The 57,671-nt window shown below is 69.0% G+C and carries 41 protein-coding genes and 3 pseudogenes (2 of these 44 running past the window's edge); 25 read left to right on the forward strand and 19 right to left on the reverse strand.

Going from position 1 to position 57,671, the window contains the following annotated elements; all coding sequences use genetic code 11:
• Both ACFY5B_RS07240 and ACFY5B_RS07245 read left to right on the forward strand, forming a co-directional pair.
• On the forward strand, positions 1–434 hold the 3' portion of the coding sequence (locus ACFY5B_RS07240) for a hypothetical protein (RefSeq protein ID WP_389965740.1). The gene continues 574 nt to the left of window position 1, outside the view; 434 of the gene's 1,008 nt are visible here — the last part of the coding sequence; the start codon falls outside the window, past its left edge; it ends in the stop codon at positions 432–434.
• A gap of 29 nt (positions 435–463) precedes the next feature.
• Positions 464–925 (forward strand): hypothetical protein, encoded by a 462-nt coding sequence (locus ACFY5B_RS07245; RefSeq protein WP_389965742.1) that lies wholly within the window; start codon positions 464–466, stop codon positions 923–925.
• A gap of 168 nt (positions 926–1,093) precedes the next feature.
• Here ACFY5B_RS07245 and ACFY5B_RS07250 read toward each other — a convergent pair whose 3' ends face one another.
• Positions 1,094–1,435 (reverse strand): hypothetical protein, encoded by a 342-nt coding sequence (locus tag ACFY5B_RS07250; RefSeq protein WP_389965745.1) that lies wholly within the window; start codon positions 1,433–1,435, stop codon positions 1,094–1,096.
• A gap of 575 nt (positions 1,436–2,010) precedes the next feature.
• Here ACFY5B_RS07250 and ACFY5B_RS07255 point away from each other — a divergent pair.
• Complete coding sequence (locus ACFY5B_RS07255) at positions 2,011–5,439, forward strand: RHS repeat-associated core domain-containing protein (RefSeq protein ID WP_389965748.1); 3,429 nt, start codon at positions 2,011–2,013, stop codon at positions 5,437–5,439.
• A 456-nt stretch (positions 5,440–5,895) separates the two neighbouring features.
• Positions 5,896–6,555 carry an MSMEG_1061 family FMN-dependent PPOX-type flavoprotein gene (locus ACFY5B_RS07260; RefSeq protein WP_389965751.1) on the forward strand — a complete coding sequence of 220 codons (660 nt, stop codon included), beginning with the start codon at positions 5,896–5,898 and terminating at the stop codon, positions 6,553–6,555.
• 110 nt (positions 6,556–6,665) lie between these two features.
• Here the strand turns inward: ACFY5B_RS07260 and ACFY5B_RS07265 are convergent, their stop codons facing one another.
• The 3 genes from ACFY5B_RS07265 to ACFY5B_RS07275 all read right to left on the reverse strand — a co-directional run bounded on the left by ACFY5B_RS07265 (position 6,666) and on the right by ACFY5B_RS07275 (position 9,211).
• Positions 6,666–7,808: an amidinotransferase gene (locus ACFY5B_RS07265; protein ID WP_389965753.1), complete on the reverse strand. Its 1,143-nt coding sequence runs from the start codon at positions 7,806–7,808 to the stop codon at positions 6,666–6,668.
• Between the two features lie 16 nt (positions 7,809–7,824).
• On the reverse strand, positions 7,825–8,040 hold the full coding sequence (locus ACFY5B_RS07270) for a hypothetical protein (RefSeq protein ID WP_389965756.1): 216 nt from the start codon (positions 8,038–8,040) through the stop codon (positions 7,825–7,827).
• Between the two features lie 103 nt (positions 8,041–8,143).
• Complete coding sequence (locus ACFY5B_RS07275; RefSeq protein ID WP_389965758.1) at positions 8,144–9,211, reverse strand: TerC family protein; 1,068 nt, start codon at positions 9,209–9,211, stop codon at positions 8,144–8,146.
• 285 nt (positions 9,212–9,496) lie between these two features.
• On the opposite strand from ACFY5B_RS07275, the pseudogene ACFY5B_RS07280 reads away from it, so the two are divergent.
• The 4 genes and pseudogenes from ACFY5B_RS07280 to ACFY5B_RS07295 all read left to right on the forward strand — a co-directional run.
• Positions 9,497–9,673 (forward strand): annotated as a pseudogene (locus tag ACFY5B_RS07280) (MFS transporter); the annotation flags it as partial.
• Positions 9,674–9,794: 121 nt separating this feature from the next.
• Positions 9,795–10,379, forward strand: a complete 585-nt coding sequence (locus ACFY5B_RS07285; protein WP_389965760.1) for a YrhB domain-containing protein — start codon at positions 9,795–9,797, stop codon at positions 10,377–10,379.
• Between the two features lie 192 nt (positions 10,380–10,571).
• Positions 10,572–10,820: pseudogene (locus ACFY5B_RS07290) on the forward strand (DUF6000 family protein); the annotation flags it as partial.
• Between the two features lie 257 nt (positions 10,821–11,077).
• On the forward strand, positions 11,078–11,818 hold the full coding sequence (locus ACFY5B_RS07295) for a hypothetical protein (protein ID WP_389965763.1): 741 nt from the start codon (positions 11,078–11,080) through the stop codon (positions 11,816–11,818).
• Between the two features lie 201 nt (positions 11,819–12,019).
• Here ACFY5B_RS07295 and ACFY5B_RS07300 read toward each other — a convergent pair whose 3' ends face one another.
• The 4 genes from ACFY5B_RS07300 to ACFY5B_RS07315 form a co-directional block, all read right to left on the reverse strand.
• Positions 12,020–12,652: a DUF2461 family protein gene (locus ACFY5B_RS07300; RefSeq protein WP_389965766.1), complete on the reverse strand. Its 633-nt coding sequence runs from the start codon at positions 12,650–12,652 to the stop codon at positions 12,020–12,022.
• Between the two features lie 207 nt (positions 12,653–12,859).
• The gene (locus ACFY5B_RS07305) at positions 12,860–13,591 is read right to left on the reverse strand and encodes a hypothetical protein (RefSeq protein ID WP_389965769.1); all 732 of its coding nucleotides are present in this window, start codon (positions 13,589–13,591) and stop codon (positions 12,860–12,862) included.
• Between the two features lie 700 nt (positions 13,592–14,291).
• Entirely contained in the window at positions 14,292–15,821 is a 1,530-nt protein-coding gene (locus ACFY5B_RS07310; protein WP_389965772.1) for a helix-turn-helix domain-containing protein, read from the reverse strand.
• Between the two features lie 83 nt (positions 15,822–15,904).
• Positions 15,905–16,105 (reverse strand): DUF4236 domain-containing protein, encoded by a 201-nt coding sequence (locus ACFY5B_RS07315; RefSeq protein WP_283970468.1) that lies wholly within the window; start codon positions 16,103–16,105, stop codon positions 15,905–15,907.
• Between the two features lie 322 nt (positions 16,106–16,427).
• On the opposite strand from ACFY5B_RS07315, the gene acnA reads away from it, so the two are divergent.
• Entirely contained in the window at positions 16,428–19,145 is a 2,718-nt protein-coding gene (acnA, locus tag ACFY5B_RS07320; protein WP_389965775.1) for an aconitate hydratase AcnA, read from the forward strand.
• A gap of 106 nt (positions 19,146–19,251) precedes the next feature.
• On the opposite strand, the gene ACFY5B_RS07325 is transcribed toward acnA, so the two are convergent.
• The 7 genes from ACFY5B_RS07325 to ACFY5B_RS07355 form a co-directional block, all read right to left on the reverse strand.
• Positions 19,252–20,607, reverse strand: a complete 1,356-nt coding sequence (locus ACFY5B_RS07325; protein ID WP_389965777.1) for an ABC transporter substrate-binding protein — start codon at positions 20,605–20,607, stop codon at positions 19,252–19,254.
• Between the two features lie 86 nt (positions 20,608–20,693).
• Entirely contained in the window at positions 20,694–21,998 is a 1,305-nt protein-coding gene (locus ACFY5B_RS07330) for a sugar ABC transporter permease (protein WP_389965779.1), read from the reverse strand.
• Positions 21,989–22,768, reverse strand: coding sequence for an ATP-binding cassette domain-containing protein (locus tag ACFY5B_RS07335; protein WP_389965782.1), 780 nt, complete (start codon positions 22,766–22,768; stop codon positions 21,989–21,991). The genes ACFY5B_RS07330 and ACFY5B_RS07335 overlap by 10 nt, the downstream gene beginning before the upstream one ends.
• Positions 22,769–22,782: 14 nt before the next feature.
• Positions 22,783–23,856 (reverse strand): substrate-binding domain-containing protein, encoded by a 1,074-nt coding sequence (locus ACFY5B_RS07340; RefSeq protein ID WP_389965785.1) that lies wholly within the window; start codon positions 23,854–23,856, stop codon positions 22,783–22,785.
• Positions 23,856–26,693, reverse strand: coding sequence for a SpoIIE family protein phosphatase (locus ACFY5B_RS07345; RefSeq protein ID WP_389965788.1), 2,838 nt, complete (start codon positions 26,691–26,693; stop codon positions 23,856–23,858). The genes ACFY5B_RS07340 and ACFY5B_RS07345 overlap by 1 nt, the downstream gene beginning before the upstream one ends.
• 244 nt (positions 26,694–26,937) lie before the next feature.
• Positions 26,938–28,626 carry a murein biosynthesis integral membrane protein MurJ gene (gene murJ / locus ACFY5B_RS07350; RefSeq protein WP_389965791.1) on the reverse strand — a complete coding sequence of 563 codons (1,689 nt, stop codon included), beginning with the start codon at positions 28,624–28,626 and terminating at the stop codon, positions 26,938–26,940.
• Between the two features lie 126 nt (positions 28,627–28,752).
• Complete coding sequence (locus ACFY5B_RS07355; RefSeq protein WP_389965793.1) at positions 28,753–29,847, reverse strand: lytic polysaccharide monooxygenase; 1,095 nt, start codon at positions 29,845–29,847, stop codon at positions 28,753–28,755.
• A gap of 348 nt (positions 29,848–30,195) precedes the next feature.
• Between ACFY5B_RS07355 and ACFY5B_RS07360 the strand changes: the two genes are divergently transcribed.
• Positions 30,196–30,606, forward strand: a complete 411-nt coding sequence (locus ACFY5B_RS07360; RefSeq protein WP_389965796.1) for an MmpS family transport accessory protein — start codon at positions 30,196–30,198, stop codon at positions 30,604–30,606.
• Between the two features lie 234 nt (positions 30,607–30,840).
• Here ACFY5B_RS07360 and ACFY5B_RS07365 read toward each other — a convergent pair.
• Positions 30,841–31,291, reverse strand: a pseudogene (locus ACFY5B_RS07365) (acetylxylan esterase); the annotation flags it as partial.
• A 293-nt stretch (positions 31,292–31,584) separates the two neighbouring features.
• Between ACFY5B_RS07365 and ACFY5B_RS07370 the strand changes: the two are divergent.
• The 5 genes from ACFY5B_RS07370 (at position 31,585) to ACFY5B_RS07390 (ending at position 37,935) form a co-directional block, all read left to right on the forward strand.
• Positions 31,585–32,577: an ABC transporter permease gene (locus ACFY5B_RS07370; RefSeq protein ID WP_389965799.1), complete on the forward strand. Its 993-nt coding sequence runs from the start codon at positions 31,585–31,587 to the stop codon at positions 32,575–32,577.
• Complete coding sequence (locus tag ACFY5B_RS07375; RefSeq protein WP_389965802.1) at positions 32,571–33,443, forward strand: carbohydrate ABC transporter permease; 873 nt, start codon at positions 32,571–32,573, stop codon at positions 33,441–33,443. Before ACFY5B_RS07370 ends, ACFY5B_RS07375 begins: the two co-directional genes overlap by 7 nt.
• Before the next feature lie 46 nt (positions 33,444–33,489).
• The gene (locus tag ACFY5B_RS07380) at positions 33,490–35,145 is read left to right on the forward strand and encodes an extracellular solute-binding protein (protein WP_389965804.1); all 1,656 of its coding nucleotides are present in this window, start codon (positions 33,490–33,492) and stop codon (positions 35,143–35,145) included.
• A 115-nt stretch (positions 35,146–35,260) separates the two neighbouring features.
• Positions 35,261–35,944, forward strand: a complete 684-nt coding sequence (locus ACFY5B_RS07385) for a hypothetical protein (RefSeq protein WP_389965807.1) — start codon at positions 35,261–35,263, stop codon at positions 35,942–35,944.
• Positions 35,941–37,935, forward strand: a complete 1,995-nt coding sequence (locus ACFY5B_RS07390) for a beta-galactosidase (RefSeq protein ID WP_389965810.1) — start codon at positions 35,941–35,943, stop codon at positions 37,933–37,935. The genes ACFY5B_RS07385 and ACFY5B_RS07390 overlap by 4 nt, the downstream gene beginning before the upstream one ends.
• On the opposite strand, the gene ACFY5B_RS07395 is transcribed toward ACFY5B_RS07390, so the two are convergent.
• Together ACFY5B_RS07395 and ACFY5B_RS07400 are read right to left on the reverse strand one after the other, a co-directional pair.
• Positions 37,929–39,911, reverse strand: a complete 1,983-nt coding sequence (locus tag ACFY5B_RS07395; RefSeq protein ID WP_389965813.1) for an alpha-glucuronidase — start codon at positions 39,909–39,911, stop codon at positions 37,929–37,931. The genes ACFY5B_RS07390 and ACFY5B_RS07395 overlap by 7 nt on opposite strands.
• A 20-nt stretch (positions 39,912–39,931) precedes the next feature.
• Positions 39,932–43,729, reverse strand: a complete 3,798-nt coding sequence (locus ACFY5B_RS07400; protein ID WP_389965816.1) for a GH92 family glycosyl hydrolase — start codon at positions 43,727–43,729, stop codon at positions 39,932–39,934.
• Between the two features lie 368 nt (positions 43,730–44,097).
• Here ACFY5B_RS07400 and ngcE point away from each other — a divergent pair, with 368 nt between their 5' ends.
• From ngcE to ACFY5B_RS07445, 9 genes are all read left to right on the forward strand, one after another.
• Positions 44,098–45,552: an N-acetylglucosamine/diacetylchitobiose ABC transporter substrate-binding protein gene (gene ngcE, locus ACFY5B_RS07405; RefSeq protein ID WP_389965819.1), complete on the forward strand. Its 1,455-nt coding sequence runs from the start codon at positions 44,098–44,100 to the stop codon at positions 45,550–45,552.
• 44 nt (positions 45,553–45,596) lie between these two features.
• On the forward strand, positions 45,597–46,523 hold the full coding sequence (locus ACFY5B_RS07410) for a carbohydrate ABC transporter permease (RefSeq protein ID WP_389965822.1): 927 nt from the start codon (positions 45,597–45,599) through the stop codon (positions 46,521–46,523).
• 3 nt (positions 46,524–46,526) lie between these two features.
• Positions 46,527–47,450 carry a carbohydrate ABC transporter permease gene (locus ACFY5B_RS07415; protein ID WP_389965825.1) on the forward strand — a complete coding sequence of 308 codons (924 nt, stop codon included), beginning with the start codon at positions 46,527–46,529 and terminating at the stop codon, positions 47,448–47,450.
• A 491-nt stretch (positions 47,451–47,941) separates the two neighbouring features.
• Positions 47,942–49,153, forward strand: a complete 1,212-nt coding sequence (locus tag ACFY5B_RS07420; RefSeq protein ID WP_389965828.1) for an ROK family protein — start codon at positions 47,942–47,944, stop codon at positions 49,151–49,153.
• A gap of 133 nt (positions 49,154–49,286) precedes the next feature.
• A complete protein-coding gene (locus ACFY5B_RS07425; protein WP_389966456.1) occupies positions 49,287–50,387 on the forward strand; it encodes a sugar ABC transporter substrate-binding protein in 1,101 nt (366 codons plus the stop codon).
• Between the two features lie 189 nt (positions 50,388–50,576).
• On the forward strand, positions 50,577–51,368 hold the full coding sequence (locus ACFY5B_RS07430; RefSeq protein ID WP_031109031.1) for an ATP-binding cassette domain-containing protein: 792 nt from the start codon (positions 50,577–50,579) through the stop codon (positions 51,366–51,368).
• Positions 51,365–52,657, forward strand: a complete 1,293-nt coding sequence (locus ACFY5B_RS07435; protein ID WP_389965832.1) for a sugar ABC transporter permease — start codon at positions 51,365–51,367, stop codon at positions 52,655–52,657. The genes ACFY5B_RS07430 and ACFY5B_RS07435 overlap by 4 nt, the downstream gene beginning before the upstream one ends.
• A 181-nt stretch (positions 52,658–52,838) precedes the next feature.
• Positions 52,839–54,761: a 1-deoxy-D-xylulose-5-phosphate synthase gene (gene dxs / locus ACFY5B_RS07440; protein ID WP_389965835.1), complete on the forward strand. Its 1,923-nt coding sequence runs from the start codon at positions 52,839–52,841 to the stop codon at positions 54,759–54,761.
• A gap of 173 nt (positions 54,762–54,934) precedes the next feature.
• Positions 54,935–56,449: an amino acid permease gene (locus ACFY5B_RS07445; RefSeq protein ID WP_389965838.1), complete on the forward strand. Its 1,515-nt coding sequence runs from the start codon at positions 54,935–54,937 to the stop codon at positions 56,447–56,449.
• Between the two features lie 38 nt (positions 56,450–56,487).
• On the opposite strand, the gene ACFY5B_RS07450 is transcribed toward ACFY5B_RS07445, so the two are convergent.
• A complete protein-coding gene (locus ACFY5B_RS07450) occupies positions 56,488–56,859 on the reverse strand; it encodes an NTP pyrophosphohydrolase (RefSeq protein WP_389965841.1) in 372 nt (123 codons plus the stop codon).
• Positions 56,860–56,925: 66 nt separating this feature from the next.
• On the opposite strand from ACFY5B_RS07450, the gene ACFY5B_RS07455 reads away from it, so the two are divergent.
• On the forward strand, positions 56,926–57,671 hold the 5' portion of the coding sequence (locus ACFY5B_RS07455; RefSeq protein ID WP_389965843.1) for a hypothetical protein. The gene runs 274 nt beyond the window's last position; only the first 746 of its 1,020 coding nucleotides appear in the window; the start codon lies at positions 56,926–56,928; the stop codon falls past the right edge of the window.

Here is a 57,671-nt window from a genome sequence, read left to right on the forward strand (position 1 = left end):
AGCTGAAGACGGGCGGCTGCGTCGGCTGGTCCAAGGAGCAGCTCGGTGTGAAGCAGGACGACCCGACCTTCGTGGCGCAGCTCGCCGGGGACAGCCTGGTGCAGTCGATGAAGGACGACAAGGTCGTCAAGGCCACCGCTGCGTGGTCGTCCTGCATGGACGGCAAGGGGCACGCGGGACTTGCCGATCCGTACAAGGCCATGGACCAGGGCGTCACCAACGACGGGAAGCCGACGCAGAAGTCCATCGCGCTGGCGGTCGACGACATCGACTGCAAGAAGCAGACGGACCTGGTGAAGATCTGGTTCGGTGTGGAGTCGGCGATCCAGGACAAGCAGATCGCCGACCACAAGAGCCGGCTGACCGGCATTCAGGAGCAGCACGGCAAGGAAGTCACCGCCGCGCGCGAGCAGATGGCTGATTCCGCCCAGTGAGGCCAGGCACAGGAGTGCCCGGCCGGTGGATGATCCGGGCACTGTGCCTGACCGCGGCGTGCGTGCTGGCCGCCGGGTGTACGGACGGCGCCGCTGACAAGGCCCCCGCTTCGCGGCGGCCGGTTTCTCCGAGCGCGGCGCAGGGCAGTCCGCAGGCACGTCCCTCGCCTGTGCCATCGGTGCATTCCGAAGGCCGTACGCGTGTCCTGGTGTACGGAGACCTGGTCGTTCGTGCCACGCCGGAGAGCAGCGGTGTGCGTACCGAGGTCGAGGTCGCCAACACCAACAAGCGGGATACGACGTATTCGGTCCAAATCAGCATCGCCGACGGTGAGGGCTGGACCGCGTTCAGCCGGTTCTGGCTGCAGGACGTCCCGCCGGGCAGAACCGGACGGGATGATGCGCTGATCGGCTCGAAGGACATGGGCCCGGTTCCGCAGGTACCGAAGATCTACGTCGATGAGTTCACTCCCCTCGTCGATCGGAAGTAGGAAGGGGAGGTACGCCCGGGCGGGTTCCCCGGTCGAGCGTCTCGCGTGGGCGAGTCGGCCGCTGACCGCTGACCGTCCGACGCGGCGTGCGGCGCCCTGGTTCGGTGCGCGGCGCCGTCATCCCGACTCTCGAAACACGGGGCGGTCGGCGGTGGCCGACGGTCACGGTCACCCGCACGGTGCTTGCGGAGCCGACCGGGGCAACCTGAGGATTCCGTCCACTGTCCGTCCCGTCCGTGCATGCCTGCCGAGCACAGCCAGCCGCTCCAGGAGAGCGTGCCCTTCACACAGCATGGCTTCGTGCCCCTCGTAGGACTCCAGGTTGACCACTGCGGCTGCCACGTGGCGGATCTCGCAGACCAGCATGGGCACACCACCGGCGCCGGACGCGAGCGCGGCGCCGGCTCGAGAGTAGAGCAACGGCAGCAACTCGGCTCCGCTGGCGTTGCGGATCGTCTGTGGGTCGGCGCTGCTTCCCGCTTCCAGACACTCCCTGGCATGTTCGATCACTCGGGTCAGGGTCTGGAAGTCGGCGCGGGTGAGTTCGAACGCCAGAGGATCCTTCTCCGGCTGCGGTGCGGGTGCAGGACGTCTTCGTTTCCGCCCCCAAGGCATGACTGGCCCCCATCCGATAAGCCAAGGCGACCGGTCGTTCCACAGGGACAGACGAGAGCCGTGGTAACGGGTGTGGTCTGGAGCAACCAAGCTCAGCCTAGCGAGACTTGTGAGGATTTTCTTGCCGTATGGAAACTTTCTGACCGGTGCTGATCGAGGGTGACGGGTTCCCGTGACGGCGAACCGGCACCCTGGGGCATTTCAAGAGCCCTGGCAGACTGCCCGGCGAGCAACCCTTCGGACGATCCCAGAAGCCTCTACTGCCTTGCCGTAGGGCCAGATTGTCCCGCAATGCGGGGTCTTGTCGTGCGTGCGGCAGGTCAAACAGCCGGAAGAGGTGCGGCTGATTCCGTGCCGCATGTGAAGACAGTTTGCGGGCAGGGCGCGTCAGCTTGTGTGCCTCTTGTGACAGGTTGTGTGGCCTCGGTGACCGTAGGGGTCTCCGGGTCTGACTTGCTGTGGGGGAATGCATGCATCCACGTGCCTCGGGCACGCCTGTCCGGCGTGCCCGCAGATCATTGCGCTACGGACTTATAGCCGCACTGGCGACGCTGTCGCTGGTCGTTCCGGCAGCACCGGCGTCAGCCGCGCCCTCGCCGGCGGATCCGGGGCCCACGTCGGTGTGGGGCAAGAAGACCGACTTCACGATGCCGCCGGTGAAGGTCGGCACGACTCAGCCCGTGCCCGGTGAGGCGGAGGCCGAACCGACGAAGGAGCAGGCCGCGTGGCGGGCGGAGCAGAAGGGGCGTGCACGCACCGGTGAGATACCCAGGCCCCCGGAAACCGCGTCCGCGTCGGTGGCAGGCGACGCCGCAGCTGCGGTATACGTCCCGGAGGATCAGGGCGCGGTGCCCTGGCACAAGATCTCGGACTTCCGGATCACCGACTCCCTGGTGGCGAGGATCAATCTCTCCACCGGCAACCTGATGCTCGCCGCCACCGACTTCGAGATCGCCGGCGTGGGCAAGAAGCTGCGTCTGGCGCGGACGTACAACTCGTTCGACGCGCCGTGGGGCAAGGTGTCCCAGCGGTGGTGGCAGGAGTACGAGCGCTACCTGCATCTCTTCACCAGTGAGGTCGTTCTCTACGACGCCACCGGCGCCACCGTCCGCTTCACCGAGAACACCGACGGCACCTACACCACGCCCAAGGGCTACTCGAAGGACCTGAAGAAGAACGCCGATGGCACCTACACGCTGACCGACCGGAAGTCCGGCTCGAAGGACACCTACGACGAGCACGGCACACTGACCAAGGTCACGGACAAGAACAAGGGCACCACCACCGTCGAACAGCACGACGAGGGAACCGAGCACAAGGGCTTCAAACTGACCGAGACCCGATCCGGGCGCTGGATCGACCTGGTCAAGACCGACGCGAGTCAATGGCAGGCCAAGGACCACACCGGCCGCACCGCCGTCTTCGACCTCAACGCCGCCGGCGACTTGGCCAAGACCACCGACACCGAGGGCAAGCCGACCCTCTTCGGCTACGACTCCTCCCGCCGCCTGACGAAGATCACGACACCCGAGGGACGGGTCACGGTCTTCACCTACGACGACCGGAACCGCGTGCGGTCCATGCTGCGGGCCACCGACTTCGACGGCTCTGGCCACACAGGGCCCACGTACGCCTACGCCTACTCGAGCACCGACCCGTCGGCAGCCGGGACGACGACGGTCACCGACCCCGAGCAGCATGCCACGCAGCACGAGCACAACGTGGACGGCGGGGTCACCAAGGTCACCGACGCACTCGGGCACACCCGCAAGAGCGCCTTCGACGCCAACCACAACATCGACACCGCCGAGGACGCCATGGGCGTCGGGGGCGCGGCCGGGAACGTCATCGACTACGGCTGGGACTCCCGCAACAACCCCACCTCCGCGGAACTGCCTACCGGCGCCACCGCATCACTGACCGGGTATCAGACCATCTCCGGCGCGGACCTGCCCGGCACGGCTACCAGTGCCGACGGCGAGAAGGCCGATTACACCTACGACACGGCCGGCAACACCAAGACCGTCGCGGTGACGGGCACCGGCGGAGGCAAGCGGACCTTCGACTACAACCCCGCCACACCGACCTGCAACGGCTTCGAAGGCCAGATCTGCAAGGTCACGACCACCATGTCGGCGACCAAGTCGGTCTCGACATCGTTCCTCTACGACGCCAAGGGCAACCTGTCCAAGGTCACCCCGCCCGCCCCGCTCGGCGCCACCGTCTACACCTATGACGCGCTGGGACGGCCGAAGACGGTCACCGACGGACGCGGCATCGAAACGGTCTACCAGTACGACAACCGGGACCGCGTCGTCCTCGTCTCTTCCACCAACGCCATGGTGCGCTACCACTACGACGGCGACGGCAACCTCAGACAGCGCGACGACGCCACCGGCGTGACCAAGTACCAGTTCGACCCGCTGTCCCGGGAGGCGATCCGAACCCTGCAGAACGGCTCGCAGACCAAGCTCACCTACACCCCGGCGGGCAACGTCGACACCTACGAGGACCCGGCCGGCGTCACCGACTTCACCTGGAATGAGGTCAACAAGCTCGCCGAGCTGAAGGACCCGACCGGCAAGACCACCACGTTCAAGTACAACGCCAACGACTTCCGGACCAGGACAACTTATCCAGGCGGCACGGTCCAGGAGGTCACCCCGGACGAGTCCGGCCGACCGGAGAAGATCAAGGCGACCTCGCCCAAGGGCACCCTGGTCGACCTCGCCTACTCCTACTCCAACGCCGGTAAGGACGGCACCAAGATCCGCACCCGCACCGACGCGGTCGCCGGGCTGAAGACCACCTACACCTACGACAGCGCCGGCCGCTTCTACTACGCCAAGGAGGAGAAGGGCACCACGCTGAACTCCTCCTGGCAGTACTGCTACGACCAGGCCGGCAACCTCACCAGCCAGGGTGTCGACCCCGGCTGCCCCCGCGGCACCACCTACACCATCAACGACGCCCAGCAGATCGCCGCCAAGAACGGCTCCACCGCCAACTGGTCCTACGACAAGATCGGCAACGAGACCGCCGGCGCCTCCACGCCCGAGGGCACCCGCACCGGCGAGACCTGGTCCGACTACAGCCAGCTGACGTCGATCACCGTCGGAGGCAAGACCTACACGGGCCAGTACGGCTCCACCGATCAGAGTGAGCGCATCAAGCTCGGCGACACCTTCTTCCACAACGGCCCGCTCGGCCTGTCGGCCAAGACCACGGCCGGGGTGGACATGGGATTCAACCGGGAACCCGGGGGCACCTTGAACTCCATGACGACCGGGGGTAAGTCGTACTACTACCTCACCGACGCGCTCGGCTCCGTCGTCGCGCTCGCGGACGAGACCGGCACCAAGGTGAACACCTACGCCTACAGCCCCCGAGGCGTCGAGCGTGGCACCACCACCGAGAAGGTCTCCCAGCCCTACCGGTTCGCCGGCGGCTTCCAGGACCCGACCGGGCTGTACCACTTCTCCGCCCGCTACTACGACCCCAACATCGGCCGCTTCACCAGCGTCGACCCCTCCGGCCAGGAGAAGAACCCCTACCTCTACGCCGAGGGCGACCCCGTCAACCGCATCGACCCCTCGGGACTGGCATCGTTCGGCTTCAACCTCGAAGGCTGCTACTACCTGTGCCTGGGCGGTGGCATCACTGTCAATGACGATGGGTCAGTTCATCCGAGCCTCAGCCTCGGAGCAGGTACCCCTGGTGTGAGCGGCGGTGTCGAAGCCAGCGGGAGCGACGCCAACAGCGGCGCCACGGGAGAGGTCGAGTGTTCGGCCGGGTACTACCGGGCCTCGGCAAGCACGCAGGGCGACACTGCCGCTGGCGCCTCTACCGAGTACTCCAGCAACCCCAAGTGCTCCGCAAAGGCCAAGTACACGTGGTGACGCTGGACGAGCTTCTGACAAACGAAAGGATCAAACGACTGTGCACCAGACCCTGATAGCAGCTCCCGGAGGCGGCCCGGACCTTCCTGTCTGGGGTCAAGTCCTCTTCGTGCTGGTCGCCGTAGTCATCGGAGTGTTCGTCGTCAAGGGCCTGCTTCGGCACCGGCGGAAGTGAGGGACGAAGCGGCGTCATGACGCAGGCGGGTCCCCCGGCATCGATGCCGGGGGACCCACCGGCGATTCTTCGGGCAGCTCATCGGAGTGTGACCGTCAGGCAGTGGAGATCCGCAGGACCGCCTATGAGTCCCCGGCCCCAACGGGCCGACCCGCAAGGATCTCCGGGCGTGCCGGCCCGCCGGTTCGGCTGGGGGGATCAGCCGGCGCGACCGTCTCCATGGCCCCGTACTCACCGACCAAGATCAGTCGCGGGTCGGCCTGCCCTTTAGGGTCGGTGGCATGACGACATCCCTTCCCGGCAGTGCCTTCGACTCGCTCCGCCTCGACGCCGTGCCCGATCAGGACGCGTTGCGTCGGGTCTACGAACTGCCGAAGGACACGGCCATACGCAAGCAGATGACCGAACTCACCGAGCAGACCCGGCGGTTGATCGGCTGCTCATCGCTGGTCCTGGTCGCCAGCGCGGACGCCGAGGGTAACTGTGACGTTTCCCCGCGCGGCGGCCCCGCCGGGTTCGTTGCCGTCCTGGACGCGCGGACGGTGGCGATACCGGACGCGACCGGCAACAAGCGTCTGGACACCCTGCAGAACGTCATCGCCACCGGACGGGCCGGGCTGCTGTTCGTCATCCCGGGGCGCACCACGACGCTCAGGGTGAACGGCCGGGCCTGCGTCTCCACCCGCCCGGAGCTGCTGTCGCAGCTGACCGCCGTGGGCAAGCCGCCGGCCAGTGCGCTGGTGCTGGGGATCGAGGAGGTCTACCCGCACTGCCCCAAGTCGCTCCTGCGCAGCGGGGCGTGGAAGCCGGAGCAGTGGCTGCCGGCGGACGCCCAGCCGACCTCGGCCGAGGTGACGCTGGCCCAGCTGCGAATGCCGGAGCTGACGATCGCCGACATCGAGCAGGCGGAGGCGGATTCGCTGAAGTACCGGTACGAGTGACGGGCCGACCTGCGCTTACTGAAGCACCAGCCCGTCGAATCACCGGGCCGGCACGCCCCAGGCTGTGATCGCCCCGCAGTCGAAGCGGCTTCGACAGTTACTCACCCCGGTCAGTTGAAGTACGACTCGAGCGTGCCGCGCCGGCGGGTGTCGAGCGTCGCGCAGTGGAATGAGCCGCCGAACGGCGCGTAGTGGAGGAGGTCGCACGGGATCGGCTCGAACCCCCACCGTTCGAGCGCACGCAGCATGCTCGTGTGGTGGCGCTCGGCGACCACGTGTTTGTCGTCGAGCATGAGTACGTTCATGCTGAGCCACCTGCCGCACATCGATGTGATGCCGAGAAGACGGTCTTGGATCGGGTCGGGCTCGGGAGCGACCAGGACGTCCCACGAACTGAGGACTGCGGGAAGGCGGTCGATGTCGATGTATTCGGGGTTGACGAGGGCCTTGCCGGGCGCGAGGGGGACGAACGTCGTGTCGATGTGCATGGGAGTGCGGCAGCGGCTCTCGATCTCGTGGATGCGATATTCGGCGCCGAGGTGACGGCGCAGCCACTCGATCCCCAGACGGTTGGTGACGTTGCTGCGGGTGACGAACAGATCCCGTCCCGCGCGAACGAAGTCCGCGGCGTCGAAGACGGGCTCGAACTCGGTGAGGATGTAGCGCATGGGTTCGCCAGGCCCTGGGGTACGGAAACCCGTCCGGAACAGTTCGTCGGTGAGCTGCGGCTTGGGTGCCGCCGTCCAGCGTGCGCCGCGCCGGAAGTAGTCCTTCAGTATCGGCCGGTAGGAATGGGTCTCGAAGTACCGGCACGGCCAGGCCATCGGTGTCTCGATGATCTCGTCGCCGATCACGAGCATGCTGTCGCGCGGGCAGGTGTTGCAGAAGCCGCGTGAGGTCCAGTCGGGGGTGCCGAAGCGGCGCCGGTGGTCGACCGTGTCCGGGCGCCGAACTGTGACGCCGGATTGCCTCAGGAGGACGATGAACTCCTCGAGCTCATGCTGGGCCTGCTCGATCAGCGCACGTGGATATCTGCAGCCGGCGACGAGGCCCTGCACCCGGGCCGCCCACGGGGGCATGTTGCAGGCCACCACCGGATGCCTGGAGGGGATCGTCGCACCCTCCAGGCGCCCGACGATGACCTCCTCCAGCGGGTCCCACTCATTGTGCGAGCTGACAGGCGAAGCGAGACGCTCCGCGGCATCGTCGGCGACCTCCGCCCGGTGCCACCCGGGCGCGTGTCCTCCCGCCACGGTCCGTCGCTCTCGATCAGGTTCGCCGAGCGCTGACGCGCACGGCGCGGACCGGTGCCTGCTCGGGGACGTACTGCCGGCATCGAGGGTTGTGGCAGGGGCCGGGGGCCCAGATCGGCACGTACATGCCCATCGTCTTGTGCCGTTCAACCACGGTGTCGACCGGCTGCTTGCATGAGCGGCAGACGTGGCTGGACGGCTTGGTCTCCTGCGGTTTCCGCTCCGTGTTCATGGAACGATTTTACGACCACTTTGCGCGTTTTTGGGAGGCTTTTGAATCGACTATTCGCGGTTCGGTCCGGGCCCCTGGCGCGGGCTGGAGTGGCTCCGGCCGGTCACTTGGCGTCAGGCGGTTCGACGGTGTTCTGCCGATCGGAGGACTCCGGACCTGCCGTGCCCGGGCTGTCATCGGCCGGGGCCGGGCCGGTGGAGCGGACGCCGTCCGGGGTGATGCGGTCACCGTCGGGGGTGGTCGGGGGCCGTAGCACACTGAGCGCGACGGAGATGGTCAGCACGGTGACGATGACGGCGAGGCTCACGGGTGAAGGGATCTCGGGTACGGCGGAGCTGATCGTTTTGTGGGATGCCTGGAGGATGAGCTTGACGGCGATGAAGGAGAGGATGAGAGCCAGGCCCGTGCTGAGGTAGTGGAAGCGGTCGAGCAGACCGGCGAGCATGAAGTACAGGGCGCGCAGCCCCAGGATGGCGAAGGCGTTGCTGGTGTAGACGATGAAGGCGTCGCTGCTGACGGCGAGGACGGCGGGCACGCTGTCGACGGCGAAGACGAGGTCGGCGGCCTCGATCGCGGCGACGACGGCCAGCAGCGGGGTGGCGACGCGTTTGCCGGCTTCCTTGACGAAGAAGTGGGTGCCCGCGTAGTCGTCCCGCACCGGAATGACCTTGCGGAGCAGCTTGACGGCGATGCTCTTGCCGGGATCGAAGCTGTCGTCCTCCTCTTTCAGGATTTTGTAGGTGCTGTAAAAGAGGATGGCGGCGAAGACGAACAGGATGGCGGTGAAGCGGCTGACCACGGCGACGCCGGCGGCGAGGAAGAGGCCCCGGAAGACCAGGGCGCCCAGGACGCCGAGGAAGAGCACGCGGTGCTGGTAGGCGCGGGGCACCTTGAAGTAGCCGAAAATCAGCGCGAAGACGAAGAGGTTGTCGACCGACAAGCTCTTCTCCAGCAGCCAAGCGGTGGTGTATTCCACCCCTGCGCTGGTGCCGACCACGAGAAAGACAACAGCGCCGAAGACGACGGCGAGACCCACCCAGACCCCGCTCCAGGCGGCAGCTTCCCGAAAGCCGATGACATGTGCCTGCCGGTGGGCGAGCAGATCCACCGCCAGCGACACCAGCACGGTCACGGCGAACACCGCCCACAGCCACAACGGCACGTCATGCACAGGCCCGGCCCCCTACACGCGATCGACCGGCACTCTCCTTCTTCGAGTCTGGGGCATGCGAGCAGGCGATGCCTCCCCGACTCTGGAGCGCCGGCCGCGACGGCGCCTGAGCGCGGAACGCCCCCCTTGGATGTGTCCTTCCCGCGTTCGCCGGCCGCTCGTCCGCACTGGCCGTCAAGGGGGGTATACCGATCCCCGCTGCGCAGGTGCTGTCCGAGCATCACGGCGACGGTTAGACCGCAAGGCGTGGTCTGGTTGCAGTGCGCGCCGTGTGCTCAATGCACGTGGCGCCCCACCCGATCCCTTCCCGCGCTCGGCTGGCTCGCGACCGGGGCCGACCCTGTCCAATCCGGCCATCGGATTGCTCCGGGCGACCGGTCCGCGGCCGGTCCGGTGATCGTCGTCCAGCACTTCGGGCAGTCCACCCTGGCCGTCGACCTGGTCTGGTCCGCCGCTGCGGCGCCCCTGACGTTCCATGGCTGTCGTATTCCAGGCCGAGGCGGTCCGCCAGCCCCCTCGTAGGTGACCCTGGGCCGTGTGCTTTCGCTGGTCGAGAATGAGGTCCGTGCGGGAAGCTGCATGCGTGATCGAACGAGAGGCCGCCGTTCGGGCTGTCGAGGACCAACTGGAGCGCGACTATCAGCAGTTCCGGGCCGCGGGTGTGGACGCGATGCGGATGGCTGTGGTCGATGTCGAGGAGCACGAGCTGGTGTGGATCGTCTTCTGGACCTCCGAGGAGTTCGTACGCACCCGGAACCCGGAGTTCATGCTGGGCGGTAACGGGCCGTACCTGGTCGACCGCGTCGACGGCGGACTGCACGCGATAGGCGTCGTCTCGGCGGTGACCGGGGAGTGGGAGGCCGACTATCGGGCCCGGGTACGTGGGCTGCCGGTGCGCACCGCGGTAGACGATCTACACGATGCGCTGTGCGAAGTCGCCGCCGCGCGCGGACGGATGCATGCTGTGCGGACACTGCGCCAAAGGCTGCCTGTGCTCTCGCCCGCGGAGGCCATCGAGTACGTGAGCGCGTTGCTGGAGGGTGATGCACCCGCCCGCCTCGTGGCCGTCGCCGTCGCAGAGCTCGTGGAGCCTCTCAACCCGGTACTCGGGGTGAAGACCGTTCTGAGCGGGGCGGCGATCCGGGCCGGTCAGAGCCCCGAGGGGTGACTGGAAAGCCAGTCGGCATGCCGATCGCGCGTCAATGCAGCTCATCGACGCCGGAGCGACGGCCGTCAGCGCAAGGCGGCAGCGTTGCGGGCCTGCAGGCCGCCCAGGTGCCGCGCCACTCTCCCTGGCCCGGCGGCGCAACCTCAAAAAGAGGGTGGCCTCGTTGCACACCCGACAGGCAGGATCGGCCCCATGCGCGTGACCGACCTCTGCGCCCTGGCGCGCTTGCGCCATGCCCACGAGCATCCCGAACTGCCGGCTCTGGTTCGCCGCTATGTCACGCCCGAGGGGCGCTACATGAAGCTCAGCGGCAGCTTGCCCCTTGAGGGCGGGTGGCGCGAGCGGAGAACTGCGGCGTGGCTCGTGGCTGTCTCCCGCCGGACCGAGTTCCGTGAACGCCTCGGGGAAACAGCGGCTCCAGGGTGCATTCCACATGCAGGACACCACGGACCCCGCCTCCTGCCTGAGCTTGATTCGCCGGCTATGCGCCTTCGTCGAAGAGTGGGTCGAAGCGAGTTGATGGCAACACTCTGAGCGTGCGCAAGGCACGTGTCCGTGACTACAGGCGCAGAGCACCTGTTCCGTTCCCGTCGTATTCCTGCGGGCGGCGGCTGAGCCACGCTGTAGACGGTGAGTGGCCCGGTGCGTTCGGGACCGCGTGGCTGGCATTCCCATCATCATCACACCCGGAGTCGACCATGACTGCTCAGAAGGCCCTCACCTACGACGCGTTCGTTGAACTCGCGACCGCTGACCCGGCTGTCGTCGGCCTCGTCCTGAAGGGTTCTCGGGCCCACCAGGGCATGACCACCGAGCACTCCGACCATGACCTGTACGTCGTTCTCGACGATGGCAGGAAGACGGACCTCTCCCGGTTCGCTGGTCACCGCACCACGGAGCTCGACCTCGTGATCGTCTCCCTGGACGAGTTCCGCGGCACCGCTGGAATGCCAGACTTCGATCGCTACGCACTCGCGCGGGGCGTGGTTGTACTCGACCGGCTCGACGGCGGTATCGCCCGGATCCTCGCTGACAAGGCACGGCTCGGCGCCGATGAAGCCTTCCAAGAGGCGGACAAATGGCTCGATGCCTACTCCAACTCCCTCTACCGCTCGGTCAAGAACGCGCGAGACGGTCATGCGCTTGCATCCAGGCTCGATGCCGCCGACAGCATCCGATTCCTGTTCGAGTTGCTTTTCGCTTTCGACCGTCGGCCCCGCCCGTTCAACAAGTATCTGGAATGGGAGCTCGCCCGGTTTCCATTGCCCGGCTGGGACACCGCCGAGCTGCTCGACGCTGCGGACAGCATCTCGGCGACAGGTGATGTGTCGACCCAGCGGCGCCTCTTCGCCAAGGTCGAGGCGGTGGCCCGGCGATCCGGGCACAGCGCGGTGCTGGACGCATGGGGTGAGGACTTGCACCTGATGCGACCGCAGTAGGGGACGCGGTCGCCGACCTCCCGGCGGGGACCGGTTGTTGAGCGTCGTCTTCGTTCCGTGACTGGCCGCTGGGCCTGGTGGGAGTGGCGCCAGGCCCATCATGGGGGTGTGCTCGGAGAAGGCCATGCCGTTGCGCGTGAGCGGTCCGACGGGGGATCTACCGAGACCCTCCCGGCGGCCCTGGAGCTCGATCTCGTGATGTCAGGCGGCGTGCTTCACGTGGCGGACCAGCCACATCAGCAGGGCGTCCAGGTCGGCGGCGGCTGAGAGGACCCGGGCGACCGCCTCGGGCGTGTGCAGCCACTCCTCGCAGCCGAGGGCCTGTGCGGCGATGAGCGAACGGTGGCGCAGCAGGTACTGGCGGGGGTGGTCCGCCGGATAGCCGCGCGGGGGCCGTTTCATCACGTCCCCGGAGATGTCGTAGCCCTGCTTCCGCACGTCCTCGACGATGGCGGACAGTTCGCGGCCGCTCCTCTCGGAGGCCACGGCTTTGCGGAACATGTCCACCTGACCTGGGTCGGGGTACCACCAGGCGCCCTGGATCCGCAGGCCGTCCAGGGAGAGCCGGAGACCGATCTCGATCTTGCGGCCGAGCCGGATCACCGCGCACTGGTGCTGCCACCACCAGGAGTCGGTGCGGTAGTGCCAGACGGAGAAGTCCTCGTACCGGGGGTCGGTGTCCGCTACCTCGTTGAGCAGGGCGATCATCGGCTGCCGGATCAGGCGTTCGCGGTCCGTGCGGTAGCGCTCGCGGGTCGCGTGGGTCGGTTCGCCCTGGAGCTGCCACAACACGTCCATGGCCTGCTCCGGCCAGCCGGTGAACTGTCCGCGCATGCGCGGAGGATAGCTCACGCACGACATGCGCGCGGGGAGAGTGAGAGGGCAGGAGGCGTAGCCGACACGTGGTGGGAGGTGTTGGGGTTCGCCCTGCAGCTGTACTCGGTGCACGGACATGACGGCGAGAGGGACCGCTGACATGCCCCGGACTGCTTGGTGTGCAGTGCGATGGCTCGGCTGGCGGCGGGGCGGCGTATGAGCTCGCTAATACCTGGTCAGGGCACGGTCGAAGAGTGAGTACTCAACCCGGGCCATTTTCGACCTGTCGTAGGAACTGAACGGCTTCCCTTTGTTGTCGATCACTGTACTTCCTTTGCGTCCCTTTGAAACCCAGTGAAGTTCAGCCGTCCATGTCGCGTATGAGTCAGTGGTGGCGATCAGATGCAGAACCTCCGGTTCTGAAGAGTTCACCTTGTATGGGAACGGCGTTCCATCCTTGTCGGGTTTCATTTCGCCGGTATGTGGATCTTCTTTGGAAAGGGTGGGACGTGGATGTTTCGCGTCCAGGTCCACAACGTAGATTCGTGGTGGTGCCCCTGCGCCGCACCCCGAGTTGATGTCCACCAACGTGCCAGGGATCTCCTTCCTGTGCTCCTCTACAGCAATGTCTAGCCCTGTGAGGAGGATGGAGTTGTTGTCCCTGCCTTGCACGGTGACGTCCACCCAATATCCGGTGAGCGGCTCAGCCCCATAGTCGGTGAGTGCCTTCTCGAGGACGTCATGCTGATATTTCTCCTCCTCGAGGCTCACGTCACCCTGAGTCTTCTTGTGTCCGTGCAGTAGTTTGTTCATTTTTCTTTCAAAAGGCTTTGGATCCTTCCGGAAGAGCCAGGTGTGGCAGATGGTGGGGTCGCTGCTCCAGAAACCGCCTTGGGCTCCTGCCGTAGAGGTCACGGTGGGGCCGATGGGTTGCTCTTCGCTGAAGAGGGTGGTCACCAAACTGATACCTCCCTGTTGCAGCCATCCCCCGACGACTCCGACCGTGATGGCGGATATAGCGGTGATGAAACCTGTGCGGCGATACCACTTGGGTCGGGCGTCGCCGGAACCGCGCGGCTCTGGATCGTTGCTCTCCGCCGAATTTTGCTGCTGCGTCAACTGAACGTCGCCCTTGTTGAGGGAAAGTTCTGCAAGGAAGCCAGCTTAACGCGGCCAAGCAAAGGGCCATGCCGAGGTGATCGAGAATTATCGCTAGTGATCGTACTGCTTCACCTCGCCGCGATTTTTGGGTACTCGATTCGTGGTCATCAGGGTGCGATCGCGCTGATATTTATCGCGGAGTCGATTTGCGGGTGTCAGGGGAAGCCACGATGCGGAAGGCTCTCCGCACGGGGGCGTGTGCGCCGGGCTCGACCCACGTCCAGGTGCCGCGCCGGATGACAGTGCGGGTGGGCCTCGCGGTAGGCGGGAGTTCCGCCTGGCCGGCTACACAGATCAACGCATTGCCCGCCGCCCGTGCCGCGGACGTACCGTACGCCCGCCGGCACCAGCGCAAGGCAGGGCCGAGGCTTGGCCGCTTGAGCGTGTGCCGGCCGTACGAAACGCTCTCGCCGATCGCCATCGGATCCTCGGCGAGAGCGGCGCAGCCTCGGGGCTCCGGCAGGGAGAAGCGTTTGGGCTGAGTGCAGACCTTTGTTCAGATGTCCCGGAACGTCTCGATCTGTGCCCCGATCGAGTTCAGTCGCTCCGCCAGGTCCTCGTAACCCCGGTTGATGACGTACACGTTGCGCAGCACCGACGTGCCCTCCGCCGCCATCATCGCCAGCAGGACGACCACCGCGGGGCGCAGGGCCGGCGGGCACATCATCTCGGCGGCGCGCCAGCGGGTCGGGCCCTCGACCAGGACGCGGTGGGGGTCCAGGAGCTGGAGCCTGCCGCCGAGGCGGTTCAGGTCGGTCAGGTAGATCGCGCGGTTGTCGTAGACCCAGTCGTGGATGAGGGTCTGGCCCTGGGCGACCGCCGCGATGGCCGCGAAGAACGGGACGTTGTCGATGTTCAGGCCGGGGAACGGCATGGGGTGGATCTTGTCGATCGGCGCCTCCAGCTTGGAGGGCCGTACGGTCAGGTCCACCAGGCGGGTGCGGCCGTTGTCGGCGAAGTACTCGGGCGTGCGGTCGTGGTCGAGGCCCATCTCCTCCAGCACGGCCAGCTCGATCTCCAGGAACTCGATCGGCACCCGGCGCACCGTCAGCTCCGACTCGGTGACGACGGCCGCGGCGACCAGGCTCATCGCCTCGACCGGGTCCTCGGAGGGGGAGTAGTCCACGTCGACGTCGATGGTGGGCACGCCGTGCACGGTGAGGGTGGTGGTGCCGATGCCGTCGACCTTGACGCCGAGGGCCTCCAGGAAGAAGCAGAGGTCCTGGACCATGTAGTTGGACGAGGCGTTGCGGATGACGGTGATGCCGTCGTGCCGGGCGGCCGCGAGCAGGGCGTTCTCGGTGACCGTGTCGCCGCGTTCGGTCAGGACGATCGGACGGTCGGGGCTGACCGCGCGGTCCACCCGGGCGTGGTACTGGCCCTCGGTGGCGGCGATGTCCAGGCCGAAGCGGCGTAGCGCGATCATGTGCGGTTCGACCGTGCGTGTGCCGAGGTCGCAGCCGCCGGCGTAGGGCAGTTTGAACTGGTCCATGCGGTGCAGCAGCGGGCCGAGGAACATGATGATGGAGCGGGTGCGGCGGGCCGCGTCCGCGTCGATCGCCGCCAGGTTCAGCTCGGCCGACGGCACGATCTCCAGGTCGACGCCGTCGTTGATCCACCGGGTGCGCACGCCGATGGAGCTCAGCACCTCCAGGAGGCGGTACACCTCCTCGATGCGGGCGACGCGGCGCAGCACCGTGCGCCCCTCGTTGAGCAGTGAGGCGCACAGCAGCGCCACGCACGCGTTCTTGCTCGTCTTCACGTCGATGGCGCCGGACAGCCGGCGCCCGCCGACCACCCGCAGATGCATCGGACCGGCATAGCCGAGCGACACGATCTCGCTGTCGAGGGCCTCCCCGATGCGCGCGATCATCTCAAGGCTGATGTTCTGGTTGCCGCGCTCGATCCGGTTGACGGCGCTCTGGCTGGTGCCGAGCGCCTCGGCCAGCTGCGACTGCGTCCAGCCACGGTGCTGCCGGGCGTCACGGATGAGCTTGCCGATGCGTACGAGGTAGTCGTCTGCCATGAGGCTGAGGTTATCTCAGATATGAGATGCCGCCCGACAGGGGGGCCGAACGGGTGACGGGATGTCAATCCCGCCCCGCCCCCTCAGTGCCGACGCTCCCTCGTGGTGCGCCGCCACCCGAAAGGTCCGGGCAGATCCATCGATGTCGTACGACGTCCTGTGCTGCTGCGGGTGTAGCGCGGGCCGTTCTTTCCGCCGCCGGTGGTGATGGACCAGGAGCGCTTGTTGATGTTCAGTCGCACCCCCGGAAGGATCCGGAAACTCTTGCGGAACGTGAGCGGCATGCCTGTCTCCCCTCCGTCTTGCGTGGATGTCTGCCTTACATGGATGTCCGTCTTGCGTGGATGTCGCGCGTGGGTACCCGGTTCGGATACCCGGGAAAAGGGCGCGCATGACCGCACGGCGGGCGCCGGGGCATGACCATCCGGCGCTCGTGTACTAGAGTTATCTCGACATCGAGATATCTGCCGAGAGAGCACCGCAGCCGCACGCCGCCATCAATCCGGCGGTAAGGGTTACCTAACTTAGCCTTACCTTAGCGGATCGGCCAAGATGCCGTGGCGGCAGGATCGTGGTGGTACGCGCACATCAATGAAGGAGACTGTCGTGTCGGCGAACAGCTTCGACGCCCGCAGCACGCTGCAGGTGGGCGACGAGTCGTACGAGATCTTCCGGCTGGACAAGGTGGAGGGCTCGGCCCGCCTGCCCTACAGCCTCAAGGTCCTGCTGGAGAACCTGCTCCGCACCGAGGACGGCGCGAACATCACCGCCGACCACATCCGTGCCCTCGGCGGGTGGGACTCGCAGGCCCAGCCAAGCCAGGAGATCCAGTTCACGCCGGCCCGCGTGATCATGCAGGACTTCACCGGCGTTCCCTGCGTCGTGGACCTCGCGACCATGCGTGAGGCCGTCAAGGAGCTGGGCGGCGACCCGGCGAAGATCAACCCGCTGGCGCCGGCCGAGCTGGTCATCGACCACTCCGTCATCGCCGACAAGTTCGGCACGAACGACGCCTTCAAGCAGAACGTCGACCTGGAGTACGGCCGCAACAAGGAGCGCTACCAGTTCCTGCGCTGGGGCCAGACCGCCTTCGACGAGTTCAAGGTCGTCCCGCCCGGCACCGGCATCGTCCACCAGGTGAACATCGAGCACCTGGCCCGTGTCGTGATGGTCCGCGACGGCAAGGCCTACCCGGACACCCTGGTCGGCACCGACTCGCACACCACCATGGTCAACGGCCTCGGCGTCCTCGGCTGGGGCGTCGGCGGCATCGAGGCCGAGGCCGCCATGCTCGGCCAGCCGGTCTCCATGCTCATCCCGCGCGTCGTCGGCTTCAAGCTCACCGGCGAGCTCCAGGCCGGCACCACCGCCACGGACCTCGTGCTGACCATCACCGAGATGCTGCGCAAGCACGGCGTCGTCGGCAAGTTCGTCGAGTTCTACGGCGAGGGCGTCGCCGCCACCTCGCTGGCGAACCGCGCCACCATCGGCAACATGTCGCCGGAGTTCGGCTCCACCGCCGCGATCTTCCCGATCGACGACGAAACGATCAACTACATGCGGCTCACCGGCCGCAGCGAGCAGCAGCTCGCCCTGGTCGAGGCGTACGCCAAGGAGCAGGGCCTCTGGCTCGACCCGGCCGCCGAGCCCGACTTCTCCGAGAAGCTGGAGCTCGACCTCGCCACGGTCGTCCCGTCCATCGCCGGTCCGAAGCGCCCGCAGGACCGCATCGTCCTCGCGAACGCCGCCGAGCAGTTCAAGACGGACGTCCGCAACTACGTCAACGACGAGTACGAGGCCAGCAAGGAGTCCTTCCCGGGCTCCGACGCGCCCTCGACGATCCCGAACGGCGCCCCGTCCAACCCGGTCACCGTGACCGCCCCCGACGGCACGTCGTACGAGATCGACCACGGCGCGGTGACGGTCGCGGCCATCACCTCCTGCACCAACACCTCCAACCCGTACGTCATGGTCGCCGCCGCGCTGGTGGCCAAGAAGGCGGTGGAGAAGGGCCTGACCCGCAAGCCGTGGGTCAAGACCACCCTCGCCCCCGGCTCCAAGGTCGTCACCGACTACTTCGAGAAGGCGGGCCTGACCCCCTACCTCGACAAGGTCGGCTTCAACCTCGTCGGCTACGGCTGCACCACCTGCATCGGCAACTCCGGCCCGCTGCCGGAGGAGGTCTCCAAGGCCGTCAACGACCACGACCTCGCGGTCACCTCGGTCCTCTCCGGCAACCGGAACTTCGAGGGCCGCATCAACCCCGACGTCAAGATGAACTACCTGGCGTCCCCGCCGCTGGTCGTGGCCTACGCGCTCGCCGGTTCCATGAAGGTCGACATCACCCGGGACGCCCTGGGCACCGACCAGGACGGCAACCCGGTCTTCCTGAAGGACATCTGGCCCTCCGAGGCCGAGGTGAACGACGTCGTCGCCAACGCCATCGGCGAGGACATGTTCGCCAAGTCCTACTCGGACGTCTTCGCGGGCGACGCCCAGTGGCAGGCGCTGCCGATCCCGACCGGCAACACCTTCGAGTGGGACGCCGAGTCGACCTACGTCCGCAAGCCCCCGTACTTCGAGGGCATGGCCCACGAGCCGGCCCCGGTGGAGAACATCTCCGGCGCCCGGGTGCTCGCCAAGCTGGGCGACTCGGTCACCACCGACCACATCTCCCCGGCCGGCGCCATCAAGGCCGACACCCCGGCCGGCCAGTACCTCACGGAGCACGGCGTCGAGCGCCGCGACTTCAACAGCTACGGCTCGCGCCGCGGCAACCACGAGGTCATGATCCGCGGTACGTTCGCCAACATCCGCCTGCGCAACCAGATCGCGCCGGGCACCGAGGGCGGCTACACCCGCGACTTCACGCAGGACGGCGGCCCGGTGTCGTTCATCTACGACGCCTCGCGCAACTACATCGAGCAGGGCATCCCGCTGGTCGTCCTGGCCGGCAAGGAGTACGGCTCCGGCTCGTCCCGCGACTGGGCCGCCAAGGGCACCGCGCTCCTGGGCGTCAAGGCCGTCATCGCCGAGTCCTACGAGCGCATCCACCGCTCGAACCTCATCGGCATGGGCGTCCTGCCGCTGCAGTTCCCGGAGGGCCAGTCGGCCGCGTCCCTCGGCCTCACCGGTGAGGAGACCTTCGACTTCACCGGCGTCGAGGAGCTCAACAACGGCACCACCCCGCGCACGGTGAAGGTCACCACCGACACCGGCGTCGAGTTCGACGCGGTCGTCCGCATCGACACCCCCGGCGAGGCGGACTACTACCGCAACGGCGGCATCATGCAGTACGTGCTGCGCAGCCTGATCCGCAAGTAATCCGCAAGTAAGCGGACCATCACGGCAGTTCGAGGGCCGCGTCCCCGGGTCACCGGGGGCGCGGCCCGCGCCGTTCACGGGCGGGCCACGGTGGGCTGCGGCCGGGTCACTCGCCGCGGTACTTCGCCGCCGCTGCCTGGGCGAGGTCCTGCGCCTTGTCGAGGGCCGCGTCCACGGACTGCCGGCCGGCGATGGCCGCGGCGATCTGCTCGGACACCGCCGTACCCAGCACGGCGAACTCGGGGATGCCCAGGAAGCCGATGCCGGTGTAGGGGCGGGGGCCGACGCCCGGGTCATTCGGGTCGGCGGAGTCCGTCGCCGCCGTGTACTCCTGCCGGTACCAGGCGCCGGCCGCCTGCTGGTACTCGGGCTTCTCGTAGAGCGATTTGCGGTTCCCGGCGGGCGCCGAGGTCCAGCCCATCTCCTGGCCGACCAGCTCCTGGAACTGCCTGGAGGAGGCCCAGGAGATGAACTCCCAGGCGGCGTCCTTGCGCTCGGACGCCTGCTGGACGCCCCAGGCCCAGGTCCACAGCCAGCCGGCCTTGTCGGTCTTCTCGTGCGGGGCCGGAACATAGCCCACCTTGCCCTTGACCGGCGAACTGTCGGCCTCGATCGACGAGGCCAGCGACGTGGCGTCGTACATCATGGCGCACTTGCCCTGGACGAAATGGTCCAGGATCTCCAGCACACCCATCCGCTCGGCGTCGGGCTGGCCGTGGGAGCGGACCAGGTCGACGTAGAACCCGACGGCCTCCTTGAACTCCGGTGAGGTCAGCCGGGCGTTCCAGTCCATGTCGTACCAGGCGCCGCCGAAGGTGTTGACGACCGTGTTGATCGGGGCGAGGTTCTGGCCCCAGCCGGGCAGGCCGCGCAGGCAGATGCCGCTGGCGCCCTCCGAGCCGTCGACCCGGGCGGCGAGGTCGGCGACCTGCTTCCAGGTCGGGTTCGCCGGCATGGCCAGCCCCTCCTCGCGGAACAGGTCCTTGCGGTACATCAGGAAGGAGCCCTCGCCGTAGAACGGCTCGGCGTAGAGCTTGCCGTCGTCGCCGGTCAGCGAGGACGTCAGATTCGGGAACACGTCGTCCTGGTCGAAGTCCTCGTCGGCCTTCACATAGGAGTCCAGCGGGGCGAGCCAGCCGTTGTCCGCGTAGATCGGCACCTCGTACGCGCTGACGCTCGCCACGTCGTAGGTGCCGGCCTGGGTCGCGAACTCGCGGTTCATCTTCTCCCGCGCCTCGTTCTCCGGCAGCAACGTGTAGTCGACGGGGATGCCGGTCTCCGCCGTGAAATGCTTCTTGGTGAGCTTCTTCAGGGTCTGGATCTGCGGCACGTCCGTCGCGAGCACCCTGAGCCGGGCCTGCTCCTCGCCGTCGGGAAGATCGGTGTCACCGCACCCGGAGAGGATCAGACCGGCGGCGACCGTGACGGCCACGGCCGCCTGGATGAGGCGGCTGCGTTTCATGACATCTCCGCCCTTACCCACCTTTGCTCTCCATTAGGCATTTCATGGGAAACATAACAATCAGGCCGTATCGGGCATGTCACGATTCATGATCGGTCGCCTCGGGCCTGAGCCCGTCTGGACAGCGCGTCGGCCGCCACGGCGGCCAGCAGCACCCCGCCGGTGATCATGAACTGCACGGCGTCCTGAACCCCCAGCAGCCCCATTCCCGAGGCGATGGACTGGATGACCACCACACCGAGCAGCACCGACCAGGGCGAGCCCCGCCCGCCGAACAGACTCGTCCCGCCGATGACGGCCGCCGCGATGGCGTTGATCAGCAGCATCCCCGAACCGGCGGCCCGGGCCGTCGTGGGGCTCGCCGAGGTCAGTCCCGACGCCACGAACAGCCCGCCGAACGCGGCCAGCGTCCCCGACACCATGAACATCGCCACCCGCACCCGCTCCACCCCGATGCCGGCCCGCCGCGCCGCCTCGACCCCGCCGCCGAGCGCGTACACCCGCCGCCCGTAACGGGTGCGGCGCAACAGGTAGTCCGAGACGACCAGCACCACCAGGAAGATCAGCAGCGCCACCGGCAGCCCCTGGAACCGGTTGAGGGTGTGGGCACCGGCGAAGGCCACCACCGCCAGGAGACCGGTGCGCATCCCGATGTCGCCCTCCGTCCGGTAGGGCATCCCGGCCGCCCGGTGGCGGCTGCGCCGGCGGTGGGCGGCCAGGAAGTACCCGGCCGTGCCGAGTGCCGCGACCGCGTACGCCACCAGGTCGTCGCCGAAGTGCCGACTGGTCAGGGAGGCGACCAGGCCCTCCTCGTCGATGTTGATCGTGCCGCTGGCCCCCAGCAGGTAGAGCGTCAGGCCGTTCCAGATCAGCAGCCCGGCCAGCGTCACCACGAACGCGGGCACGCCGAGCCAGGCATGGAAGAACCCGTGGAAGGCGCCCACGGCCGTCCCCGTGGCCACCGCCACGATCACCGCCAGCCACTCCGGCACGCCGTGGTTCACGTTCAGCACGGCGAACGCCGCACCCGCCAGGCCGCTGACCGAGCCGACCGACAGATCGATCTCCCGGATCAGCAGCACGAACACGATGCCGACGGCGACCAGCCCGGTCCCGACGATGTCCACGCTGAGGTTGGACAGGTTGCGCGGCGAGAGGAACTTGTCGTCCAGCCCCTGGAAGACGATCCAGATCACGAGCAGCCCGGCGAGCACCAGGAGCGGCCCTCGCTCTCCGCCCCGGACACTGCCGCGGACCTCCAGCGCGTACTGGCGCACACTGTCCCGCCAGCCGCGGGGGGCGCCCTGCTCGCGTTCGGTGGTGACCGGACCGGCGCTGCCCGGCCCCGCCGGTCCACCGTCCCGCGACGGCCCGCCGCGGCTCACGGCCACGCCTCCTCGCCGCCCTTCGAGCGATGGGCCACGGCGTTGTCCGCCGCCCCCGTGACGGAGGAGATGATCTGCTCCTGGGTCACGGTGCTCACGTCGAACAGACCGTTGTTGCGGCCCAGCCGCAGCACGGCGACCCGGTCCGCGACGGCCTTGATGTCACCCATGTTGTGACTGATGAGGATGATCGCCATACCGCGGTCGCGGACCTCCTCGATCAGGTCGAGCAGGTGGCTGGTCTGCTCCACGCCGAGGGCGGCGGTGGGCTCGTCGAGCAGCAGCACCTTCGGGGCGCCCATCAGCGAGCGGGAGATCGCGACGGCCTGCCGCTGCCCGGCCGAGAGCGCGGCGACCGGCACCCGCACGTCGGGGATGCGGATCGACAGCGCCCGCATCAGGTCACGGGCACGGCGCTCCATCTCCACCTCGTCGAGGACGCCCACGCGGTCGATCTCGCGGCCCAGGAAGAGGTTGCCGACGACGTCCAGGTTGTCGCACATGGCGAGGTCCTGGTAGACGGTCGCGATGCCCAGGGCGTGGGCGTCGTGCGGGCGTTTGATCTGGACGAGGCGCCCCTCCCACTCGATGACGCCCCGGTCGGCGGGGCTGACCCCGGAGATCACCTTGACCAGCGTGGACTTGCCCGCCCCGTTGTCGCCCGCCAGGGCCACGACCTCACCGGCCCGGACCTGCAGGTCGACGTCCACCAGCGCCTGGACGCCGCCGAACCGCTTGGTGATGCCACGCAACGCCAGGACGGGGGGATGGGCCACGGGGACCACCTCGCTCACCGGGTGAGCCCGGCGCGGTCACAGGCCGGGCGGAACTTCGGGGTGCAGATCTGGTCGACCGTGTAGACGCCGTCCCGGACGAGCCGGCCGATCGTCTCGCGCGTCACGGCGGTGGGCGTGAGCAGGACCGCCGGGACGTCCTCGGTCGTGGGGCTGTCCACCGTCGTCGTGACCAGGGAGTCGATGTCGTTTCCGCGTGCCAGGGCCACGGCCATCGCGGCGGCCGCCTCGGTCTCCAGCCGGAACGGCTTGTAGACGGTCATGTACTGCTCGCCCTCGACGATGCGCTGCACGGCGTCGAGATCGGCGTCCTGCCCGGTGACCGGGGGCAGCGGCGCGACACGGGCGCTCTTGAGGGCCGCGATGACACCGGCCGCGATGGAGTCGTTGGCCGCGAGCACCCCGTCGATCGCGCCCGGGCCGAGGGCACTGACCGCGGCGGACATGTGGTCGTGCGCGTTCTCCGTACGCCACCCCACGGTGTCGTACGACTTCAGGATCCGCACCTCGCCCCGGAGGACGGCCCGTGCCCCGCCCTCGTACCAGGCGGCGTTGGGGCTGGACGGGTCGCCGTTCACCATGACGACGCGGCCACCGTCGGCCCGGGCGCCCATGCCCTTCAGGAGCGCCTGGCCCTGGAGCCTGCCGACCTGGGCGCCGTTGAAACTGACGAAACCCGAGATCGGGCCTTCGGCGAGGCGGTCGTAGGCGACGACCGGGATGCCCTCGCGCTGCGCCGCGTGCACCGAGGAGCGCAGGGCCTTGGGGTCGACGACGTCCAGGAGCAGGGCCGAGACGCCCCGGGTGATCATGGAGGTCATCTGCTGCCGCTGGCTCGCCGCGTCGTTCTCGGCGTTGGCGTACACGACCCTGCACTCGGAGCACAGCTCCTTGACCCGCTTCTCGATCAGGGGCCTGTCCGACTTCTCCCAGCGGGGCACGGCCCGGCTGGGCAGCAGCAGCCCGATGGTCAGCTCGCCCTCCCCGCCGTCGTCCGTGCACCCGGCGAGGGACACGGCCAGCAGGACCGCCAGCAGCCCGGCGGCCCCCCGCAGACCGAGGCCACGCATCAGGGACCTCCCTCGCGGGTTCCGGGGTCGCGTACGGCCGGGTCGCCGGTACGGCTCGTGGCCTGTTCGTCGCTGTGGCGCGGGCCCTGGTCGCGGGCCTTGCGGCGGTCCCGGTTGCGGCCCAGGCCCCAGGCCCGGTCGCGGCCCAGGCCCCAGACGCGGCCCGGCCTGCGCTCCTCCTCCGGCTCGGTCTCCGGTTCCTCGTCCGGCTCCTCACCGGGCTCCGTCTCCCGACGGGTGACGACGATCTCGCTCCACACCTGCTTGCCGCCGCCCACCGGCACCGAACCCCAGGCCGCCGACATGGCCTCGACCAGGAAGAGCCCACGCCCGCCCGTCGACTCCCAGTCCACGACCACGGGCTTGGCCGGTGCCCGCGGTGAGGAGTCGTTCACGGTCACCCGCAGCCGGTCCGCCGCCAGGGTCAGCTCCACCCGGACCGCGCCCTGCGTGTGCACCAGCGCGTTGGTGACCAGCTCCGACACCACCAGCAGGACGGTGTCGGCCTCGGCGGCGATGCCCCACGAACGCAGCGTGCGCGCGCTGAACCGGCGGGCGTGCATCACCGCGTCCGGCAGCCGCCACACCACCCAGCCCGCCCGCACCGGCCGGACCCGCATCCCGTCGTAGCGCAGCAGCAGCACCGCCACGTCGTCCTCACGCCGCCCGGTCTCGCCGAGCAGTGCGTCGGCCATCCGTCCCGGGTCGGCTGGATCGGCCGCGGCGAGCGCTCGGCGCACGAGCCGCATCCCCTCGTCCACCTGGAGGTCCGCCGACTCGACCAGACCGTCCGTCACCAGCGCGAGCACCGATCCCGGGGCGAACGCGAGGGCCGTCAGCGGGAACTCCGCGTCCGCGAGGACTCCCAGCGGGAGTCCGCCCTCGACCGCGATCTCCTCGGTGCCGCCGTCGGGATGGCGCGCCAGTGGTGCCAGGTGACCGGCCCGCACGAACAGCGCGTTGCCCTCCTCCATGTCCAGTTCGACGTAGCAGCAGGTGGCGAACAGGTCGGTCTCCATGCCGACGAGCAGCCGGTTGGCGTGCGCGACGACCACGTCCGGCGGATGCCCCTCCACGGCGTAGGCGCGGACCGCCGTACGCATCTGCCCCATGATCGTCGCGGCCCCGGCGCTGTGTCCCTGCACATCCCCGATGACCAGGGCCACCTTGCTCTCCGACAGTGCGATCACGTCGTACCAGTCGCCGCCCACCTGGAGTCCGCGCCGGGCGGGCAGATAGCGGGCCACGGCCGTGCCCCCGGGGAGCCGGGGGAGCCGGCGCGGCAGCAGGCTGCGCTGGAGCATCGTCGCGAGCTCCTGCTCGGCGTCGTAGGCGTGCGCGCGCTTCAGGGCCTGCCCGACGAGCCCCGCGGTCGCGGTCAGCAGGGCCCGCTCCTCGGGCGCGAACTCGTGCCGACTGTCCCATCCGACCAGGCATACCCCGGCCACCCCGCTCCTGGCCGGCAACGGCAGCACGGCGAGCCCGCCGGGCCCGATCCCCGCGAGTCCCGGTTCCAGGGCGGAACCCGCAGGCCACAGGCTCATCCGCCCGTCCCGCAGTGCCGCCTGGAGCGTGGGCAGGGCGGAGACCGGCGCGTCGGGCCACTCCGAGCGCCACTCCCGGCGCCACAGTTCCGGCCAGGCACCGGCACCCGGCGGATCGAGCACGGTGACCGCCAGCCGGTCCTCCAGCAGCTCGGCCAGCGCCACCCGGTCGGCGCCCAGCGGCTCGCGCAACGCGGCGACGACGACACGGCTGACGTCCCGGACGGTCGTGGCGTCGTCGAGCGCGGCCGTCAGCCACTGGATCCGGGCGACGTCGCTGGCGCTGCGGCGCAGCACGGGCGCCGCGCTCACCACGCCCAGCACCCGCTCGGGAGCGCCGTCGGGCCCTTTCAGCACCCGGCAGTTCAGCCGCAGCCAGCAGAGTTCACCGGTGGGCCTGCGGATACGGAACTCCAGCTCACGGCGGCCCGGGGCCTGTGCGGACGGCTCGATGACCGACATCAGCGCCGGGACGTCCTCCGGCACGCTGACCGAGAGCAGGGTGTCGGTCTTGCCGTCGAAACCGCCCTCGGGGATGCCGACGAGTTCGAGCAACGCCGGGTCCGTCTCGACCAGCCCGGTCCCGGGCGACAGGGCGAAGGAGCCGATCCCCATGGCGCGCAGGGCCGAATCCAGCAGCGGCGAGGGTGCCGACCGGTCGGCCTCGCCCCGCAGCCGCTCGGCGACGGCCTCGGCGTACCGCTCCAGGAACTCCCGCTGTTCGGACCCGAACCCCTCCCCGGCCTCTCCCACCACGACGAGAGAGCCCAGCCAGCCACCGGCGGCCCCCAGCGGCAGGGCCCCGAGCGGGGCGGAGGCGGCCACGCCGCCCTCCCCACCGGCGAGCCGCACACCCGAGAGCCACACGGGCCGCCCCCGCAGATAGGCCTCGGCGACGGCCGGGCCGCCGCCTGCTGTCTCCGGGCCGGAAGCGGTACCGCCGGAACCGGCACCGGGGGAGGGGGCGGGGGAAGGGGTGCCGGGGGTGCCGACGTCCGGCGTCGGCCCGGGGTGACCGCTCGACCCCGCGCCGGGAGAGCCCCCCGGAACCGGGACCGCCACCCGCCCCGGCAACCGGTACGGCTGCTCCGGCTCGGCCCCGGCCGACTCCACCAGCCGCAGCTCGGTCCCCTCCTCGCCGCGTACGTACACCGACGCCAGCGTCACCCCCGCGAACGCCAGGAGCCGCGCTCGCGCGGCGGGTTCCGGAGCGGGGCGAGGCGGACCGGTGCCCCCGTCCCCCGGCGCCCGGAGGCCGGGGATCGCGGCCCGGGCATCGCCGTAGTGGGGCATGTCCGCATCCACCTCCCGTCCATGCCGCAGCCACCGGCAGGTGGGAGTCCCCGGAACTCAGGCGACGACGACGCGGGCACGGGAACGGCGGCGCGGGTTCGCGCCTCCCATGGCGGATCCACGCCGCACACGAGCGGCAGGGCACCCACACAACAGAATCGCACACCTGGATAACCCCGACATATGGGGCGGTCGGTCCCTGTGTCCGAGCCGGACGTCGCCCGGGCGAGCCGACAGGACGCCGTCACCGCCGACCGGCGAAGCCGCGCAGTTCACCGACCCTCATCAGCCGGGCCAGGGCGAGGTAGCCCGCCGCCATCGCGGCCGTTCCGGCGGCGAGGCTCAGCGCGGTGGACCAGGTGCCGGTGCCCAGCCACGCGGCGCAGGACCGGGCGGCTCCCCAGCCCAGCCCCGCGGCGAGGGCGGCAGCGGCCACCAGTTTCGTGTACGTGCGGCGCAGCTCCCCGTCATCGAGCCGGCCGCCGAGCCTGCCGCGCAACCGCCATGCCGTGACGGCCAGCCCGGCCAGGTACGACACGGTGTAGGCACCGGCCATACCGGTCACCGCCCAGCGCGCGGGCAGCAGCAGATGGCAGGAAGTGACCAGTGCGATGTTCACCGCGGCGATCCACGCCGCCATGAAGAACGGGGTGCGGGTGTCCCCGAACGCGTAGAAGCCCCGCAGGAGGAGGTACTGCGCCGAGAACGGGATCAGCCCGAGGCCGAACGCCTGGAGCATCTGGCCGAGCGGCTGGGCGGTCGCCGCGTCGGCCGCCCCGTGGGCGAACAGCAGCGCGGAGATCTGAGGGCCCAGCGCCAGGAAGACGAATCCGGCCGGCACGATGACGACCCCGCTGACCCGTAGTGCCCGCGAGAGATCGGCGCGCAGCTCGGTGACCCGGCCCTCCGCGGCGGCCCTGCTCATCCGAGGCAACAGCGCGGTCACCAGGGAGACGGTCACGATCGACTGCGGCAGCATCCAGATGGTCTGCGCGTACATGTAGGCCGAGTAGCCGGCGCCGGCATCCGGCAGCGCCTGGTCCGCCGCGTTGGCGAAGTTCGTCACCACGGTCAGCGCGACCTGGTTGACCAGGACGAACAGCAACGTCCACTTGGCGGCATGGACGCTCTTGCCCAGGCCGGTGCCCCGCCAGTCGAAGCGGGGCCGGAACCGGAAGCCCGCGGAGCGCAGGAAGGGGATCAGGGCGAGGGCCTGAAGTGCGATGCCGGCCGTCGTGCCCAGCCCCAGCAGCCGCACCTGCGCCGCGGTGATGTCCGCCACCCGGTCCGGGACCGTCATCAGCCCCAGGTACGCGGCGAACATGCCGATCAGCACGACGTTGTTCAGCACCGGCGTCCACATCATCGCGCCGAACTTCTCCCGGGCGTTGAGCACTTGTCCCAGGATGCCGAACACGCCGTAGAAGAAGATCTGCGGCAGCAGGAACCGGGCGAAGACCACGGTCAGTTCGAACGCCTCGTGGCTGTCCGCGGTGTCGCGCATGTACAGGCCCACGATCTGCGGCGCGGCCCACACGGCCAGCGCCGTCCCGGCGGCCAGGACGCACAGGACGAGCGTCACCAGCCGCTGCTCGAAAGCCCTTCCGCCGTCGGCCTCGGTGGTCCGCGCCCGCACCAGCTGCGGCACCAGCACGGCGTTGAGCGCACCGCCGATCACCAGGGTGTACAGACTCGTCGGCACGGTGTTCGCCGTGTTGTACGTGCTCGCGAGCAGCCCCGTGCCCAGTGCCGCCGCCTGGAGGACCTGCCGGATGAGCCCCGTTGCCCGGGACACCATCGTGCCCAGTGCCATCCAGAGGGACGAGCGGGCCGGACCGCCCCGTTCCCTCGTGCCGCTGTGCGCCGGCGTTCGTTCTCCGGTCTGTTCGCTCGTGGCCGCCGATCCGGTCGCGGCCTTCGCCCCCTCCACCATGACGCCAACCTACGCGAGCGGGAATCCGGGGAGCGGGCCGGCCGGCGCGCTCCGGCCGGCCCGCGTCCTCGTGCCGACGGGCCCGGTCACCGTCGCCCCGGTCACCGGGCCCGCCCGTCCGGTGGTTCAGCCCACCCGGCACGGCAGACTGCTCGTGCTGTCACCTCCCGACCCGGAGACGACGTATCCGAACGTCGTGCTCTTGCCTGGTGCGAGGGAGCCGTTCCAGTTGGCGTTGTGGACCATCACCGCCTGGCCGTTGTAGGTGGCGCTGCCGCTCCACAGGCTGTCGACCTTCTGGCCCGCCGGGAGGGTCCAGTCGACCATCCAGCCGAGCATCGGGACCGTGCCGGTGTTGGTGACGGTCACCTCGGACTGGTAGCCGCCGTTCCAGGTGCCGGTCGTCCTGCGGGTGGCCGTGCAGGTGCCGGGCACCGGCTCCGACGGGTTGCCCGGCTCCTTGATGCCGGTCACCTCGCCGTTGCCGCCGTCGAAGACGACGTCGGAGCAGGAGTAGAAGGTCTCCTGGCTGTCGGAGCGCTGCCAGACCATGTAGATGATGTGCCGGCCCGACTTGTCGGCGGGGAGCTTGCCCGTCCAGGAGTAGTTGGCCTCGACCGTGCCCGGGGAGCCCTTCAGCGGCGGGTGGTCGACGCTCAGGAACGGCCGCTCCTCCATGTGGTTCCAGGTGAGCGTCTTGGTGGGGTCGAAGCCGTCCTTGGTGATGTAGACGTGGAACCAACCCGGGTGCGCCGCCCAGGCGTTGTACGAGAAGTCGATGGCCGCACCCGAGGTGAGATGGGTGAGCGGCCAGTCCTTGCTGGGCGTGTTGAACCCGGTGAAGTTGGTGTTGCCGCCGCTGCACAGTTCGCCGTCCGGTACGAAGCCCCGGGTGCGGCCGGCGCCGTCCGAGCGCAGCACCGAGAACCAGTTGTAGAACGGCGTGGTGCCGCTGACCTGCTGCGCGCCTCGGCAGGCGGGATTGACCGGCTTGATCTCGCCGGTGTCCGTCAGGCCGTCCTGCCAGCACAGGAACGTTCGGCTGCCGGGCTTCATGGGGGTGCCGTGCGCCTCCGCCTCGCCACCGGTCGTCATGACCAGGCCGATGGCCGGGACGGTGACGAGGAGGGAGAGCAGCACGAGGAAGAGTGCTCTGACCCGGGAGGAGGGGAGCGCCGGCCGGGGCATCGTGGATCCTCCGGGCTTTCTTGTCAAGATCATGACAGCATCATCCGTTCGTGGGGGTACGGGCCTGCGGATGTGTGTGCACGGATGCGCGGGGTGGGAGCGTCTCGGGGGCGGGTTCCGGTCCACCGTGATGGGAGCGCTCCCACCCCGCCTGTTGCGGAAGTTAGCGCCCGGCGGCACAGATGTAAACGGCTCAGGGGCAAGGGTGTGGGCCGGGGAGCCCTGTCGAAGCGCCGAACGCCTCCACCGGAGAGGGCGGGAGGAGTGACGGGCGGCCGGCGCCTGCGATGGCCCAGCAGGCCTGCGCCGAAAGGAAGTTGACTTTACTTTCCCTTTGCGGTTGGCTGCGGGGCTCGACCATCATGATCCGGGGGGATCCCTTTGAAGCGCATCCTTCGCGCAGCCGTCTGTTCCGTCGCCGTCACCGGTCTCGCGCTCGGCCTCACCGCCTGCTCCGAGGCGGTCGACCAGGTCGACAAGGCGGTGGACGAGACGTACGAGGTCACCTACGAGGTGACGGGGAAGAACATCGACTCGATCGAATTCCACGGCGGCGGGGGTAAGGCCATGGAACCGAAGATCGAGTCGGTCTCGAAGCCCGAACTGCCTTGGAAGAAGACGGTCACGCTGCGCGGCATCATGCCCGCGGCGGTCATGCCCGTCGCCGCGGACCCCGAAGGCTCCCAGATCAGCTGCAAGATCATCCACAAGGGCAAGGTGATCGAGGAGCAGACCGCGAAGGGGCTGGTGAGCGCCGGCGGCTGCACCGCGGAGTCCCCGGTCGCGGGGTGACCCGAGGAGGGACCGGCAGAGCGGCGCAGCCTCCGGGCTGCGCCATCGCCGCGTCGGGCTGAACCCGTGCCGGCACGGCGTCAGCCCGACACCCCTCGCAGCCGAGCCAGTTGGCGTCGCGTCCGCACCGTGTCGGCCGACCCTGTGCCGGCACGGCATCAGTCCAGCACTTCTCGCAGCATCCGGTCGGCGTCGCGCCTGCACCGCGTCGGCCGCCTCTGTGCCGTCACCGCGTCAGTCCAGCACCCCTCGCAGCCAATCCAGTTGGCGTCGCACCTGGACCGCGTCGCCGCCCTCGTGTCCGTTGAACGGATGGGCGTGGATCTCCCTGCGTGGGTCCGTGCCGGTCAGTTTTCGCGTAGCGATTGAAGGCGGCGTACGCCCCGCTCGGCGGGCACACCGTGTCCCGCAGGCCCACCCCGAAGTGGGCCGGGGCCTGCGCGCGGCGGCGAAGGAGACGCCCTCGACAAAGGAGAAGGGGCGAAAGGCGGCGCGCTCGGCGCCCCGGTGGACGGAGAGGTAGGCGGCGATCTCGCCCTAGGGCCCGGCGTCCGTGAGGTCCAGCGCGCGCCGGATCCCGCACAGCAGCGGCGCGGTGGTCACTCATGCCGCCAGGCCGGGCACGAGCCCTGCGACCGCCAGGGCCGGCCCGCCCTCCCTGGCTGTTGCCCACGGCGGCGATCCGCCTCCTCGATGTCCGGGCGGTGGCGCTCCAGTTCGGTCAGTGGCAGGTCGCACGCGGGCACGGCACCACCTCGCAGGAGTCGGTGACAATCCAGAAACTTGCGGCCGGGCAAGGGCAGTCGACTCCGGGGTCCTACCCAGCGCCGGTGAGATTGCAACCGCGCCACAGGCGTCCCGCCCGAGTGCTGCAGCACCCATTGACAGCGCTTTCTGAGCCCCCTAAGTTGCCGCAAGTTACCGGTAAGAGCTCGAAAGTTTCGGTTCCGCGTCCCATGTCCACGGGAGGCCCGAGCAATGAGCACGTCCACCACACCGGCCCCGCCGGGCACCCAGGACCAGCCGCCGGCCCGTGCCGCTCCCCGGCGCGGCAAGCGGGCACCCGCCCGGACCGGATGGCGCCGGGCACTGCGCCGCGACTGGCAGTTGTACTCGCTGGCGATCCTGCCGCTGCTGTTCTTCCTGGTCTTCCGCTACCTGCCGATGATCGGCAACGTCATCGCCTTCCGGCGCTTCGAGCCCGGCGGTTCGATCTTCGGTGAGGAATGGGTGGGCCTGCGCTATGTGCGGATGTTCCTCGGCGACCCCACCTTCTGGCAGGTGTTCCGCAACACCCTGTGGCTGGGCGGGCTCACGCTCGTCTTCTGCTTCCCGATCCCGATCGTGCTCGCGCTGCTGCTCAACGAGGTGCGCCGGCGCTCCCTGAAGCGGTTCGTGCAGTCGGTGTCGTACCTTCCGCACTTCCTGTCGATCGTGATCGTCGCTGGCATCACGATGCAGATGCTGGCGAGCGACGGCCCCGTCAACCACGTCCTCGGCCTGCTCGGCCACGATCCGGTCCGCTTCATCCAGGAACCCGGGTGGTTCCGTACCGTCTACGTCGGTTCCGAGATCTGGCAGACCGCCGGCTGGGGCACGATCCTCTACCTCGCCGCGCTCACCACGATCGACGAGGACCTGTACGAAGCCGCCCGCATCGACGGCGCGGGCCGCTGGCGGCAGATCTGGCACGTCACCCTGCCCGGCATCCGCCCCACCATGATCACGCTGCTGATCCTCAACGTCGGCACGTTCATGGCGGTCGGCTTCGAGAAGGTGCTGCTGCTGTACAACCCGCTGACCTATCCCACCGCGGATGTGATCTCGACGTACGTCTACCGCTCCGGCGTGGAGTCCAACAGCTTCAGCTACGCCGCCGCCATCGGCCTGTTCGAAGCGATCATCGGCCTGGTCCTGATCACGTCGGCCAACACGCTCTCGCGCCGCACGGTGGGGACGAGCCTGTGGTGAGGCCGAGCCGCTCCCAGCGGATCTTCCAGGGCGTCAACGGGGTGATCCTCACGCTCGTCGTGCTGGTGACCCTCTACCCCTTCGTCAACATCATCGCGCGGTCCTTCAGCGGGGAGCGGCAGATCCGGGCCGGTGAGGTGACCCTGCTGCCCAAGGGCTTCAACCTCACCACGTACAGGATCGTGTTCCACGACTCGATGTTCTGGCGGAACTACGGCAACACCGTGCTCTACACGGTCGTGGCAACGGCGGTCGCCATGGTCCTGACGACCTGTTACGCCTATGTCCTGTCGAAGAAGCAGCTCAAGGGCCGGGGTGTGCTCGTCGGCATCGCCGTGTTCACCATGTTCTTCACCGGCGGCCTGATCCCGAACTACATCCTGGTCACCAGCCTCGGCCTGAAGAACAGCGTGTGGGCGATCGCCCTGCCGAACGCGATCAGCGTCTTCAACCTGCTGGTGATGAAGGCCTTCTTCGAGAACCTGCCGACGGAGCTGGAGGAGGCCGCGCAGATCGACGGCCTGAGCACCTACGGCACCCTGCTGAGGATCGTGCTGCCGCTGTCCAAGGCGGTCGTGGCGACCATGGTGCTCTTCTACTCGGTGTCCTTCTGGAACTCCTGGTTCAGCGCGTTCCTGTACATGGACCGGACCGAACTGATGCCGGTCACGGTCTACCTGCGCAACCTCATCCAGGGCGCCACCGGCGGCGGCAACGCCGGTGCCGGAACCGAGCAGCTCAGCCAGGTCGGCGCGAACATCCAGTCGGTGACCATCGTCCTCACCGCCCTGCCGATCCTCTGCGTGTACCCGTTCGTCCAGCGCTACTTCGTCTCGGGCGTGATGCTCGGCGCGGTCAAGGGCTGACCGCCGCACCTCTCCTCAACTGGCATACGGAAACAAGGGGGTTCCCGTGAAGAACGAAGGACAGCTGTCGCGGCGCCGGATGCTCGCCGCGGCCGGCTTCATCGGCCTCGCCACGGTCACCGGCTGCGGCGGCGGTGACGACGGCGGGGACGGCAAGGACCTGTCGAAGAAGCAGGACGGGGCCATGAAGAACTACCGGGCCGGGCAGCAGTTCAAGGCCTCCCGGCCGCTGTCCTTCTCGGTGCTGCACAACAACAACCCGGTGTATCCGATGAAGAACGACTGGCTGTTCTGGAAGGAGCTGACCAAGCGCACCGGCGTGACGCTCAAGCCGATCGACGTCCCGCTCGCCGACTACGAGAAGAAGCGCAGCGTCCTCATCGGTGCGGGCGACGCACCCTTCCTGATCCCGAAGACCTACCACCCCTCGGAGGTCGCCTTCGTTTCCTCGGGCGCGATCCTCCCGGTCAGCGACTACGTGAAGCTGATGCCCAACTTCCGCGACAAGGTCCGCAAGTGGAAGCTGGAGCCCGAGCTCGACTCCATCCGCCAGTCCGACGGCAGCTACTACCTGCTGCCCGGTCTGCACGAGAAGCCCAAGGCCGGCTACTCGCTGTCCTTCCGCACGGACGTCCTCGACCAGCACGGCCTGAGCCTGCCCACCACCTGGGACGAGGTGTACGGCGTCCTCAAGGCACTCAAGGAGGAGCACCCCGGCAAGTACCCCTTCACCGACCGGTGGAGCACCAACACCCCGTTCCCCTGCGGCGCGCTGTTCAGCTACCTCGGCCAGGCCTTCGGCGTCAGATCCGGCTGGACGTACGACAACATCAGCTTCGACCACAAGGCCCAGAAATACGTCTTCACCGGCGCGCAGGACGCCTACCGGCAGATGGTCGAGTACCTGCGCAAACTCGTCGCCGAGAAGCTCATGGATCCGGAGAGCTTCAGCCAGACCGACGACCAGGCGCTGCAGAAGCTGCTCGCCGAGAAGTCCTACGTGATGAGCGCCAACCCGCAGGTCCTGGTGCAGGACTACCGGTACAACCTGGAGAAGCAGGTCAAGGGCGCGAGGATCGAGATGGTGCCGGTGCCGCTCGGGCCCGCCGGCCCCGTCGTGCTGGGCGGCAGCCGGCTGGAGAACGGTGTCATGATCTCCAGCAAGGCGCTGAAGAGCGACAGCTTCGTCGCCATGATGCAGTTCGTGGACTGGCTCTGGTACTCCGACGAGGGCCAGCGGCTGGCCCGCTGGGGTGTCGAGGGCGTCACCCACACGCGCTCCGGAGGCCGGTACGAGCCTAAGCCCGGCATCAGCCTCATGGGCTCCGACCCGGACGCCCCGAAGGACCTGCAGAAGGACTTCGGCTTCTACAACGGCGTCTTCGCCTACGGCGGCAGCTGGGAGCTCGTCTCCTCGATGTTCAGCCCGGACGAGCGTAAGTTCCAGGACGCCATGGCCCAGCGCCGGCAGCTGCCCATCGACCCGGCCCACCCCCTCCAGTCCTTCGAGCAGGAGCAGGCCACCCTTTGGGAGACCCCGCTCAAGGACCACGTCATCCAGAACACCCTCCAGTTCGTCCTCGGCAAACGCCCGCTGTCCCAGTGGAACTCCTACCTCGCCGAGCTGAAGTCGAAGAACATGCAGCAGCTCGTCGACCTGCACAACAAGGCCTACGAGCGGTTCAAGAAGGAGAACGGGTGATCCGCGCCCCCGGCGCGCCGCGCGGCCGGCTCACCTGTGGCGCGGCGGTGCACCGGCCCCCGTCGTGGCAGGGCGTCCGGCGCGTGCGGCGGCTGCCCGGCCGGAGGGCCGCCGCATGAGCACCGCGCGCACCTCCGACTTCGGCACCGGAACCCTCTCCCGTGCCTCCGCCCTGATCCACACCCTCCTGACCGTCGAGGCGCTGTTCCTCGTCGCCGCGTCCCCGGGCCCGGCCGGGCTGCTCCTGCTCGGCCCCGAGCCCGCCAACCTCCCCCTCGCGGCCCTGTGCCTGCTGCCGCTGGGGCCGGCCCTGTCCGCCGCGCTCTACGCCCTCCACCACCGCAGCCGCGACCTCACCGAGCTGCACCCGGCCCGGGCCTACCTGCGCGGCTGGCGGCTCAACGCCGTACCGGCGCTGAAGCTGTGGACACCCTTGCTGACGTGGCTGACGGTCATCGCCTTCACCCTCACGCACTTCTCCGCCACCGGCCTGCCCGGCTGGTGGGCGCTGCTGCTCGCGGTGATCGGCACCGGCTCCCTCCTCTGGGGCGCTCACGCCCTCGTCCTCACGTCCCTGTTCGCCTTCCGCGCCCGGGACACCGCCCGCCTCGCCGCGTACTTCCTGTTCCGGCACGGCCGCGCCACCCTGGCCGCCGCCTCCCTGCTGGTCCTGACGGCCGCGTCGGCGACCTGGCTGACCGAGGCCCTGCCCGCCCTGCTGGCCGCCCCGCTGCTGCTGTCCCTGCTGCACGGCAGCCGCTCGGTGATCGCCGAGACGCGGAAGGACTTCACCGCATGACGCGCAAGATCCGCTACGGCGGCGACTACAACCCCGAGCAGTGGCCGAGGGAGGTCTGGGACGAGGACCACCGCCTGTTCACCCGGGCCCGCATCGACACCCTCACCGTCGGCGTCTTCACCTGGTCCCTCACCCAACCGGCTCCGGACACCTATGACTTCACGGCCCTGGACCGCATCCTGGACCGGGCCGCCGCCGAGGGACGCCGGGTGTGCCTCGCCACCGGCACCGCCGCCGTCCCGCCCTGGCTCGCCGAGCGGCACCCCGAGGTCAACCGCACCGACTTCGAGGGCCGCCGCCACCGCTACGGCCAGCGCCACAACTTCTGCCCCAGCTCACCGGCGTACCGCGAACACGCCACCGCGATGGCCGCCCGCCTCGCCGAACGCTACCGCGACCACCCGGCCCTGCTCGCCTGGCACATCAACAACGAGTACGGCGGCGCCTGTTACTGCGAGCTGTGCGCCGGGGCGTTCCGGGAGTGGCTCCGCGACCGGCACGGCACCCTCGACGCCCTCAACGACGCCTGGTGCACCACCTTCTGGTCCCACCGTTACACCGCCTGGGACCAGATCGAGCCGCCGAACGCCCTCACCGAGCACTGGCGCGGCCCCGACCACACCGCCTTCCAGGGCATCACCCTGGACTACCTCCGCTTCACCACCGACGCCCTCCTCGGCTGTTTCCTGGCCGAGAAGGAGGTGATCCGGGCCCACGACCCCGACACACCCGTCACCACCAACTTCATGGGCCTGTTTCGCCCCCTCGACTACCACCGCTGGGCGCCCTACCTCGACTTCGCGTCCTGGGACAACTACCCGCCCCCGGACGCCCCGCCGACCCGGCCCGCCCTCGCCCACGACCTGATGCGCGGCCTGAAGGACGGCGCCCCGTTCTGGCTGATGGAGCAGACCCCGTCGACGACGGCGTGCCGTGACGTCAACCCGCTGCGGCGCCCCGGCGAACTCCGCCTCGCCACCTTCCAGGCCATCGCCCACGGCGCGGACGCCGCCCTGTACTTCCAGATGCGCGCCTCACGGGGCGCCTGCGAGAAGTACCACGGGGCCGTCATCGGCCACGCGGGCCGCGACGACACCCGGGTCTTCCGGGAGGTCGCGTCCCTGGGCAGGGAGCTGGAGGCCTTGGGGGAGCGGACCCTCGGCGCCCGGACCCCGGCCCGCACCGCGCTCCTCTTCGACTGGGACAGCTGGTGGGCGCTGGAGATCTCCGACGGTCCGTCCCGGCTGGTGAAGTACCCGGACGTGGTCCACGCGTACTACCGGGCGGCCCGCGAGGCCGGCGCCGACGTGGACGTGATCCCGCAGACCGCCGACCTCACGCCGTACGACGTGGTCCTCGCCCCCGTCCTGCACATGGCCAAGGGCGACCTCGCCCCGCGCCTCGAAGCCGTGGCCGCCCGCGGTGGCACCGTCCTGACCACGTTCCTCTCCGGCCGCGTCGACGAGCACGACCGCGCCTTCCTCACCGACGTGCCCGGCCCGCTCGCGCCCCTCATGGGCATCCGCGTCGACGAATGGGACGCCCGGCCACCGGAGTTCACCCAGACCGTCCCCGAGCTGGGGGCGCGGGCCCGGCTCGTCTTCGAGATCGTGCTCCCGCGCGGGGCCGAACCGGTCGCCACCTACGGCACCGACTTCTACGCGGGCACCCCCGCCGTCACCCGCCACCCCTTCGGCGACGGGGAGGGCTGGTACGTCGCCACCGCCCTCGACCAGCAGGGCGTCGACCAGGTCGTCCGCCGGGTCCTGACCCGCCACGACCTGCTCGGCCCCTACGCCGACCACCCGGCGGTGGAGACCGCGAGCCGGGTCACCCCCGACGGCACCCGCCTGCTCTTCCTCCTCAACCACGCCTGCGAACCGGCCCACCTGACAGCGCTCGGCACGGCCACCGACCTGCTCTCCGGCAAGCGGGTGGACGGGGGACAGCCCCTGGTCCTCGATCCGCTGGGCGTGGCGATCCTTCAGTAGATCCGCCGCCCCCGCTCGTCCGGCACCCCGGACTTGCGCAGGAAGTAGCTGTTGATCTGGTCCCGCCATTCACGGGCGCTGCGGAGCTGCTCCTCGTAGCGCTCCGTCACCCGGGCATGGCGCGCCGGGTCCACCAGCCCGGCCAGCGAGGCCCATACCGCCCGGGCCTCCTGGACCTCCTCGACACCCTCGAAGTGGGTGTCGTAGATGTGCTGGACCACCGTCTTCCCGCTCTTCAGCACATGCCCGTACGGCACGTGGTGGAAGAACAGCAGCAGCTCGTCCGGGCAGGTCTCCGGCGACTCGTACAGCTCGGCCCACGGTGTGCCGTACTGCCCGGCGAACCCCGTACCGCCCGTCACCCCGCGGTCGACCCCGACGCCGTCCCGGTCGGCGAAGTGATAGGTCCCCCACGGGCTGTACTCGTACCCCTCCACACTCGGTCCGTAGTGGTGCCCCGGTTGCACCATGAAGCCGACGCCCAGGGGAGCGGTGTACTTCTCGTACGTCCGCCACGAGCCGTCGAGCACGGCGTGCAGCCCGTCGGCCAGCCGTGCCGGGGCGTCCGGGAAGGTGAGCGCGATCCACTCGTCGAGCACCGCGCCCGGCTCGGCGTCCGGCTGCCAGGCCAGCCGCCCGAAGGTGTACAGATTGGCCTGTGCCAGCGGATGCCCCGTCCAGAACGGGTCGTCACCGACGTTCGACACGGCGACGAGCCCGCCCCGCGCCGACTCGCCCACGGCCGAACCCTGTGCGTGCCGGAACCGCAGCACCTCGCTCCACATCGGGCCCAGCCAGCACGTGTGCCGCTGCTGCCCGGTGTACTCCTGGGTGACCTGCAGCTCCACCGCCAGCCGGGTCCGCGGCATGGCCCCGAGCAGCGGCGAGACCGGTTCGCGCACCTGGAAGTCCATCGGCCCGTGCTTCACCTGGAGCACGGCGCCGGACGCGAACTCCCCGTCCAGCGGCACGAAATGGTCGTACGCGGCCCGGGCCCGGTCGGTCGTGCGGTCCCGCCAGTCCTGGCGGTGGTCGTAGACGAACGCCCGCCAGTGCACCGTGCCGCCGAACGGCTGCAGCGCCGCCGCCAGCACGTTCGCGCCCTCGGCATGACTGCGGCCGTACGCGAACGGCCCCGGCTGTCCCTCCGAGTCGGCCTTCACCACGTACCCGCCGAGGTCGGGTATCGCCTCGTACACCCGCCGCGTCGCCTCGGCCCACCAGCCGCGCACCGCCTCGTCCAGCGGATCGGCGGTGGGCAGCCCGCCCAGCGTGATCGGGGACGCGAAGGAGACCGACAGATGGGTGCGGATGCCGTAGGGGCGCAACGCCCCGGCGATCTCGGCCACTTCACCGATGCGGTCGGTCAGCAGCAGCGCCTCGGTCGCGTGCACGTTGACGTTGTTCACGGACAGCGCGTTGATTCCGCACGCCGCGAGCAGCCTGCCGTAGGCCCGCACCCGGTCGAGTTCGCCCCGTGCCCTGCCGTCCTCCCAGAACAGTGAGCCGCCCGCGTACCCGCGCTCCACCTGGCCCATGACCGGGTGCACGGCCACGTTGTCCCAGTGGTCGAGCATCCGCAGCGCCTGCGCCGGGCGATGGGTCTCCGGCGCCCACCCGCCCCGGAACGCCGCCTCTCCGAGGCGGACGACGTGGAACAGCCCGTACAGCAGCCCCCGGCCGCCGGAGGCGGTGACGGTCGTCGTGCCGCCCTGACGCGCGCACGTGAAGCCCTCGGCGTCACCGACGCCGGTACCGAGGCCGAGGACCAGGTCGTACGAGCCGCCCGGCTCGGCGTCCCGTACGACCCGGCCCCCGAAGCCCCGGCAGGCCTCGGCCACCTCTCCGTGCACCGTCTCCACCAGCGGACCCGATCCCCGGATCAGCGTCCGCCGGCCACCGACCGTCCGGAAGGCGGCGGGCGGCAGCCAGGCCGGATCGACACCCTCGGGCAGGACGGGCACGGGAAGCGGCATCGGACCCCCAACTCGGCTGCTCAGGAGAGCAGTTCGACTTCCGCCAGCATGGCCTCACCGTCGAGGACCAGGCGGTACCTCTCGTACGTACCCGGCGACCTCACGGAGAACGCGCGGGTCTGTCTGTCCCAGGCGAAGGACTCACCGGAGCGCCGGTCCAGCGTGCGCCACGTCGTGCCGTCGGAGGAGCCCTGGAGCGTCCACCCGGCCGGTGCCTCCGCCCGGTCCGCCGACGAGGTCAGCGTGTACTGGACCGCCTCGGTGCCCTCGGAGACCGGGAGATCCACGGAGGTCACCGCCGCGCCCGTCGCCGACGTGTCGTCGAACAGGGCGCCGTCACCCTCCAGCACGTCCGCGCGCGGCGTCGGCACCTCGTCGTCCCGGGTGATCGACACGGGCGCCGCGTGCTCGCCCGTGCCCCAGGACGACGGCCGCGGGCCCATGTCGAACTCCAGCACACCGCCCCCGGCGACCAGCGAGTGAGGGAGAGAGGTCTTCGTCCAGGTCCGGCCGTTCACCTTCAGCCCCTGCACGTACACGTTCCTCCCGCTGTTCCGCGGCGCCTTCACCACCAGCTCGCGCCCGTTCTCCAGACGCACGGTCGCCTTGGTGAACAGGGGCGATCCGATGGCGTACTCGCCGCTGCCCATCACCAGCGGGTAGAAGCCGAGCGCGGAGAACAGGAACCAGGCCGACTGCTCGCCGTTGTCCTCGTCACCGTGGTAGCCCTGCCCGATCTCGCTGCCCGTGTACAGCCGGGACAGCACCTCACGGACCTTCTCCTGTGCCTTCCAGGGCTGCCCGGCCGCGTCGTACATGTAGATCGCGTGGTGGGCGACCTGGTTGGAATGCCCGTACATGCCCATCCGGACGTCCCGCGCCTCGGTCATCTCGTGGATGACACCGCCGTAGGAGCCGACGAACTCGGGGGAGGCCGTCTCCGGCGTGGAGAAGTAGTCGTCGAGCTTGTCCGCCAGACCCTTTTGGCCGCCGTACAGGTTCGCCAGACCCCGGCTGTCCTGCGGAGCGGTGAAGGCGTACCCGTAACCGTTTGTCTCGGTGTAGTCGTGACCCCAGACGCGCGGGTCGTACTTCGAGGACTCCACCCGCCAGTCGCCCTCGGCGTCCTTGCCCTGGAAGAAGCCGGCCTTCGAGTCGAAGAGGTTCACGTAATCCCGGGCGCGGTTGAGGAAGTACGCCGACTCCTCCTTGTAGCGCCGCTCACCCGTCTCCTCGTAGAGCCTGCGGCCCATGCGGGAGATGCCGTAGTCGTTGAGGTAACCCTCCAGCGCCCAGGACAGGCCCTCGTGTGTCTCGGTGCTCGTGTAGCCGAGGAAGGGGGAGGTGGCCATGCCCTTGCGGCCGACGCCCGGGTCCGGCGGTACGACCGTGGCGTTCTTCACCGCCGCCTCGTACGCCGCCTCCGCGTCGAAGTCCACGCCCTTGACGTACGCGTCCGCGAACGCCACGTCCGAGGACGTCCCCGTCATGAGGTCCGCGTAACCGGGGGAGGACCAGCGGGAGGTCCAGCCGCCGTCCTTGTACTGCTGCACGAACCCGTCGACCAGTTCACCGGCCTGAGAGGGCGTCAGGAACGAGTACGCGGGCCAGGTCGTCCGGTAGGTGTCCCAGAAACCGTTGTTGACGTACACCTTCCCGTCGACGATCTTCGCGCCGGTGTGCGTCGGGGTGTCCGGGTTCGGCATGGGGGAGAAGGGCGAGGCGTACTGGTACTCGCCACCCACCTTCTCGAAACCGGAGTTCGGGTACAGGTAGAGCCGGTACAGGCTGGAGTACAGCGTCGTCAGCTGGTCGGGCGTTGCGCCCTCGACCTCGACCCTGCCGAGCAGCCGGTCCCACTGCCGCTGGGCGCTCTTCTTCACCGCCTCGAAGGACCGGCCTTCCGGGATCTCCTGGCGGAGGTTGTCCTCGGCCTGGTCGATGCTGATGAGCGAAGTCGCCAGGCGCAGGGTGACGGTCCGGTCGTCGGGCTCGAAGCGCAGGTGGCCCTTGACGCCGCTGGAGTCACCTTCGGTCACCGGCTGGTCGAACTCGCCGTGGACGAACAGCCGGGTCGCGCCCGTCGACAGCCCGGACTTGACGTCCGAGTAGCCGGTGACGATTCCGTTCTCCTTGTCGAGCGTCAGGCCCGCCTGGTCCGTCACGTTGTCGAAGAGAACGCTCGCGTCGTCGCCCGGGTAGGTGAAGCGCAGCACCGCCGCATGGTCCGTCGGCGCCATCTCGGCCTTCAGCCCGTTCTCGAACCGCACCCCGTAGTAGTACGGGCGCGCCGTCTCGTTCTCGTGCCGGAAGGCCAGCTCCCGGGCCTCCCGCCCGTACTCCGGGGTCCCGGTGGCCACGGACGGCATCACCTGGAACGTCTGCCGGTCGCCCATCCAGGGACTCGGCTCGTGGCTCGCGCTGAACGCCTGGATCGTCGGCAGGTTGTCCGCGTTGTTCGCCCGTGCGTAGTCGTACAGCCAGCTGAGCGAACCCGCGTTGGTCACCGGCGTCCAGAAGTTGAAGCCGTGCGGCACCGCCGTCGCCGGGAAGTTGTTGCCCCGCGAGAACCCGCCGCTGGAGTTCGTCCCGCGGGTGGTCACCGCGTAGTCCGAGCGGTGTGCCTTCGGCCGCTCGGGCGCGACGGACTCGATGCCGATGTCGTCGAGCCAGCCCCGGAACCTCGACGGGCCCTTGGCGGAGTCGTACGCCACCAGGATCCGGTCCACGGTCTTCCCGGCCGCGACCGAGCCGATTCGCGAGGCCACGTCGTTCCACTGGTTGACGTAGAGGATCTTCGCCGCGCCCTGCCCCTGCGGGGTCAGCGGGAAGCCGTGCTGGTCGGTGGCGCGCAGCTCGCTCAGACGGGTGCCGTCGGTGAAGGCGAGGTCGACGGAGACGTTCGTGGCGTCGTAGTCGAGGTCGCCGTCCGCCATCGACGGGAAGATCCGGTAGGCCAGTCGCGTGTTCCGGCCGACGGCCACGTTGACGTCGAAGACCTTGTTGTACGAGTACGCCCGCCCCTCGGTGGTGTGCCGTCCGGCGTACCGCAGGGCCCGCTTCCCGGTGAATCCGGCGCCCGCCTTGGCGGTGGGGGAGCCGCTGGGGCCGCGGTCGACCAGGGAGAGCATGTCCTGCGGGACGGGCCCGTCGGTGCCGCCCGTGGACAGCTGGAGGTCGGCGAGCTGGAGGATGTCGCCACCGTTGTTCCCGGTGACGTCCAGCCGGAAGTGCCGGTACTCACCTGCTGCGGCGGGGTCGTACGTCTTCGTCCGGAACCGCTCGGAGAAAGTTTCGCCGGAACGGGTGTCCAGGGTCTTCCAGTCCTTGCCGTCGGCGGAGCCCTTCAGGGTCCAGTCCTTCGGGTCGCGCTCGTCGTGGTCGTTGGCCGACGTCAGTGCGTAGCGCACCAGTTTGACCGGCTTGTCCAGGTCGAACTCGACCCAGCCGGAGGGCTCGAAGGTGAGCCACTTGGTACTCGGTTCGCCGTCGACGAGGTTCTCCTTCACCTCACCGCCGCCCGCGTTCTCGGCGCTCGCCCGGACGTCGGTGACGCGATCGGTCACGTTGCCCGGTATGCCGCTGCTGTAGCCGCCGTCGACACCCGAGGTGCGCTTGCGGCCGTCGGGGTCGGTGTCGACGGTGCTCGACCAGTCCGGAACAGGGTCGTCCGCCTCGAACGAGGACGCGAACCCCCGATCGGGTTTTCCGGCGGCCTGCGGCAGTGCGACCGCAACCCCCTGCGAGCCCAGAGTCAAAGCGAAGGCGGTCGCCGACACGACCGCCGAACCCCATCCGTGCCGAGCTTTCCGCTGCATCAACGGGTACCCTCCCTGCGCAGTGGACAACGTTGTCACCATCGATACGCAAGGACCAGTAGTCGCCCAAGTGGCAGGGAGTGTCAAGGGTGTTGCCTGTGGCATTCGGGCGCGACGACCGGCATATTTCCGGCGGAGCGCCCCCGGGCCACTCATGCTTCCGCGAGGTCTCAACTCGGATAAGACCCACGGCCAACCCTGTGTTCGATGTTGATCCGCTGGCGGGAAGTGGACTATACCTGTCGCACGCTTCACCCGATCCGCACATCACCACCCGCACTTTCCTGCACGACCCAGCTTGACCCGATCGCGGTGCCGGGGAGGATCCGGTTCACCGCCTGAGTCCTGGAGAAGGCGAGGACTTGAGCATGGGATCCACTTCCGCAGAGAACCACGGCACCGAGGGTGTCGGCCGCCGTGATCTGATCAAGAGGTCTGCCGCACTCGGGCTGATCTCCGTCCCCACCATGAGCTTCCTGTCCGCCTGCGCGAGCAGCGGCGGCGACGACAGCGGTGACAAGGCCAAGGCCGGCAAGAAGACCGCGAAGAACCCGCTCGCCGTCAACGACACGGCCGGCATGGAATTCGTCCTGTTCGACGGCGGTTTCGGCAAGGAATACGCCGAGGACGCCGTGAAGATCTACGAGAAGAACTTCCCCAAGGTCACGGTGAAGTTCTCCGCCACCCAGAAGATCCAGTCCACGCTCCAGCCCCGCTTCAACCAGGGCACCCCGCCGGACCTCATCGACAACTCCGGCGCCGAGCAGATGGACATGGGCGTCCTGGTCGGCAAGAACCAGCTCACCGACCTCACCCCGCTGCTGGACGCGCCCTCCTACGACGACCCGGGCAAGAAGGTCCGCGACACGCTGCGCCCCGGCATCGTGGAGATGGGCCAGTTCGACGGCGAGAAGGTCTGGATCCTCTACTACGCCTACACGGTGTACGGCGTCTGGTACTCGCAGAAGGCCCTGGACTCGCTCGACGAGCAGTACCCCGAGACCTGGGACCAGATGCTCGCGGTCTGCGCGAAGGCCAAGAAGAAGGGCATGGCGGGCTGGACGTACGCGGGCAAATACCCGTACTACCTCCCCTTCTCGCTCTACCCGATGATCGGCAAGGTCGGCGGCCGCGAGGTCCTCGACGCGATCGACAACCTGGAGCCGAACGCCTGGAAACACCCGGCCGTCAAGGCCTGCTTCGAGGCGTACTACGAGCTCTACAAGAAGGGCTACGTCCTCAAGGGCACCCCTGGCCTGGACCACATCCAGTCGCAGACGGCGTGGGCCGAGGGCAAGGCGCTGTTCATCCCGAACGGCTCCTGGGTGGAGAACGAGTCGGCGAACGTCATCCCGAAGGACTTCGACCTGGCCGTCTCCGCGCCCACCGGCATCGACTCCTCCGACAAGATGCCGTTCGGCACGATCTGGGCCTCCGGCGGTGAGCCCTTCATCGTCCCGGCCAAGGCGAAGAACGCCGCCGGCGGCATGGAGCAGCTGCGCATCATGCTCAGCGAGGCTTCCTCGAAGAACTTCACCGGCAAGGTGAAGTCGCTGACGGCGTACAACGGCGGCACCGACGGCATCGCCCTCACCCCCGGTCTGAAATCCGGTGTCGCGGCCCTGGACAAGGCCGGCGAGAACGTGGTGAATCCCCGTATGCAGGACTGGTACGTGCAGTTGCAGAAGGAGAAGATCGGCGTCTCCGGCCTGGGCGAGATGATGGCCGGCCGCCTGACTCCCGCCGAGGCCATCAAGAAGATCCAGGGCTTCGCCGACGAGACCGCCAAGGACAATTCCATCAAGCACTACAAGCACCAGTAACGGCACCGGAAAACCCAAATTCCGCACACGGCACCGGAGTGGCGATGCAGCACGGCAAGTACCGGTTCATCGTGGGGTTCCTGGCGTTGCCCCTGGGACTGTACGCGCTCTTCGTGGTCTGGCCGTTCATCCAGTCCATCTATTACTCGTTCACGGACTGGACCGGCCTGAGCCCCGAATTCAAGATGGTCGGTTTCGACAACTACAGCCGGATGCTCGACGACGAGATCTTCTGGAAGTCGTTGCAGCACAGCCTGCTGTTCGCCCTCCTGCTGCCGGTGGTGACGATCGGCCTCGCGCTGTTCTTCGCCTTCATGATCAACGTGGGTGGCAGAAAGAGGAAGAACGGCCCGGTGGTCACCGGTGTCCGGGGCTCCTCGTTCTACAAGATCGTCTATTTCTTCCCGCAGGTCCTCTCGATCGCCATCGTCGCGCTGCTGTTCGCGTTCGCGTACAACCCGGACAGCGGAGCGATCAACTCGGTCCTGCGCGGGATCGGCCTCGACACCGTCCAGCCGCTGTGGCTGGGCGACCCGGATCTGGCCCTCTGGGCGGTGATGGCGGTCCTCGTCTGGTCCACGGTCGGTTTCTTCGTCGTCCTCTTCTCCGCCGGCATGGCCTCCATCCCGGCGGACATGTACGAGGCGGCCCTGCTGGACGGCGCCAACCGCTTCACCACGTTCTTCCGGATCACCCTGCCCCTCCTCTGGGACACGGTGCAGTCCGGCTGGGTCTACATGGGCATCCTCGCCCTGGGCGCCGAGTCGTTCGCGGTCGTGCAGATCATGACGACCGGGCCGGGCGGTCCCGACTACTCGACCACCGTCATGGTCCTGTACGTGTACCAGAAGGCGTTCCGTGACGGGCAGGCCGCCTATGCCACCACCATCGGTGTCGCCCTGCTCGTCGTCACGCTGGCCTTCGCCGCCGTGGTGATGCGGCTGGGCCGTCGCGAGCGGCTGGAGTACTGACCGATGAAGACGACCGAAACTCCCGCGCCGCTGCCGGCCGAGTCCGGAGCCCCGATCGCCAAGACCGACATCGAGCCGCCCCCTCCCGTGAAGGAGAAGAAGGAGGGCACGGTCCTCAACGTCTTCTCCCACGGCGTCCTGGTCATCTGGGCGTTCATGGTGGTCATGCCGCTGCTCTGGGCGGTCATGACGTCCTTCAAGGACGACCGCTCCATCTTCAGCTCACCCTGGTCGCTCCCGGACTCCCTGCACTTCGACAACTGGTCGCGGGCGTGGACCCAGGCCAACATGAGCGACTACTTCCTCAACACGGTCCTCGTGGTGGGCGGTTCGCTGATCGGCACGCTGGTCCTCGGCTCCATGGCGGCCTACGTCCTGGCCCGGTTCGACTTCCCGGGCAACCGCTTCATCTACTTCCTGTTCATCGGCGGCATGAGCTTCCCGATCATGCTCGCACTGGTGCCGCTGTTCTACGTCGTGAACAACATGGGCCTGCTGAACACCATCCACGGCCTGATCCTGGTCTACATCGCCTACTCGCTGCCGTTCACGGTGTTCTTCCTCACGGCGTTCTTCCGCACCCTGCCGACGTCGATCGCCGAAGCGGCCTTCGTGGACGGCGCTTCCCACAGCCGCACGTTCTTCCAGATCATGCTGCCCATGGCCAAGCCGGGCCTGATCAGCGTCGGCATCTTCAACTTCCTGGGCCAGTGGAACCAGTACATGCTCCCCACGGTCCTCAACACCGACCCCGACAAGCGCGTCCTCACCCAGGGTCTGGTCCAGCTGGCGGTCAGCCAGGGCTACAAGGGCGACTGGTCGGGCCTGTTCGCGGGCCTGGTGATGGCGATGCTGCCGGTGCTTGCGGCGTACATCATCTTCCAGCGGCAGGTGGTGCAGGGGCTGACGGCGGGTGCGCTGAAGTAGCCCGGGCCGGTGGGGCTGGGGCAGGGGGCGTTGCGCAGCTCGGCGCGACGAGGTGCCGCTGCGCCCACCCGTGCCGCCCTTGGCGGCACGTATGCCCGCAGCTGGGCGGGACGGGCGCCCGCCCCCGCGCGCCGCACCCGCCGTACGACGCAAGGGGACGTGTCGGGCGGTGTCCGCCCGCAGCGGTCGGCGCGTCGACGCCGGTCAGTCGGTAGGGGGGCCATCGCGCCGTTCCGAGGACGGACACCCCCCCGGCGCGGCCCCGCCCCACCCCCCCCACCGACAGGCGAAGACGGGCACCCCCGGACACCCGCACAGGCCGCCGCAGGCAGAAAGCGCGTACCCCCACATAGCGCTCCGCAACGACTCGCGCACGCCCCGGAATCAGTTCAACCTCTTGACGGGAGGCGACCCGAACGGCTCAGCTTAGAGTTCACTAGTTGGACATAGACGGGGTCTCATTGAAGCGGCCCCGTGCGCAGGAGGTCGTCGTGGAGACTCCGGGGTCGCAGTCATCGCTGCACCGAGCCAACCTGGAGCGGGTCGTACGAGCCGTGCGTCTCGCGGGCTCCCTCACCCAGGCCGAGATCGCGAGGACGACAGGCCTGTCCGCGGCGACGGTCTCCAACATCGTCCGGGAGTTGAAGGACGGCGGCACCGTCGAGGTCACACCGACCTCCGCCGGCGGCCGCAGGGCCCGCAGCGTGTCGCTGAGCGGCGACGCCGGCATCGTCATCGGCGTCGACTTCGGCCACACCCACCTGCGCGTCGCCATCGGCAACCTCGCCCACCAGGTCCTGGCCGAGGAGTCCGAGCCCCTGGACGTGGACGCCTCGTCCACCCAGGGCTTCGACCGCGCGGAACAGCTGGTCAACCGCCTGATCGAAGCCACCGGCGTCGACGCCTCCAAGATCGCCGGCGTCGGCCTCGGCGTCCCCGGTCCCATCGACGTCGAGTCCGGCACCCTCGGCTCGACCGCCATCCTCCCCGGCTGGACCGGCACCAAGCCCGCCGAGGAGCTGCGCGGCCGCCTCGGCGTCCCCGTGCACGTGGACAACGACGCCAACCTCGGCGCCCTCGGCGAGATGGTCTGGGGCAGCGGCCGAGGCGTCCGGGACCTGGCCTACATCAAGGTCGCCAGCGGTGTCGGCGCCGGCCTGGTGATCAGCGGCAGGATCTACCGGGGCCCCGGCGGCACCGCGGGAGAAATAGGACATATTACACTCGATGAATCCGGCCCGGTCTGCCGTTGCGGAAACCGCGGCTGCCTGGAGACCTTCGCGGCCGCGCGCTACGTGCTCCCGCTCCTCCAGTCCAGTCACGGCACCGACCTGACCATGGAAGGCGTCGTGCGGCTCGCGCGGGACGGAGACCCGGGCTGCCGTCGGGTGATCGCCGACGTCGGCCGCCACATCGGCAGTGGAGTGGCCAATCTCTGCAACCTGCTGAACCCGAGCCGGGTGGTCCTCGGCGGTGATCTCGCCGAGGCCGGTGAGCTGGTGCTCGGGCCGATCCGGGAGTCCGTCGGCCGCTACGCGATCCCCAGTGCGGCACGCCAGTTGTCCGTTCTCCCCGGTGCCCTCGGTGGCCGTGCGGAGGTGCTCGGAGCGCTCGCTCTCGCCCTCAGCGAGATGGGCGATTCGACCCTTCTCGACGGAACTGCCCCGGGCGCACTGAAGGCGGCCACCCCTGCCTTCACTTAGAGAACGGATGGCACCGTTGCCATCTCGTTAAGGATTTACTTCTTGACGTCGCACGTGTGGCCGAGTTGACTTCCAGCCACCTCGGCCGCAATGTCGCGGCCTCGTCAGGGAGGTTTTTGAAGTGAACACGCGTATGCGTCGCGCCGCTGTCGCTATTGCCGCCGGTGCGATGGCCGTTTCGCTTGCTGCCTGTGGCAGCGCCAAGGAGTCGGGCGACAACGCCGACTCCACCGGGTCCGCCAAGAAGGGCGACGACATCAAGGTCGGCCTGCTCCTTCCGGAGAACGCGACCGCCCGTTACGAGAAGTTCGACCGGCCGCTCATCCAGAAGAAGGTCAAGGAGCTCACCAACGGCAAGGGCGAGGTCGTCTACGCCAACGCCAAGCAGGACGCCAGCACGCAGAACCAGCAGGTCGACACGATGGTGACCAACAAGGTCGACGTGCTGATCGTGGACGCGGTGGACTCCAAGGCCATCGCCGGCTCGGTGAAGAAGGCCAAGGACGCGGGCATCCCCGTCGTCGCCTACGACCGCCTGGCCGAGGGCCCGATCGACGCCTACACCTCGTTCGACAACGTCACCGTCGGCAAGACCCAGGGCGAGGCCCTGCTGAAGGCCCTCGGCGACAAGGCCAAGGACGGCCAGATCGTCATGATGAACGGGTCCTCCACCGACCCGAACGCCGCCCAGTTCAAGCAGGGCGCGCACTCCGTGCTCGACGGCAAGGTGAAGATCGGCCGCGAGTACGACACCAAGGAGTGGAAGCCGGAGAACGCCAACTCCAACATGGAGGGCGCCATCTCCGCCCTCGGCAAGGACAAGATCGTCGGCGTCTACTCCGCCAACGACGGCATGGCCGGCGGCATCATCACGGCCCTGAAGGCCGCGGGCATCGCCGACATCCCCGTCACCGGCCAGGACGCCGAGCTCGCGGGTGTGCAGCGCATCGTCACCGGTGAGCAGTACATGAGCGTCTACAAGCCCTACCCGCAGGAGGCGGACGTCGCGGCCGAGATGGCCGTCGCCCTCGCCCAGGGCAAGTCGCTCGACTCGATCGCCAAGGACAAGGTCGACAGCCCGACCACCAAGGCCGTCCCCTCCGTCCTCGTCCCGGTCGTCTCGCTGACGAAGGACAACATCAAGGACACCGTCATCAAGGACGGCATCTACACCGTGAACGAGATCTGCGCGGGCAAGTACAAGGCCGCCTGCGACAAGATCGGTCTCGAGTAAGCAACCGCCAAGTCCCCTGCGGAGCACGGGAGTCCGAGCCGGACTCCCGTGACTCCATGCGGGGACCGGTTCGCCCCCGAGTTCCTCCGGCGCCCCGCCACATCAGCCCCGCAAGCTATGCGGGGCGCCGGAGCGATCACTCCTCCCACCCTTCTGCACAACCTCCCGCCGGGTCAGGCGGCGAAGGAGATGGTTCACGTGTCCGCTACGCCCGTGCTGGCGTTGCGCGGGGTCTCCAAGCGGTTCGGTGCCGTTCAGGCGCTCACCGACGTAGAGCTTGAGGTCCACGCCGGTGAGGTGGTCGCCCTGGTCGGCGACAACGGAGCCGGAAAGTCCACGCTGGTCAAGACGATCGCCGGCGTGCACCCCATCGATGAGGGCGTCATCGAATGGGACGGCAGGTCCGTCCAGATCAACAAGCCGCACGACGCCCAGAACCTGGGCATCGCGACCGTCTACCAGGACCTCGCGCTCTGCGACAACATCGACGTCGTCGGCAACCTGTACCTCGGCCGGGAGCTCCGCAAGCGCGGCGTCCTGGACGAGGTGGAGATGGAGCGCCGCTCCCGGGAGCTGCTCGACACGCTGTCGATCCGCATCCCCAGCGTGCGCATCCCGATCGCCTCGCTCTCCGGCGGTCAGCGCCAGACCGTGGCCATCGCCCGCTCCATGCTCGGCGAGCCCAAGCTGGTCATCCTCGACGAGCCCACCGCCGCCCTCGGCGTCGAGCAGACCGCGCAGGTCCTCGACCTGGTCGAGCGGCTGCGCGAGCGCGGCCACGCCGTCATCCTCATCAGCCACAACATGGCAGATGTGAAGGCCGTCGCCGACAAGGTCGCCGTTCTGCGCCTCGGGCGCAACAACGGCGTCTTCGAGGTCAAGTCGACCTCGCAGGAAGAGATCATCTCCGCCATCACCGGCGCCACCGACAACGCCGTGACCCGCCGTGCGGCGCGCACGAACGGGGAGGTTTCCAAGTGAGCATCGACAAGACCTCCGCGGCTCCGGAAGAACACGTCGTGGAGAACCCCGAGGCGGCCAAGGCCGCCGTCACGGTCGTCGACCCCCGGCTGCTGGTGCGTGAGCAGGGCCTCAAGGGCTACGTCACCGAGTTCAAGCGGAAGATGAAGTCCGGTGACCTGGGCTCCATCCCGGTCGTCATCGGCCTGGCGATCATCTGGCTCATCTTCACGAGCCTGAACTCCAACTTCCTCACCGCGGGCAACCTGTCCGACATGTCCGTCGCCATGGTCGGCACGGGCATGATCGCCGTCGGCATCGTGTTCGTGCTGCTGCTCGGCGAGATCGACCTGTCGGTCGGCTCGGTGTCCGGTGTGGCGGGTGCTTCGTTCGCGGTGCTGAACGTCACCAACGGCATGAACGAGTGGCTCGCCTTCGTGCTGGCCATCCTCACCGGCACCGTCGCCGGTGTGCTGCACGGCTTCTTCTTCGCGAAGATCGGCGTCCCCGCCTTCGCCGTCACCCTGGCCGGTCTGCTGTTCTGGAACGGCCTCATGCTCCAGATCCTCGGCGACAACGGCACGATCAACCTCGACCCGGACGGGGTCGTGGCCCAGCTGACCAGCTACTACTTCTCCGACGTGGCCGCCGCGTACGGTCTGGCCGCGGTGGTGACCGCGGGGTTCTTCCTCAGCTCCTTCCTCGGCAACCGGCGCCGCGAGGCCGCGGGCGTGCCGTCCCGGCCGCTGAGCGAGACCATCGTGCGGACCGTACTGCTGGCTGTCGTCGCCTTCACCGTCGCGATCGTCTTCAACCAGTACAAGGGCCTGCCACTCGCCGTGGTGATCTTCATCGCGGTGCTGCTGGTCACGGACTTCGTGCTGCGGCGCACGGCGTACGGCCGGAAGGTGTTCGCGCTCGGCGGCAGCGTCGAGGCGTCCCGCCGGGCCGGCATCAACGTGGAGATGGTCCGGATCTCGGTGTTCGCGATCTCCGGCACCTTCGCCGCGGTCGGCGGCCTGTTCATCGCCTCCAAGATCGCCGCGGCCAACCAGGGCGCCGGTGGCGGTGACCTGCTGATGAACGCGATCGCCGCGGCGGTCATCGGCGGCACGTCGCTGTTCGGCGGCCGTGGACGCACCTGGAACGCGCTGCTCGGTGTCCTGGTGATCGTGTCCATCCAGTACGGCCTCGCCCTGGAGGGCATCGCCTCCCCGGTGCAGTACATGATCACCGGTGGTGTGCTGCTGGCCACGGTCGTGATCGACGCCGTGACGCGCAAGACGCAGAAGACCGCCGGGCGCGCCTAGCATCCGCGAAACCCCCTGTGCCCGGCACCTTCCAGGTGCCGGGCACAGTTGTGTCGTAGGCGTGGCGCACCATGGGTAGAGCCGAACGCGTGACGTACGACGCACAGCCTCGGCGCCGCCCGCGAAGGCGGAACATTAGACTCGACAAGCCCGGCAACAGCTCTACTGCAAGGAGGCACGGGTGCCGCTGCTGACCCGTATCAGGGGACCGCGCGATCTGGACCGGCTCAACCTGGAGGAGCTGAACCAGCTGGCGGAGGAGATCCGGAGCTTCCTCGTCGAAGCGGTCTCCAAGACCGGCGGTCACCTCGGCCCCAACCTCGGCGTGGTGGAGCTCACCATCGCCCTGCACCGGGTCTTCGACTCGCCCAAGGACAAGGTGCTCTGGGACACCGGCCACCAGTCCTACGTCCACAAGCTGCTCACCGGCCGCCAGGACTTCTCGAAGCTGAAGATGAAGGGCGGCCTGTCCGGTTACCCCTCGCAGGCCGAGTCCGAGCACGACGTCATCGAGAACTCGCACGCCTCGACCGTCCTCGGCTGGGCCGACGGCATCGCCAAGGCCAACCAGATCATGGAGCGCGACGACCACGTCGTGGCCGTGATCGGTGACGGCGCCCTGACCGGCGGCATGGCCTGGGAGGCGCTGAACAACATCGCCGACGCCAAGGACCGCCCGCTCGTCATCGTCGTCAACGACAACGAGCGCTCCTACGCGCCGACCATCGGAGGTCTCGCCAACCACCTGGCGACCCTGCGCACCACCGACGGCTACGAGCGCTTCCTGGCCCGCACCAAGGAGGTCCTGGAGCGCACGCCCGTCGTCGGACGGCCGCTCTACGACACCCTGCACGGCGCCAAGAAGGGCCTGAAGGACTTCATCGCCCCGCAGGGCATGTTCGAGGACCTCGGCCTGAAGTACGTCGGCCCGATCGACGGGCACGACCTGGAGGCCCTGGAGTCCGCGCTCGCCAAGGCCAAGCGGTTCGGCGGGCCGGTCATCGTGCACTGCCTCACCGAGAAGGGCCGCGGCTACCAGCCCGCCCTCCAGGACGAGGCGGACCGCTTCCACGCCGTCGGCAAGATCCACCCCGACACGGGCCTGCCGATCGCCAGCTCCGGCGCCGACTGGACGTCCGTGTTCGGCGAGGAGATGGTCAAGCTCGGCGAGGAGCGCGAGGACATCGTCGCCATCACGGCGGCGATGCTCCAGCCGGTCGGCCTGGACAAGTTCGCCAAGCGCTTCCCCAAGCGGGTCTACGACGTCGGCATCGCCGAGCAGCACGGCGCCGTCTCCGCGGCCGGACTGGCCACGGGCGGCGTGCACCCGGTGTTCGCCGTGTACGCCACGTTCCTCAACCGCGCCTTCGACCAGGTGCTGATGGACGTGGCCCTGCACAAGTGCGGCGTCACCTTCGTGCTCGACCGGGCCGGAGTCACCGGTACCGACGGTGCCTCCCACAACGGCATGTGGGACATGTCGATCCTTCAGGTCGTCCCGGGGCTGCGGCTGGCCGCCCCGCGCGACGCCGATCAGGTGCGCGCGCAGCTGCGCGAGGCCGTCGCCGTCGACGACGCGCCGACCGTGGTCCGCTTCTCCAAGGGCGCCGTCGGCCCCGCCGTGCCGGCCGTGCGCCGCGTCGGCGGCATGGACGTCCTGCGCGAGCCCGGCACCGACCGGCCGGACGTCCTGCTGGTCTCCGTGGGCGCCCTCGCGTCGATGTGCCTGGAGATCGCCGGCCTGCTCGACAAGCAGGGCATCTCCACGACGGTCGTCGACCCGCGGTGGGTCAAGCCCGTCGACGAGGCCATGGCCCCGCTCGCCGAACAGCACCGCGTGGTCGTCACCGTCGAGGACAACAGCCGCGTCGGCGGCGTCGGCTCGGCGATCGCGCAGTCCCTGCGCGACGCGGGGGTCGACGTGCCGCTGCGGGACTTCGGCATCCCGCCGCGCTTCCTCGACCACGCCTCGCGGGCCGAGGTCCTCGCTGAGATCGGGCTCACCGCGCCGGACATCGCCCGGCAGGTGACCGGGCTGGTCGCCAAGCTGGACGGGCGGTTCGAGCGCAGTGCGGCGGACGCCGTGGACGCCGCGCGCGACTGACGCGACTGCCGGGGCCGATACGGCCGGCCCGGCCGAACGGGTTCGAGATGGGCCGGTTTCCCCACCGTGAGGGTGGTGGAACCGGCCCATTGGCGTGAATTGGTCCGTGCCGGGGCATATGGATGGTGCCACCTCTCGATCATGTCGAGGACGACAAGCGTGGGAGGTACCCCGTGAGCAGTACCCTCTTCCGGACGAAGAAGGTCGAGCAGTCCATCCTCGACACCGAGGAGCCAGAACACGCGCTCAAGAAGTCCTTGTCCGCGCTGGATCTGACCGTCTTCGGCGTCGGTGTGATCATCGGTACCGGCATCTTCGTTCTCACCGGCACCGTGGCCAAGGACAACGCCGGGCCCGCGACGGCTCTGGCGTTCGTGGCGGCCGGCGTCGCCTGCGCCCTGGCCGCCCTCTGTTACGCCGAGTTCGCGTCCACGGTCCCGGTCGCCGGGTCCGCCTACACGTTCTCTTACGCCTCCCTCGGAGAACTGCCCGCCTGGATCATCGGCTGGGACCTGGTTCTGGAGTTCGCACTCGGTACGGCGGTGGTGGCCGTCGGCTGGTCCGGGTACATCCAGTCGCTCATGGACAACGCGGGCTGGACGATGCCCGCGGGGCTGGGCAGCAGGGAGGGCGCCGACGCCTTCGGCTTCGACATCCTCGCCGCCGCGCTCGTCCTCGTCCTCACCGGCATCCTCGTGCTCGGCATGAAGCTGTCCGCGCGGATCACGTCGATCGTCGTCGCCATCAAGGTGACGGTCGTCCTCGTCGTGATCATCGCGGGCGCGTTCCTCGTCAAGGGCGCCAACTACGACCCGTTCATCCCGAAGGAGAAGCCCGTCGAGGCCGGCTCCAGTCTCGATTCCCCGCTGATCCAGCTGATGTTCGGCTGGGCTCCGTCCAACTTCGGCGTGATGGGCATCTTCACCGCCGCCTCGGTCGTGTTCTTCGCCTTCATCGGCTTCGACGTCGTGGCCACGGCCGCCGAGGAGACCAAGAACCCGCAGCGCGACATGCCCCGCGGCATCCTCGGCTCCCTCCTGATCTGCACGACGCTGTACGTCCTCGTGTCGATCGTCGTCACCGGCATGCAGCACTACAGCCAGCTGTCCGTCGACGCGCCGCTGGCCGACGCATTCAAGGCGACCGGGCATCCGTGGTTCGCGGGCTTCATCAGCTTCGGCGCCGCGGTGGGTCTGACGACGGTGTGCATGATCCTGCTGCTCGGGCAGACCCGGGTGTTCTTCGCGATGAGCCGGGACGGACTGCTGCCGCGGTTCTTCTCGCACGTCCACCCGCGGTTCAAGACGCCGCACCGGCCGACCATCCTGCTCGGCGTGATCATCGCGATCCTCGCCGGGTTCACGCCGCTGACGGAACTCGCCGCGTTGGTGAACATCGGCACACTGTTCGCCTTCGTGGTCGTCGCGATCGGTGTGATCATCCTTCGCAAGTCCCGGCCCGACCTGCCTCGGGCGTTCCGCACCCCGTGGGTGCCGGTCATCCCGATCCTGTCGGTGTGCGCGTCGCTGTGGCTGATGATCAACCTGCCGGCCGAGACGTGGGTCCGCTTCGCCGTTTGGATGGCCGCCGGCTTCCTCGTCTACTTCCTGTACGGCCGCACCCACAGCCGCCTCGCCCGCCGCGAGACGGGGGAGGAACAGCCGAGCGTGGGTGGTGGCACGCCGTAGCCTTCGTCCGACCGCCGGAGGGTGGTCAGGGCCGCGTCCTATGGACGGACCGACCGCGGCCCCGCCACCTCCGCCCCCAGCCCCCCGACTCTCCTCCGCAGCTCCCGGTCCGCCGTGACGACCAGGACGGGACGGTCGCCGGCCGACGCGACCACCTCCACGATGTGATCGTCCCCACTGCCCGGCGCCGACGACACCCGCACCCCGGGCACGGACTCCACGCCCCGCGCGGCCCCCTCCACCACCAGGACGATCTCCACCGGGCCGGACACGGCAGGAACTCCCTCCGCCGCCAACCGGTCCCGCAGCCGTTCCGCCGCACCCCGACGGTCCCGCCACCAGCCGTCCGGCACCGAACCGACGACGTTCGCGGCGTCGACCACGACGAGGAGAGGCGAAGGATCGTTCATGCGGCCAGGGTCGCACGGCGGGGGTGGGCCGCGCGCCGAGCCGTCGGGCCCGCATAAAGTGAACTGGTGAACGGCGACTGGCTCATCCGCGGCCGTGACGGCCGCCTCACCGTGTATCTGCCCTCCGGCGACGCCGTCCTGTGCCGTGCCGAGCGCGGCCCCGGAGGCCCCTGGGAGGACGACCCGCGAACCGTCGGCGGTGCCCAGAAGCTGCACCCGGAGGCGGCGGTCGGGCAGGGCGCCGACGGCTACGCACATCTGGCGGCCTGGCGGCCCACCGCTCCGGGGGAGTCAGGGCTCGTGCACTCCACGCATTTCCGCCCCCACCTCGCGCCCCTGGACTGGACTCCCATCGGCCACCCGGACAAGAAGGGCGATCGTACGGGCCCGCCCGCCGTGACCGTGGACGGGGCGGGGCGCGGTTATGTCTTCGTCCGTAACGGGAGCGGCGGAGTCAGCCTGCGCAACCAGAAGGTGAAGGGCGGCTGGGGAGGCTGGCTGGACCTCGAAGGGCATGACGTCGAGGGGGAGTTGGCAGCCGTCACCGGCGAGTCGGGGCTGGTCGAGCTGTACGCCTCCGTACCCGGCGGGATTCTGCGCTGGCGGCAGGAGTCGGACGGCAAGAAGCCGGTGCGGGCCGAGGGCGTCGAGGCTCCCGTGCGTCCGGGCACCCTGCGCGCGCTCGCCACGTCCGCCGAGCACATCACCCTCTTCTTCACCGACGGCTCCGGTGATCTGTGCGCCTGGCGTCCCGGTGAGAAGCCGGTGGCCCTGGTGGCCGCCGCCGGCCCGGGGCCCGTCTCCGCGGTCCG

This window comes from Streptomyces sp. NPDC013187, assembly GCF_042899705.1.
Lineage (GTDB): Bacteria > Actinomycetota > Actinomycetes > Streptomycetales > Streptomycetaceae > Streptomyces > Streptomyces hawaiiensis_A.

Excerpts from the sequence above, each read along its gene's own strand:
- ACFY5B_RS07295 (WP_389965763.1), top strand. The coding sequence starts at position 11,078 with ATGACTGCTCAGAAGGCCCTCACCTACGACGCGTTCGTTGAACTCGCG.
- ngcE (WP_389965819.1), top strand. The coding sequence starts at position 44,098 with ATGGGATCCACTTCCGCAGAGAACCACGGCACCGAGGGTGTCGGCCGC.
- ACFY5B_RS07300 (WP_389965766.1), bottom strand. The coding sequence starts at position 12,652 with ATGCGCGGACAGTTCACCGGCTGGCCGGAGCAGGCCATGGACGTGTTG.
- ACFY5B_RS07425 (WP_389966456.1), top strand. The coding sequence starts at position 49,287 with ATGCGTCGCGCCGCTGTCGCTATTGCCGCCGGTGCGATGGCCGTTTCG.
- ACFY5B_RS07310 (WP_389965772.1), bottom strand. The coding sequence starts at position 15,821 with ATGGCAGACGACTACCTCGTACGCATCGGCAAGCTCATCCGTGACGCC.
- ACFY5B_RS07325 (WP_389965777.1), bottom strand. The coding sequence starts at position 20,607 with ATGAAACGCAGCCGCCTCATCCAGGCGGCCGTGGCCGTCACGGTCGCC.
- ACFY5B_RS07260 (WP_389965751.1), top strand. The coding sequence starts at position 5,896 with ATGACGACATCCCTTCCCGGCAGTGCCTTCGACTCGCTCCGCCTCGAC.
- ACFY5B_RS07390 (WP_389965810.1), top strand. The coding sequence starts at position 35,941 with ATGACGCGCAAGATCCGCTACGGCGGCGACTACAACCCCGAGCAGTGG.
- ACFY5B_RS07385 (WP_389965807.1), top strand. The coding sequence starts at position 35,261 with ATGAGCACCGCGCGCACCTCCGACTTCGGCACCGGAACCCTCTCCCGT.
- ACFY5B_RS07355 (WP_389965793.1), bottom strand. The coding sequence starts at position 29,847 with ATGATCTTGACAAGAAAGCCCGGAGGATCCACGATGCCCCGGCCGGCG.
- ACFY5B_RS07450 (WP_389965841.1), bottom strand. The coding sequence starts at position 56,859 with ATGAACGATCCTTCGCCTCTCCTCGTCGTGGTCGACGCCGCGAACGTC.
- ACFY5B_RS07270 (WP_389965756.1), bottom strand. The coding sequence starts at position 8,040 with ATGAACACGGAGCGGAAACCGCAGGAGACCAAGCCGTCCAGCCACGTC.
- ACFY5B_RS07370 (WP_389965799.1), top strand. The coding sequence starts at position 31,585 with ATGAGCACGTCCACCACACCGGCCCCGCCGGGCACCCAGGACCAGCCG.
- ACFY5B_RS07315 (WP_283970468.1), bottom strand. The coding sequence starts at position 16,105 with ATGCCGCTCACGTTCCGCAAGAGTTTCCGGATCCTTCCGGGGGTGCGA.
- ACFY5B_RS07345 (WP_389965788.1), bottom strand. The coding sequence starts at position 26,693 with ATGCCCCACTACGGCGATGCCCGGGCCGCGATCCCCGGCCTCCGGGCG.
- murJ (WP_389965791.1), bottom strand. The coding sequence starts at position 28,626 with ATGGTGGAGGGGGCGAAGGCCGCGACCGGATCGGCGGCCACGAGCGAA.
- ACFY5B_RS07410 (WP_389965822.1), top strand. The coding sequence starts at position 45,597 with ATGCAGCACGGCAAGTACCGGTTCATCGTGGGGTTCCTGGCGTTGCCC.
- ACFY5B_RS07255 (WP_389965748.1), top strand. The coding sequence starts at position 2,011 with ATGCATCCACGTGCCTCGGGCACGCCTGTCCGGCGTGCCCGCAGATCA.
- ACFY5B_RS07430 (WP_031109031.1), top strand. The coding sequence starts at position 50,577 with ATGGTTCACGTGTCCGCTACGCCCGTGCTGGCGTTGCGCGGGGTCTCC.
- ACFY5B_RS07340 (WP_389965785.1), bottom strand. The coding sequence starts at position 23,856 with ATGCGTGGCCTCGGTCTGCGGGGGGCCGCCGGGCTGCTGGCGGTCCTG.
- ACFY5B_RS07415 (WP_389965825.1), top strand. The coding sequence starts at position 46,527 with ATGAAGACGACCGAAACTCCCGCGCCGCTGCCGGCCGAGTCCGGAGCC.
- ACFY5B_RS07400 (WP_389965816.1), bottom strand. The coding sequence starts at position 43,729 with ATGCAGCGGAAAGCTCGGCACGGATGGGGTTCGGCGGTCGTGTCGGCG.
- ACFY5B_RS07245 (WP_389965742.1), top strand. The coding sequence starts at position 464 with ATGATCCGGGCACTGTGCCTGACCGCGGCGTGCGTGCTGGCCGCCGGG.
- ACFY5B_RS07395 (WP_389965813.1), bottom strand. The coding sequence starts at position 39,911 with ATGCCGCTTCCCGTGCCCGTCCTGCCCGAGGGTGTCGATCCGGCCTGG.